The organism is Streptomyces sp. NPDC006259, assembly GCF_042870975.1.
Taxonomy (GTDB): Bacteria; Actinomycetota; Actinomycetes; order Streptomycetales; family Streptomycetaceae; genus Streptomyces.
In genome coordinates, this window is sequence record NZ_JBIAHY010000002.1 from 1 (window position 1) to 55,401 (window position 55,401).

A 55,401-nucleotide genomic window follows, 5' to 3' on the forward strand; every position below is an offset into this window, starting at 1 on the left:
ACCACGAACAGCCCCACGTTCCACAGAGCGTGGTGTGGCATCGTTCGACAGTTTCATAGTGTTTCGGTGGTTATAGCGTGAGGGAAACGCCCGGTCACATTCCGAACCCGGAAGCTAAGCCTTACAGCGCCGATGGTACTGCAGGGGGGACCCTGTGGGAGAGTAGGACGCCGCCGAACTCCTTTTAGACCTCTGGCTCTTGGGCACACCGCCCAAGAGCCAGAGCTTTTTTGCGTTGGGGTAAGGTCAGGGGGAATCGTTGGCTCGTTTCTACTGGAGGCCCCCGGGTGGAGGTCCAAGAGACCCGTGTGCAGACCGACCGGGTCCTCACCATCCCCAACATCCTCAGCATGGCGCGTCTCCTGGGCGTACCCCTCTTCCTGTGGCTGATCCTCAGGCCTGAGTTCGGGGGCCCGCAGAGTGACGGCTGGGCTCTCCTGGTGCTGGCCCTGAGCGGAATCACCGACTATCTGGACGGCGATCTCGCCCGGCGCTGGAACCAGATCAGCAGCCTCGGCCGGCTCCTCGACCCGGCCGCGGACCGGCTCTACATTCTCTCGACTCTGGTCGGCCTCACCTGGCGGGAGATTCTCCCCCTGTGGTTGACCGCTGCACTTCTGGCGCGAGAACTGGTTCTGCTGGTGATGGTGGGCATCCTCAGGCGGCACGGCTATCCGCCGCCCCAGGTGAACTTCCTCGGGAAGGCGGCCACCTTCAACCTGATGTACGCGTTCCCGCTTCTGCTGCTCAGTGACGGAAGTGGATGGCTCGCATCACTCGCTGCCATTTTCGGATGGGCGTTCGCCGGATGGGGTACAACCCTCTATTGGTGGGCAGGAGTCCTCTACGTAGTACAAGTCCGCCGCCTGGTCCGTGCGGACCCCATGGCCGACTGATCTCCCCCAGCCGATTGGCGACCAGCAACGGTTCGATGGCCCGTCACGGAAAAGTGCGGGACAATCTGGACGGGTGAAGTCGGCAAGACCGTCGTCTCTTCAAGGAGGACGCTTCCGACATGAAGGCCGTCGTGATGGCCGGAGGCGAAGGCACACGCCTTCGTCCCATGACCTCAAGCATGCCCAAGCCGCTCCTGCCGGTGGCCAACCGGCCGATCATGGAGCACGTCTTGAGGCTGCTCAAAAGGCATGGGCTCAATGAGACCGTCGTCACCGTCCAGTTCCTGGCCTCCATGGTCAAGAACTACTTCGGTGACGGCGAGGAGCTCGGTATGGAGCTCAGCTATGCCAACGAGGAGAAGCCACTCGGTACCGCGGGAAGCGTCAAGAACGCCGAGGAGGCGTTGAAGGACGACGCCTTCCTCGTCATTTCCGGTGACGCGCTCACCGACTTCGACCTCACCGAGCTGATCAACTTCCACAAGGAAAAGGGCGCACTCGTCACCGTCTGTCTGACGCGCGTGCCCAATCCTCTGGAATTCGGCATCACGATCGTCGACGAGGAGGGCAAGGTCGAGCGCTTCCTGGAGAAGCCGACCTGGGGCCAGGTCTTCTCGGACACCGTGAACACCGGCATCTACGTCATGGAGCCCGAGGTCTTCGACTACGTCGAGGCCGATGTTCCCGTGGACTGGTCCGGCGACGTCTTCCCTCAGCTGATGAAGGAAGGCAAGCCGATCTACGGCTACATCGCCGAGGGCTACTGGGAGGACGTCGGCACCCACGAGAGCTATGTGAAGGCCCAGGCCGACGTGCTGGAAGGCAAGGTCGACGTCGAACTCGACGGCTTCGAGATCTCGCCGGGCGTATGGGTGGCCGAAGGCGCCGAGGTGCACCCGGACGCCATTCTTCGAGGCCCCCTGTACATCGGGGACTACGCCAAGGTGGAGGCCGGCGCGGAGATCCGCGAGCACAGCGTCATCGGGTCCAACGTCGTCGTCAAGAGCGGCGCCTTCATGCACAAGGCCGTCGTGCACGACAACGTGTACGTCGGACAGCACAGCAATCTGCGCGGCTGCGTCGTCGGCAAGAACACCGACATCATGCGGGCGGCCAGGATCGAGGACGGCGCCGTCATCGGCGACGAATGCCTGATCGGTGAAGAATCGATCGTGCAGGGCAATGTGCGGGTCTACCCGTTCAAGACCATCGAGGCCGGCGCGTTCGTCAACACCTCGGTGATCTGGGAGTCGCGGGGCCAGGCGCACCTCTTCGGCGCGCGCGGCGTCTCGGGCATCCTGAACGTCGAGATCACGCCGGAGCTGGCCGTGCGCCTCGCCGGGGCCTACGCCACCACGCTCAAGAAGGGCTCCACCGTCACCACGGCCCGCGACCACTCCCGTGGCGCGCGTGCGCTGAAGCGCGCGGTGATCTCCGCGTTGCAGGCCAGCGCCATCGACGTACGGGATCTGGAGAACGTGCCGCTGCCCGTGGCGCGGCAGCAGACCGCGCGGGGGAGTGCCGGCGGGATCATGATCCGGACCTCGCCCGGGGTGCCGGATTCCGTGGACATCATGTTCTTCGACGGACAGGGCGCGGACCTGTCGCAGGGCAGTCAGCGCAAGCTGGACCGGGTGTTCGCGCGGCAGGAGTACCGCCGGGCGTTCCCCGGGGAGATCGGGGACCTGCACTTCCCGGCCAGCGTCTTCGACTCGTACACCGGGTCGCTGCTGCGGAACGTGGACACGACGGGGATCGCCGAATCCGGGCTGAAGGTCGTGGTCGACGCCTCGAACGGCAGCGCCGGCCTCGTCCTGCCCAGTCTCCTCGGGAAGCTCGGCGTCGACTCGCTGACCGTCAATCCCGGTCTGAACGAGTCCCGGCCGACCGAGACCGGTGACCAGAGGCGTTCCGGGCTCGTGCGGCTCGGGGAGATCGTGGCGTCGTCGCGGGCCGCCTTCGGCGTGCGGTTCGACCCGGTGGGCGAGCGGCTCTCCCTCGTCGACGAGAAGGGCCGGATCATCGAGGACGACCGGGCACTGCTGGTGCTGCTCGACCTGGTGGCCGCCGAGCGGCGCAGCGGACGGGTGGCGCTGCCCGTGACGACGACGCGGATCGCCGAGCAGGTGGCGGCCTATCACGGCACGCAGGTGGAGTGGACGACGACCTCGCCGGACGACCTGACCCGGGTCGGCCGTGACGAGTCGACCATCTTCGGCGGTGACGGCAAGGGCGGCTTCATCGTCCCCGAGTTCAGCAGCGTCTTCGACGGCACGGCGGCCTTCGTGCGGCTGATCGGGCTCGTGGCCCGGACGCAGCTCACGCTGAGCCAGATCGACGCGCGGATCCCGCGGGCGCACGTCCTCAAGCGGGATCTGGCCACCCCGTGGGCCGTCAAGGGTCTGGTGATGCGGCGGGTCGTCGAGGCCGCCGGAGACCGGTTCGTGGACATCACCGACGGCGTCCGGGTCGTGGAGACCGACGGACGCTGGGTGATGGTGCTGCCGGACCCCGCCGAGGCCGTCACCCACCTGTGGGCCGAGGGTCCCGACGACGCCTCCGCGCAGGCCCTGCTGGACGAGTGGGCAACGGTCGTGGACAGCGCCGGGCGCTGAAACACCTGCCACACGCGCGTGCCGGACACGTGCCCCCAAGGGGGCCTGTCCGGCACGTCGGTGGGCCCGTTCGGAGGTAGCGGGCACGACGTGCGACGATGTGCGGCATGCCGCAGCAGCCCCCCGTTCGGAGCACACCCGCGCGCGCGTCGCGCCCGGACGCGTCCATGTCGCTGCTCACCAACGTCATGGACCACAGTCTCGACGAGGGATATGCCGAGGCCGCCGCCCGGAAGCAGGCCGAGGGCGTCGGCGGACTGCCGAGGACACTGCGGTCGAAGCTGGGGCTGGCCTTCGGCCTGGTGCTCGCCGCTCTCGTGGTGACCGTGGGAGCGGCCCAGGCCCGGATCGCCGCTCCGGTCGTGGCCAAGGAGCGCGAGGAGCTGATCGATCGCATCGACAGCGAGACGGAGGCGGCGGACAAGCTCGAGGACACCGTCGACAAGCTGCGTGACGACGTGAGCGCCCGGCAGCGGGCGGCGCTGCGGGAGAGCGGCGGCGAGGACAGGACGGAGTTGGTGGGGATCCTCGCGGGCGCCGTCGAGGTGCACGGCCCCGGGGTGAAGCTGGTCGTGGACGACGCCGAGGAGGCCTCCACCGGCGGTGACGGTGATCCGCGCGAGACGTCCGGCTTCTCCGACACCGGGCGGGTCCGTGACCGTGACATGCAGCGGGTGGTCAATGGGCTGTGGGCGTCGGGTGCCGAGGCCGTCTCCGTCAACGGGCAGCGGCTGACCGCGCTGTCGGCGATCAGGGCCGCGGGCGACGCGATACTGGTCGACAACAAGCCGCTGGTGCCGCCGTACACGGTGCTCGCGGTGGGGGACGGGGAGAAGATGAGCACCCGGTTCCAGGACAGCTCCGACGGGCTGTACCTGCACGCCCTCCAGGAGAACTTCGGCATCCGGACCGCCATCTCGGTGGAGAAGGAGATCAGGGTGCCCGCAGCACCGAGTGTGATCGTACGTACAGCACAGCCGAGAAGTGAGAAGGGCACATCGTGATCGCCGTACTGGGCCTCGTCGTGGGAGTCGTGGCCGGCCTCTTGGTCCGGCCCGAGGTTCCGGCGGTCGTCGAGCCGTATCTGCCGATCGCCGTCGTGGCGGCGCTGGACGCCGTGTTCGGGGGGCTGCGGGCCATGCTCGACGGCATCTTCGACGACAAGGTCTTCGTGGTGTCGTTCCTGTCGAACGTGGTCGTGGCCGCGCTGATCGTCTTCCTGGGCGACAAGTTGGGCGTCGGCGCCCAGTTGTCCACGGGAGTCGTGGTCGTGCTCGGCATCCGGATCTTCTCCAATGCCGCGGCGATCCGCCGGCACGTCTTCCGGGCGTGAGGCGATGAGCGATCAGGACGCGAGCCGGCCGGACGAGACTCCGCGGGACGAGACCCCCACGACCAGGTTGCGCAAGGAACTGCCCCAGGAGGTATCCGCGGCCGCTCCGCGCGCGGAGCGGGCCGAGGAGAGCGGGAAGCCCTCGGTGACCGGTCGGCAGCGGCTGGTGCAGGGGCTGTGGCCGCCGAGGGTGAGCCGGGCCCAACTCATCGTCGCCCTGCTGCTGTTCGGCCTGGGTTTCGGACTGGCGGTGCAGGTGGCCTCCAACAGCGACAGCGGCAATGCCCTGCGCGGCGCGCGCCAGGAGGATCTCGTGCGCATCCTCGATGAACTCGATGACCGCAGTCAGCGTCTTGACGACGAGAAGCAGGGTCTCGAGAAGCAGCGGCAGGAACTGGAGAACAGTTCCGACCAGGCCGAAGAGGCCCGTAAGCAGACGGTCGAGAAGGAGAAGCAACTCGGCATCCTGGCGGGCACGGTGGCCGCTCAGGGGCCCGGCATCACCATGACCGTCGAGGACACGAAGGGGACGGTCGAGGCGGACATGCTGCTCGACGCGATCCAGGAGCTGCGCGCGGCGGGGGCGGAGGCGATCCAGGTGAACGGCGTCCGGGTCGTCGCCGACACGTATCTGACGGAATCCGGCAAGAGTGTGAGCGTCGACGGGAACAAGATCAACGCGCCCTATCGTTTCAAGGTCATCGGCAAGCCGCAGGACCTCGAACCGGCGCTCAACATCCCTGGAGGCGTGGTGCAGACCCTGGAGAAGGAGCAGGCCACCGTAGCCGTGGAGCGATCGGCCAAGATCGTCGTGGATGCCTTGCGGGCAGCGGAGCAGCCTGACTACGCTCGGTCGTCCTCGCGGTGAACCGGCGGTGCATGGGGCTCATCCGGCAGGGGCATGAGGTTGCGGGGGGTCGGCGCACCGATCGGGTGGTGCGTGGTGGAAACTGTCTGGTGGCTACGGACGTTGTGAAGATGTCCGGGTCGGCCGGTCTAATCAGTCAGGGTTCGTCCTGCCCCACGGGCGGGTCTGTTTCGGTCAAGGGGAATCGCCCGTGAAGTTGTTTGCGAAGTTGTTCGGCAAGAGCGCGCGAGAGGGCAGCGGGGACAACGCGACGGCCCGTCACCGCGCACAGCCTGACGCGGAAGGCCAGCGGCCGCTGTTCCGGGACCAGGTGGGTGGGCCGGGCGGTGACATTTCCGGAGGTCACGGCGGGGCGTCGGTTGACCCTGCGCAGTCCGGCGACATAGGTTTCGGACAACCGTCAACCTCAAGTACGGGTGGAGGGTTTTCCCCTGTGTCATCCCTGGTGTGTACGAGGTGCGGTAACCGCAACGCGGAGAACAGCCGTTTCTGCTCCAACTGCGGCGCGCCGCTGAGGCCGGGCGTGACGCCCGAGCGCGCGTCGGAGACGACCTCCACCATCTCCATCTCCGGTCTTGAGGCCTACGACTCGGAAGCCACCGGACAGACGCAGTTGCCGGCGCTTTCGCCCGAGGCCCAGGCCGCGGTCGACGCGCTGCCGCTGGGTTCCGCCCTGCTGGTCGTGCGGCGTGGTCCCAACTCGGGCAGCCGCTTCCTGCTGGACGGCGATCTGACGACCGCGGGACGGCACCCGCAGAGCGACATCTTCCTGGACGACGTGACGGTCTCGCGCCGCCACGTGGAGTTCCGGCGTCGTCAGGACGGTTCGTTCACGGTGGCCGACGTCGGCAGCCTGAACGGCACCTACGTCAACCGTGAGCGGATCGACGAGGTCCCTCTGTCGAACGGTGACGAGGTGCAGATCGGCAAGTACCGGCTCGTCTTCCACGCGAGCCAGCGAGGCTACTGACCCGCCCCCGGACCAGGTCCGGGGGCACCCCCAGGGAAGGCCCATGCTGCGAACACCGAGGGGCGGTACCGGACCAGGCGCCGCCGCAGTGGACGGTGAGGCGATGAGCATCGGCACGGTGCTGAACGTGCTGCGCGACGAGTTCCCCGAAGTCACCATCTCCAAGATCCGCTTCCTGGAGTCGGAGGGGCTCGTCGAGCCGCGGCGGACGCCGTCGGGGTATCGCAAGTTCAGCGTGGAGGACGTCGAGCGTCTCGGCCACGTGCTGAGGATGCAGCGGGACCACTATCTGCCCCTCAAGGTGATCCGGGAGCATCTGGACGCCATGGGGCGCGGTGAGGCGGCACCGCTGCCGACGGTGGGCCGGCAGCGGGACGGGCAAGCGGTACCGGAGCCGTCCGAGGGGCCCACCGTCGCCCGGATCGGGCGGGCCGAACTGCTGGCGGCCGCGGGGATCGACGAGCGGGAACTCCTGGAGTGGGAGTCCTACGGGCTTCTCGCGCCCCTGGAGGACGGACTCTACGACGCGGAGGTCGTCACGGTCGCCGCACTCGTCTCCGAGCTGGGGCGGTTCGGGATCGAACCCCGGCACCTGCGGGTGATGAAGGCCGCGGCCGACCGTGAGGCAGGGCTGGTGGACCAGGTGGTCGCCCCGCTCAGGCGGCACCGCAATCCACAGACCAGGGCACATGCCGAGGCCCGGACGAAGGAGCTGGCGGGGCTCACGGTCAGGTTGCACACGGCGCTGGTGCAGACCGCGCTCGGAGTCCGCCTGCCCTGAGGGAGGGGTCGCGGTCGTCCGGATCGGTCACCCGTTCCCGGCCCGACTACCCAAACGTCCCGAGCACGGCCTAGGGTTGCTGTGTGAACGAGCTCGATGTCGTAGGTGTCCGGGTCGAAATGCCCTCCAACCAACCGATCGTGCTGCTGCGTGAAGTGGGAGGCGACCGTTACCTCCCCATCTGGATCGGGCCGGGGGAGGCGACGGCGATCGCCTTCGCCCAGCAGGGCATGGCTCCGGCGCGGCCGCTTACCCACGATCTGTTCAAGGACGTGCTGGAAGCCGTCGGCCAGGAGCTGAGCGAGGTGCGCATCACCGACCTGCGTGAAGGCGTCTTCTACGCCGAGCTGGTCTTCGCCAGCGGGGTCGAGGTGAGCGCGCGGCCGTCCGACGCCATAGCGCTGGCCCTGCGCACCGGAACGCCGATCTACGGCAGCGACACGGTGCTGGACGACGCGGGGATCGCCATTCCGGACGAGCAGGAGGACGAGGTGGAGAAGTTCCGCGAGTTCCTCGACCAGATCTCGCCCGAGGACTTCGGCAGCAGCAATCAGTAGCCGCCGGGAGGTGGGCCGGCCCGGCGGGCTCACCGGCTCTCTCATCGCGGCAATTGCCGGCGGTGTGTGAGAGCGTCCTACGGCCTCCGCTCAGGGCATTCGGCTAGCCTTTCCCCGCGGTGGAGCGCGGGAAACCACTCCTGGGGTGATTATCACTCGGCGTGCCGAGTGTGGCGATCGTTGACGCACCCCCGGTGACTGCCTACCGTCGAGAAGGCAGGTCAAGGACGGAGGTCGGCGTGAGAAGCAGCGGCGACGGTACGGTGGGGGGTGCCCCCGGACTCGGTGTCGGGGGGAGCGGTCCGTACCCTCCCCCGAACTCACGGCTCCGCTCCAGCGGGGGGTACCCCCATCACGGAGGCGCGGCCGATCACGCACCGCAGCGAGCGGCGGCCGTGCCGAGCAGCGGAGGGGCGACGTCCATGGCGTCCGAGGAGATCGGTTACCGGGGGCCCACGGCCTGTGCGGCCGCCGGCATCACCTATCGGCAACTGGACTACTGGGCGCGCACGGGGCTGGTCGAGCCGAGCGTGCGGCCCGCCCACGGGTCCGGTACGCAGCGCCTGTACAGCTTCCGGGACGTGGTGGTCCTGAAGATCGTCAAGCGGTTCCTCGACACGGGGGTCTCGCTCCAGAACATCCGTACCACCGTCCAGCACCTGCGCGAGCGCGGTTTCAGCGACCTCGAGCGGATGACGCTGATGAGCGACGGCGCGACCGTCTACGAGTGCAGCTCACCGGACGAGGTCCACGCGCTGCTCCAGGGCGGGCAGGGCATCTTCGGGATCGCCGTCGGCGTGGTGTGGCGGGATGTCGAGAGCGCGTTGTCGCAGCTGCACGGGGAGCGCGTCGACACCGGTGAGACGCTGGTCGGGCCCAACCCGGCCGACGAGCTGGCCCGTCGGCGCAACCGGGCGGTCTGACGCCCTCACCGGCTTCGCGGGCGGCCGCACGACGTCATTGTCAGTGGCGTGGTGCAGCATCGGAGATGTGAGAAACGCGCCCACCATCCTGCACCTCGACATGGATGCCTTCTTCGCGCAGGCGGAGCAGGCGTCCAAGCCGAGTCTGCGCGGGAAGGCGGTGGTCGTGGGGGGTCTCGGGCCGCGCGGCGTGGTGGCGACCGCCTCCTACGAGGCACGGGTCTTCGGGGTGCACTCGGCGATGCCGATGGCCCAGGCACGCAGGCTGGCTCCGAACGCCGCGTACCTGGTGCCGCGGGGCGCGTTCTACCGCCGGATCAGCGATCAGGTCATGGCGTTGCTGCGGGCCCTGTCCCCGCTGGTGGAGCCGCTCAGTCTGGACGAGGCGTTCGTGGACCTGGAGGCCGGGGAGGCGGCCTGGGACAGCGAGTCGGCGCTGCTGGCCGGGACACGGCTGCGCGCCGACATACGGGCGGTCACCGGGCTGACCGGATCGGTGGGGCTGGCCGCCTCGAAGATGCTCGCCAAGATCGCCTCCGAGCAGGCCAAACCGGACGGCCTGGTGCTGATCGAACCCGGCACCGAGCGGGCGCTGCTCGCGTCGATGCCGGTGCGGACGCTCCCGGGGGTCGGTCCGGCGACCGGTGACCATCTGAGGCGGGCCGGGATCACCACGGTCGAGGAGATGGCCGAGGCGGGGGAGGACGAGCTGGTACGGCTGCTGGGCAAGGCGCACGGGCACGCGCTGTACGCCATGGCGCTGGCCCGCGACGACCGGCCCGTGGTCGCCGAACGGGAGACGAAGTCGGTGTCCGTCGAGGACACCTACGACGTGGACATCCACGACCGCGTGCGGGTGGAGCTGGAGGTGCAGCGGCTGGCCGACCGCTGTGTGCGGCGGCTGCGGGGGGCGGGGCTGTCCGGGCGGACCATCGTGCTCAAGGTGCGGCGGTACGACTTCTCCACGCTCACCAGGTCGGAGACCCTGCGGGGGCCCACGGACGACCCCGTGGTGGTGCGCGAGGCGGCGGCACGGCTGTTGGAGGCGGTGGACACCACGGGCGGTGTCCGGCTTCTCGGGGTGGGGGTCAGCGGGCTGGCCGACTTCACGCAGGAGGACCTGTTCGCGCAGGCGGCGGAGGTGCGGGCGGCCGAGGTGCGGGCCGACGGGCCCGAGGACGACGTGCCGGAACAGCCCGCCGTGGCGGAGGCAGCCCCCGCGGAACACCGGTGGCGGCCGGGGTTCGACGTGCGGCACGCCGAGCTGGGCCACGGGTGGGTTCAGGGCAGCGGACTGGGAAGAGTCACCGTGCGGTTCGAGACACCTGACTCGGGGGTGGGCCGGGTGCGGACGTTCCGGATCGACGATCCCGATCTGGAGCCCGCGGATCCGCTGCCGCTGGTCCGGCGAGGACCGGACCGGCCGTCGGCCGTGGGCGGGGCCGGGGAAGTGCCCGTGGCGCGGCCGGGGAACAGCCGGTGACGGGGTGGAGGGAGGGGGTGCGCGGTGGCTGACGAGGAGAAGTGAGCGGGCGCGGCCGGGGTCTCGGCGGAGCGGCGTGAAGAGGTCCGCGCGGTGATCGAGCGGGTCGCGGGATGGGCTGCGGCACGCGAGGACCTCGCCGGGGTGCTGCTGGTCGGGTCCTGCGCGCGGGGCGCGGTGCGAGCGGACTCGGATGTCGATCTCGTCGTGCTGACGACCGGTCCGGGTCGGTGCACCGCGAAGGACGGCCTGGTGAGCGAACTCGCGCTGGGCGAGCTGATCCGCAACCGGGCCTGGGGCCCCGTCACCGAATGGCGGTACGTCACCGCTCCGGTCTGGAGGTCGAGGTCGGCATCGGGTCCCTCGACCGGGCGCGCACCGATCCGGTCGACGCCGGCACGCGACGCGTCGTCACCGACGGGGCCCGCGCCCTCCACGACCCCGAGGGGGTGCTCGAGGCGTTGATCCAGGTCTGCGGCCGGCTCCGGTCAGGTCTCCTCCGTGCCCGCCAGCCTGCCGAAGTCAAGGTCCGGCAGCGGTGGCGGAGCGGCCAGATCGAGGCCGTAGTGGTGGTAGAGCTGGAGTTCCTGATCGGGGGAGAGGTGGCGGCCCACGCCGAAGTCGGGGGCGTCCTTGATGAGGGCGCGGTCGAAGGGGACGTGGAGGGTGCCGTCGATCAGTTCGCTGGGCTCCAGGGGGACGAAGGCGTCCCTGCTGAACAGGCCGGTGCGTATGGCCGCCCATTCGGGCACGCCCGTCGCGTCGTCGAGGTAGACCTCGTCGATGGTGCCGATCTTGGTGCCGTTGCGGTCGAACGCCTTGCGGCCGATCAGGTTGCGCGGATCGATGTCGGTCTGCACGGGCCCCTCCACTTGGTCGCAAACTCGCCGTAAGAACTACAAAAGAGCACATCGGGGGTGGCGGCCACTCGAAAGGAGGCCTCATTGACCTCGCTGGTAGTCTGGCAACGGCTGCTGACCCCGTGCGGGAGAGTCCTCCGGAGATCACCGGAGGCGCCGAAGGAGCAAATCCTCCCCGGAATCTCTCAGGCTCACGTACCGCACGGACGAGGTCACTCTGGAAAGCAGGGCGGGTGCCGACGGCGTCGACGGCTCCCGTTCTCACCGACGGTGAAAGCCGGGCGCCCTCGGGCGGCCGGTGAAGCTCTCAGGTTCGAGATGACAGAGGGGGAGGCCGTCCGGGTACCCGCCAGTGGTGCCCCTCGAAGGTCGTGTCTGACCAGGAGGCCTCCGCAATGACCGCCCATCGCATTCCGCTCTCCGACCTCGAACAGGGAATCCCCTTCGAGCAGCGCCACATCGGGCCCGACCAGGAGGCGCGGGCCAAGATGCTCGCGCAGGTCGGTTACGGCTCGCTGGACGAGCTGACCGCCGCCGCGGTTCCCGATGTGATCAAGAACGCCGACAGGCTGGACCTGCCGGACGCGCGGACCGAGGCCGAGGTGCTGGCCGAGCTGCGGACGCTCGCCGACCGCAACCAGGTCCTGGACTCGATGATCGGGCTCGGTTACCACGGCACCTTCACCCCGCCCGTCATCCTGCGCAACGTCATGGAGAACCCGGCCTGGTACACCGCCTACACGCCGTACCAGCCGGAGATCTCACAGGGTCGGCTCGAGGCGCTGCTGAACTTCCAGACCATGGTCGCCGATCTGACCGGACTGCCGACCTCCGGCGCGTCCCTGCTCGACGAGGGCACGGCGGCCGCCGAGGCGATGGCGCTCTCCCGGCGCATGGGGAAGAACAAGAAGGGCCTCTTCCTGATCGACGCGGACGCGCTGCCGCAGACCATCGCCGTGATCGAGACCCGCGCCGAGCCGACCGGCGTCGAGGTCGTCGTGGCCGATCTCAGCGACGGCATCCCGGCCGACATCGCCGCGCGGGAGATCAACGGCGTGCTGATCCAGTACCCCGGCGCCTCCGGAGCCGTGCGCGACCTGAAGCCGGTCGTCGAGCAGGCGCACGAGCTGGGGGCGCTCGTCACCGTCGCCGCCGACCTGCTCGCGCTGACGCTGCTGACGTCACCCGGTGAGCTGGGCGCGGACATCGCGATCGGGACCACGCAGCGGTTCGGCGTGCCGATGGGCTTCGGCGGGCCGCACGCCGGCTACATGGCCGTCCGCGAGAAGTTCGCGCGCAGCCTGCCCGGACGGCTCGTGGGCGTGTCCGTCGACGTGGACGGCAACAGGGCGTACCGCCTGGCGCTGCAGACGCGTGAGCAGCACATCCGCCGGGAGAAGGCGACCAGCAACATCTGTACGGCGCAGGTGCTGCTCGCCGTCATGGCCGGCATGTACGCCGTCTACCACGGGCCCGACGGGCTCCGCGCGATCGCGCGGCGAACCCACCGCTACGCCTCGGTCCTGGCCGCGGGGCTCACCGCCGGTGGCGTCGAGGTCGTGCACGGCTCCTACTTCGACACCCTGACCGTGCGGGTGCCCGGGAAGGCCGCCGCGGCCGTGGCCGCCGCCCGGGGCAACGGCGTCAACCTGCACCTCGTCGACGCTGACCACGTGTCGATCGCCTGCGACGAGACCACCGGGCGGGCCCAGCTCACGGCTGTCTGGCAGGCCTTCGGGGTCGAGGGCGACATCGAGGCCCTCGACGCGGTCACGGAGGACACCCTCCCCGCCGGACTGCTGCGCGGCGACGAGATCCTCACCCACCCCGTCTTCCACCAGCACCGCTCCGAGACCGCGATGCTGCGCTACCTCCGCAGGCTGGCCGACCGGGACTACGCGCTCGACCGGGGCATGATCCCGCTGGGCTCCTGCACCATGAAGCTCAACGCGACCACCGAGATGGAACCGGTCACCTGGCCCGAGTTCGGGCAGCTGCATCCCTTCACCCCCGCCGAGCAGGCGCGGGGCTACCTCACGCTCATCCGTGAGCTGGAGGAGCGGCTCGCCGAGGTCACCGGCTACGACAAGGTGTCCCTCCAGCCGAACGCCGGTTCGCAGGGCGAGTTCGCCGGACTGCTGGCCGTACGCGGATACCACCGGGCCAACGGGGACGAGCAGCGGACCGTGTGCCTCATCCCGTCCTCCGCGCACGGCACGAACGCGGCCAGTGCCGTGATGGCCGGGATGAAGGTCGTCGTGGTGAAGACCGCCGACGACGGTGAGATCGACGTCGAGGACCTGCGGGCGAAGATCGAGAAGCACCGGGACGAGCTGGCGGTGCTGATGATCACCTACCCGTCGACGCACGGGGTGTTCGAGGAGCATGTCGCCGACATCTGCGCGCAGGTGCACGAGGCCGGCGGCCAGGTGTACGTCGACGGCGCCAACCTCAACGCGCTCGTCGGGCTCGCCAAGCCCGGCCACTTCGGCGGCGACGTCTCGCACCTGAACCTCCACAAGACGTTCTGCATCCCGCACGGCGGCGGCGGGCCCGGCGTCGGCCCGGTGGCCGTACGGTCGCACCTGGCGCCGTACCTGCCGAACCACCCGCTCCAGCCGGAGGCCGGGCCCGCGACGGGTGTCGGGCCGATCTCCGCCGCGCCGTGGGGTTCCGCGGGGATCCTGCCGATCTCGTGGGCCTACGTGCGGCTCATGGGCGGCGAGGGCCTGAAGCGGGCCACGCAGGTGGCCGTGCTGTCCGCCAACTACGTCGCCAAGCGGCTCGAACCGCACTACCCGGTGCTCTACACCGGCCCCGGCGGGCTGGTCGCGCACGAGTGCATCATCGATCTGCGTCCGCTGACGAAGGCGACCGGTGTGACCGTCGACGACGTCGCCAAGCGGCTCATCGACTACGGCTTCCACGCGCCGACGATGTCGTTCCCGGTGGCCGGGACGCTGATGATCGAGCCGACCGAGTCGGAGGACCTGGCCGAGCTGGACCGGTTCTGCGAGGCGATGATCGCGATCCGCGGCGAGATCGAGAAGGTCGGGGCCGGTGAGTGGCCCGCCGAGGACAACCCGCTGCGGGGCGCGCCCCACACGGCCGCCGCGCTGGGCGGCGAGTGGGACCACGTGTACACCCGCGAGGAGGCCGTCTTCCCGGCCGGGGTGAACGCCGCCGACAAGTACTGGCCGCCGGTGCGCCGGATCGACCAGGCCTTCGGCGACCGGAACCTGGTCTGCTCCTGTCCGCCGCTGGACGCCTACCAGGACTGATCCGGCCGTACGCCGCGAGGGTCCCCGTCCGGTCAGGGCGGGGGCCCTCGGTGTTGCCGGGGGCGGTTCAGGCCGGGTAGGCGTGCGTCTGGGTCGCCTTGACCGCGGCCCACACCGTGGCGCCGGGACGCAGGTCGAGTTCCGCGGCGGCGACCGTGGTGAGGTCGGCGGCCAGCGGGAGTTCGCCGGTGAGGTCGGCGCGGATCCGGTCGCCGTGGGTCTCCAGGCCCGCGACCTCGCAGCGCCACAGGTTGCGGGCGCTGGAGCCGGTGGGGCGGGAGCGGTGGAGGGTAACGGCGCTCGGCGGGAACGCGACGAAGACCGGTCCGGAGTGGACCTCCGTGGTGGTGAGCGCGGGGCCCGCGTCGAGGCGGACCGTGTGGCCGTCGGACCGGCCGCGGTAGAGGTTGAGGCCGACGAGCCGCGCGATGTAGTCGGTGCGCGGGTGGCGGGCGATGTCCGAGGGGGCGCCCTCCTGCACGACCGTGCCGTGCTCGACGACGACCAGGCGGTCGGCGAGGACCATGGCGTCGAGCGGATCGTGCGTGACCAGGACGGCGACCGCGTCGAACTCGGTGAGGTGGCGGCGGAGTTGGGCGCGCACCTCCAGGCGGGTGCGGGCGTCCAGGGCGGCGAGGGGTTCGTCGAGAAGGAGCAGCCGGGGGCGGGTGGCGAGGGCGCGGGCCAGGGCGACCCGCTGGGCCTGGCCACCCGAGAGCCGGCGTGGTCTGGCGTCGGCGTGCTGCGCCAGGCCCATCCGTTCCAGCCATCCGGCGGCCTGGGAACGTGCCTCGGACTTGCTCGCTCCGTGGCAGCGCGGGCCGAACGCCACGTTGTCGAGGGCGCTCAGGTGCGGGAACAGCAGGTAGTCCTGGAAGACGACGCCGACCGGGCGGGACTGCGGCGGCGTACGCTCCAAGGGGCTGCCGTCCAGGCGCAGATGGCCGCCGGTGAGCGGGACCAGGCCGGCGAGGGCGCGCAGGGCCGTCGTCTTGCCGGCGCCGTTCGGGCCGAGCAGGGCGACGACGTCGCCGGGAGCGGCACGCAGGGCGATGTCGAGGCGGAAGGCGTCCCGGTCGACGACGAGGCGGGCGTCGAGGCCCTCGTCGGCGCCGGCGACGTGGCGGGGGGCGTCGGCCGTGCGGTCGGGGCCGTTCATGAGGCGGTCGTCCAGCGGTCGCGGAGGCCCGCCAGCACGGCGATCGAGACGGCCAGCAGCACCAGGCTGAGGGCGATGGCGGCCTCCGGGTCGTTCTGCAGGGCGAGGTAGACGGCCAGCGGCATCGTCTGGGTACGGCCGGGGAAGTTGCCCGCGAAAGTGATCGTCGCGCCGAACTCGCCCAGCGCGCGCGCCCAGGCCAGCACGGCGCCGGCCGCGACGCCCGGCGCGATCAGGGGCAGCGTGACCCGGCGGAAGGCGGTGAAGCGGGAGGCGCCCAGCGTGGCGGCCGCCTCCTCGTAGCGGGGGTCGGCGGCGCGCAGCGTGCCCTCGACGCTGATGACGAGGAACGGCATCGCCACGAACGTCTCCGCGAGCACGACGCCGGTCGTGGTGAACGGCAGGGTGATGCCGAACCAGGCGCCCAGCCACTGCCCGACCACGCCGTTGCGGCCGAGGGCGAGCAGCAGGGCCACACCGCCCACGACCGGCGGCAGGACCAGCGGGAGCGTCACCAGGGCGCGGACGAGACCGCGGCCCGGGAAGTCGGTGCGGGCCAGCAGCCAGGCCAGCGGCACGCCGACGACCAGGCTCACAGCGGTCGCCGACGTGGCGCAGACCAGCGACAGCCGCAGGGCCTGCCACACCTCGGGGCTGGTCAGCTGTTCGGGAAGGCTGTGCCACGGGGCCCGGACCAACAGGGCGAGGAGGGGCAGCAACAGGAAGGCAAGGCCCACGAGGGCGGGGAGCAGGAGGGCGACGGGGACGCCCGTGCGGATCCGGCCGGGCCGCCGGCCGCCCTCGAGGGTGTGGGAGGCGGGGGGTGTCACGGCTTCAGGAACCCGGCCTCGGTCAGCGCCTTCTGGCCCTCGGCCGAGCGCACCAGGGCGACGAAGGCCTTGGCGGCGTCGGCGTTCGGAGCGTCCTTGAGCGGGACGATGGGGTAGTCGTTGACGGCGTCGGCCGACTCGGGGAAGTCCACGCCCTCCACCTTGTCACCCGCCGCGCGCACGTCGGTCCTGTACACCAGCGCGGCATCGGCCTCCTTCAGCTCCACCTTCGTCAGGGCGCTCCTGACGTCCTGCTCGTAGGAGGCGGGGGTGAGCCTCAGCCCGCTCGCGTCGAGGGCCTTCTGGGCCGCGGTGCCGCACGGAACGGTCCTGTCGCACAGGACCACCTTGAGGCCGGACCTGGTGAGGTCCTTGAGGGAGGCGACCTCGTCGGGGTTGCCCGGCAGGGTGGCGATCTCCAGCTGGTTGCGGGCGAAGGTGACCGGGGCGGAGGCGTTGTCCCCGGCTTCGCTGACGATCGCCATCGTCCCGGGGCTGGCGGCGGCGAACACGTCGGCCGGGGCGCCGCCGGTGATGCTCGCGGCGAGGGCGTCGCTGCCGCCGAAGTTGAGGACGACCTTCGTGCCGGGGTACGTCCTCTCGAACTCCTCGCCCAGGGCCGTGAAGCTCTCCTGGAGGGAGGCGGCCGCGAAGACGGTCACCGTGCCGGACGGCTTCGCCGGGTGCGACGCGGAGGACCCGGCCCCGGCCGCGGTGTCGTCGGACGAGGAGCAGCCGCTCAGCACCAGCAGCGCGGCGATCACCGCGCCCATCGTGTGCGGTGTCCGGCGGGCCCGGCTGAGGGTTCGGGTCATCACGTGCACTCCTCGGTGTCTGCGTGGCCCCTCGGGCGGGCACCTGCCCCGATGATACTTCCGCAGATGCAAGGCCTGAGTCAGCTGTCGCTTCGCACGAGCGGGGGATATCGGGCTTAGAGGACCGCATGTGCGAGGCGGCATCGGAGCGGTGGCGAAGTGCGTGTCGGTGCGTCGGTGAGGTGCGTGGCGGTGCGGTCGGCGGTGTCCGGCTCGTCTCGGGGTCGGTCGCCGGTGTCCGGCGGCCGCCTCAGGCGCGGTCGATGTGGACGTTGGTCGACTTCACGCGGGCGGTGGCCTCCATGCCGACCTCCAGCCCGAGTTCCTCGACGGCCTCGCGGGTGAGCAGGGAGACGAGGCGGTGCGGGCCCGCCTGGATGGAGACCTGGGCGGCGACGTCACCCAGCTTGATCGCGGTGACGATGCCGGGGAAGGCATTGCGGGCCGAGGTGTAGGAGGCGACGTCCTCCTCACCGCCGGATCCGGCGAGTTCGACCGAGAACGCGGCGAGATCCTCGCCGTCGATGAGGCGTCGTCCGGTGTCGTCGCGGTGCGTCGGCACCCGGCCCGCGTCCGCCCAGCGGCGGGCGGTGTCGGGGCTCACGCCGAGCAGGCGCGCGGCCTGGCCGATGGTGTAGGACTGCATGCCGGTCACGATAGGGGCAGAGGGAGCGGGGGGAGGGGCCGGGGCGGCGCGTCCGGCCGTACGGGGCCGGCGCGCCGTGCGGATCGGGTGGAGGCGTCCGGCCGTACGGAGGGGCCGCGCATCCGGGCCGTGCGGATCGGGTGCGGGCGTCCGGCGGGGCGTCAGCCCGCGTGCACGCGGGGGCGGCGGGTGCGGTCCGGCTCCGCCTCGCGCAGGACCTCACGGGTGACCGGGGCCACCTCGCCCTGGCCGAAGAGGAAGAAGCGCAGGAAGTTGGCGAAGGGGTTGCCCTCGGTCCACTCGAAGTAGATGTGCGGGGTGCGGCCGGTGGTGTCACGCACGTGCAGCAGCAGCGCGGCCAGCGCGTTGGGGATGGAGGAGGACTCCAGTGTGAGGACGCGGTGGCGGCCGTGCAGGACCTCGCCGCGCACGGTGAGGCCGGCCTCGAACTCGGACGGGTCGAGGACCGTCACCTCGACGAAGACGAAGTCCTCCTGTTCGGGGACGTCGTTGTCCTGCCGGATCTGCTCGATCTTGTCGCGGTACTCGGCCTCGTCGCGCCGGTCGGGTTCGTTGGCGATGAACCGCATCCTGCGGCTGGCCATGTCACGGATGAAGCGTTCCGCCATCGGGTCGAGGGTCACGCCCGTCACGCGCAGCTCGAAGGCACGGGCCAGGCGGGACAGGAGGGAGACGAGGATGATGCCGGCGATGAAGCAGGCGCCGATCTTCACGCCGTCGGGGCGCTCGATGACGTTGACGACCGTCGTGTAGAGGAACACCGCAGAGATGACCGCGAAGCCGACCGTCGCCTTGCGCTGCCCGGCCTTGTGGGCGGCGATGGTCACGGCGATCGCCGCGGAGCTGATCAGGACCAGCACGCCGGTGGCGTAGGCGCCGCCCTGGGCGTCGACGTCGGCGTCGAAGATCCAGGTGACCAGGAAGGCGATGAGGATGAAGACGATGACCATGGGCCGTACCGCGCGGGCCCAGTGCGGGGCCATGCCGTACCGGGGCAGGTAGCGGGGCATCAGATTGAGCAGCCCGGCCATCGCCGAGGCGCCGGCGAACCAGAGGATGGCGATCGTGGAGACGTCGTAGACCGTGCCGAAGGTGTTGCCCAGGTACTCGTGCGCGAGGAAGGCGAGCGCGCGGCCGTTGGCGGCGCCGCCGGGCTCGAACTCCTTCTCCGGGATGAGCAGGGTGGTGATGAAGCTGGTGGCGATCAGGAAGCAGCTCATGACGAGGGCGGCGACGGTGAGCAGCTTCTTGGTGTCGCGGACGCGGCCGGTCGGCCGGTCCTCGGTGTCGCCGGGGTCACCCTTGACGTGCGGCATGACGGCGACGCCGGTCTCGAAGCCGGAGAGGCCGAGCGCGAGCTTGGGGAAGACGATCAGGGCGACGCCGATCATCACGAAGACGTTGCCGTGCTCGGCGGTCAGGGCGTGCGACCAGTCGGTGACGACATGGGCCTCGGTGGCGACGTGCCACAGGCCGACGGCCACGACGACCGCGTTGAGCGCCAGGTAGATGCCCACCAGGGCCACGGCGACCCCGATCGCCTCCAGGAAGCCTTTGAGGAAGACGGCGCCGAGCAGCGCCACGAGGACGAGCGTGATGAGCACCTGTTTGTCGTGCAGGGCGCCGGTGAGGTGCGGGTTCTCGACCAGGTGGGTCGAGGCGTCCGCCGCGGACAAGGTGATGGTGATCAGGAAGTCGGTGGCGGCGAAGCCGAGCAGTGTCAGGACGAACAGCTTGCCCTGCCAGAACGACAGCAGCCGCTCCAGCATGGCGATCGAGCCCTCGCCGTGCGGGCTCTCCTCGGCGACCCGGCGGTAGACCGGCAGGGCGCCGGCCAGGGTGACGACCACCAGGACGATCGTCGCCACCGGCGACAGCAGTCCGGCCGCGAGGGCCGCGATGCCCGGCTGGTAGCCGAGGGTCGAGAAGTAGTCGACACCGGTCAGGCACATCACCCGCCACCAGCGCCGACCCTGGTGGGCCGGTTCCGGTACGGCGTGCGGGCCCTGGTGGCCGCCGTCCTTGCCCATGTCGGACAGGCCCTCCAGCATCCAGGCGCGCACGCGGCCGGCCGGCGGGTGTTCGGTGGTGACCATCGGCGGGCTCCTGAAGTGCGCTCTGCTGGGGTGGTTCGACCTGCGATTTCCGGCCATCGCTCGGACGGCGGCACCAGCGTAAGCGGAGAGTGACGCGTGGGCCCACGAATCCCGGGGCCGACGGCGTCAAGCTTCCGTTAAGACCGGCAGGGGGGACGCTCATGGGCGAAAAGGCCGTACTCGTAGGGGTTTTAAGGGGCTGGACGGGTCGACGGAATGCCGGTGGGGCGGGACGGTCGCGGCTACTCACTGTTATCGGTCGAGGGCGTACGAGGAGGGGGCCGCCCCCGCCGAACGGGGTGGCGCGGCAGCCGGTGCGCGGTTCCTCCCCTCTTGCCGGGAGCCGGCGTGCGCTGGTTCGGGCAGCCGACGCGCGGTCTTGTCCCGTCCCGCACGGCCCTCTACAGTCCGCTCCGTAAGGTTCGTCAGGTGATCCGAATGTTTCGAGGTGTTGGATCTGTCGCCGGTCTGACGAAAGTGCACGGATTTCTCTGTGTTCAAGGGGTTGCCACCCGTCCGACGCTGTCTCTAGGGTGCGGCAGCAGCGAAGCTTTCTGGATCACTACCGAAACTTTCGACATCGTGGACGGCCCTGAAGGCCGTTCAGTACCCCAAGGAGCACATGATGGGCGACCCGGGACTCTCCCGACGAGGCTTCCTGGCGGCCTCCGCCGCCGCCGGTGTGGGCATGACGGCACTGAGCGCCTGCGGCGGCGACTCGGACGGAGGGTCGTCGGGGAAGACCACCATCGAGTGGTGGAACATCTCCACCACCCAGCCGACCAAGGACGTCTGGGCCGCCCTCGCCAAGCGGTTCGAGGCCGAGAACCCCAAGGTGAAGGTCAAGATCGTCCAGCTGGAGAACGACGCCTACAAGTCGAAGATGACCGCGCTGACCGCGTCCGGGAAGCTGCCCGACATCTTCCACACCTGGGGCGGCGGCGTCCTGAAACAGCAGGTCGACGCCGGACTCGTCGAGAACCTCACCGACCGCACCGAGGACTGGGCGGACGGCCTGCTGCCGGTCGCCAAGGAGCCGTACCTGCTGGGCGACAAGGCCTACGGCATCCCGTTCGACATCGGCATGATCGGCTTCTGGTACAACAAGGCCCTCTTCAAGCAGGCCGGTGTCAGCGCGCCGCCCACCACCTGGAGCGGATTCCTCGACGCGGTGAAGAAGCTGAAGTCCGCCGGTATCACCCCGCTCGCCCTGGCCGGCAAGGAGAAGTGGCCCGGCATGTACTACTGGGCCTACCTCGCCATGCGCACCGCCGGGGTCGACGCCCTCCGGAAGGCCGACGACGACAAGGACTTCACCGGGGACGACTTCGTCCGGGCGGGACAGCACCTCCAGGACCTGGTGGACCTCCAGCCGTTCCAGAAGGGCTTCCTCGGCGCCGCCTACTCCAGCCCCACCGGACAGGCCGCCACCGTCGGCAACGGCAAGGCCGCGATGGAACTCATGGGCCAGTGGGCCCCGGTGGTGGAGGCCGACGCCGGCAAGGGCCTCGGAGCCAACCTCGGGTTCTTCCCGTTCCCCGAGGTCGAGGGCGGCCGGGGCAAGCTCACCGAGGTGTTCGGCGGAGGCGGCGGACACGCGTTGCGGGCCGGCGCCCCGCAGGCGGCCGTCGACTTCCTGAAGTTCTTCGCCTCCGCCACCACCGACAGCGAACTGGTCAAGAAGACCGGTGTGCTGCCCGTGGTACCCGCCGCCGAGAGCGCCCTGACCGACCCCAACCTCAAGGCGGTCCAGACCCAGTTGAAGGCCGCCACCGGCTTCCAGCTCTACCTCGACCAGGCGTACGCGCCGGCTCTCGGCCAGGAGATCAACGACAGCGTCGCCGCCCTCATAGCCGGGTCCAAGTCACCGGCACAGGTCGCCCAGTCGATCACCAAGGTCGCGAAGGAAGAGCAGTAGCCGGCGATGACCTCGACCTACCTCCCGGACAAGCGCAGCGGCCCGGACATCGGTGCCCCGCCCCCGGCCGCCCAGGCGGCCCGGGGACGGGCCCGGCGGCGCGCACGCCACTGGCTCACCGCCGTCGCCTTCCAGGTGCCCGCGCTGGTGCTGTTCGGCGTGCTCGTGCTGCTGCCGATGCTGTTCGCGCTGTACGCCTCGTTCTTCCGCTGGGGTGGCTTCGGCATGCCCGAGGACTACATCGGCGGCGACAACTTCACCCGCCTCCTCGACGACCCGGTCTTCCTCGGCGACCTGTGGCGCTGCCTGGTCCTGGTCGTCTTCTCGCTCGTGATCCAGCTGCCGTTCGCGCTCGCCCTGGCGGTCGCGCTCAACCAGCGCATCCGCGGGCGGGCCGTCTACCGGATGCTGTTCTTCGCGCCGTACATCCTCTCCGAGGCGATCACCGGCGTGCTGTTCGCCATGATCTTCGCGCCCGACCAGGGCCTCGCCGACCACGTGTTCGGCGCGGTCGGCCTGGACGGTCTGGGCGGGGAGTGGTTCGCCGACCCGTCCACCGTCATGGCCACCGTCTTCCTCGTCATGACGTGGAAGTACTTCGGCTTCCACATGATGCTCTACCTGGCCGGACTCCAGTCCATCCCGGCCGAGTTGACCGAGGCCGCGCTGATCGACGGGGCCGGCGCCTGGCAGCGCTTCCGCCATGTCACCCTGCCGCTGCTCGCACCGACGCTGCGGATCAGTGTGTTCCTGTCCGTCATCGGCTCGGTCCAGCTGTTCGACCTGGTCTGGGTCACCACCGCGGGCGGCCCCGACCACCACTCCGAGACGATGGCCGTGACCATGTTCCAGTACGGCTTCAAGCGCTACCAGGTCGGCTACGCCAGCGCGATCAGCGTGGCCATGTTCGCCATCAGTCTCGTCTTCGCCCTCGCCTACCAGCGGTTCGTGCTCCGCCGCGATCTGGAGGGGGCCACCACGACCCTGAGAGGAAGCGGCTCGTGAACGCCCGCAGGACAGGCCGTACCTTCCCGCTGCACCTCGTCCTCGTCGCCGTCGGCGCGGCGATGGCCGTCCCCCTCGTCTACGCCGTCCTGTCCGGCTTCAAGTCGACCGACGAACTGTCCCGCAACCCCATCGGCCTGCCCGACTCGTGGGTGACCTCCAACTACACCGACATCCTCGGCTCCCACGCCTTCTGGCAACTGGTCGGCAGCAGCACCCTGATCGCGATCGGCACGACCGTCGTGGTGGTCGCGGTGTCGGCGCTCGCCGCGTTCTCCTTCGCCCGGTTCGCCTTCCGCGGCCGCGAGGCGCTGTTCACCCTGTTCACGATGGGGCTGATGTTCCCCTTCGCGGTGGCGGCCCTGCCGCTGTTCCTGCTGCTGCGCCAACTCGGGCTGCTGGACAACCCGCTCGGGGTGATCCTTCCGCAGGCCGCCTTCGGACTGCCGATGACCATCGTCATCCTGCGCGGCTTCTTCCTCCAGATCCCCGCGGAGCTGGAGGAGGCGGCCACCCTCGACGGCTGCGGCCCGCTCGGCTTCTTCTGGCGGATCCTGCTCCCCATGGCCCGCCCCGCCCTCGGCACGGTCTCCGTGCTGGCCGTGGTGGGCAGTTGGAACAACTTCTTCCTGCCGCTCCTGGTGTTCACCGACTCCACCTGGTGGACGATCCCCATCGGCGTGCAGCAGTTCCAGGGCCAGTACTCGGCCGAGTACGCCCGCGTCTTCGCGTATCTCGTCCTCGCCATGGTTCCCGCCCTGGCCTTCTACTCCGTCGCCGAGCGCCAGCTCGTCGGCGGACTCACCGCCGGCGCCACGAAGGGATGACGCGCGCGCCCGCGACGTACGGCCCGACGACACCACCGATCGTGAGGAGTCGCACCATGCCCCGCACCCCCCGTACCCGGCTCGGACTCGCCGGAGTCCTCGTAGCCGTCCTGGTCGGCGCCGGTGTCGCCACCGGCCCGGCCGCACAGGCGCACGACAAGCCCCGGACGCTCGCCGACCTCGCCGAGCGCCACGGCCGCTACTTCGGCAGCGCCACCGACAACCCCGAACTCACCGACACCGCCTATACGAAGATCCTCGGTGACGAGTTCGACATGATCACCCCCGGCAACGGCATGAAGTGGTACGCCACCGAGCCCCGGCAGGGCGTCTTCGACTTCTCCGCCGGCGACGAGATCGTCGACCTCGCCCGCTCCCACCACCAGAGGATCCGCGCCCACACCCTCGTCTGGCACAGTCAGCTGCCCGGCTGGCTCACCGAACGGGAGTGGACGGCGCCCGAGCTGCGGGCCGTCCTGAAGAACCACATCCAGACCGAGGTGCGGCACTACCGCGGCAAGGTCTACTCGTGGGACGTCGTCAACGAGGCGTTCAACGAGGACGGGACCTACCGGGAGAGCATCTTCTACAAGACGCTCGGCCCCGGCTACATCGCCGACGCCCTGCGCTGGGCCCACCAGGCCGACCCCAAGGCCAAGCTCTACCTCAACGACTACAACGTCGAGGCGGTCGGACCCAAGAGCGACGCCTACTACGCCCTCGCCAAGGAGCTGAAGGCGCAACGGGTCCCGCTGCACGGCTTCGGGCTCCAGGCCCACCTCGCCCTCCAGTACGGCTATCCGACGAGCCTGGAGGACAACCTCCGCCGCTTCGGCAGGCTCGGCCTCGACACCGCGCTCACCGAGGTCGACGTACGGATGCAACTGCCCGCGACCGAGGAGAAGCTGGCCCGGCAGGCCGACTGGTACCGGGACATGACGAAGGCGTGCCTGGCGGTCCGGCGGTGTGCCGGAATCACCGTCTGGGACTACACGGACAAGTACTCGTGGATCCCCGCGTTCTTCCCGGGCGAGGGGGCGGCCCTGCCGTGGGACGAGCAGTTCGCGCCGAAGCCGGCGTACCACGCGATCCGTGAGGCGCTGAAGGAGCGGCACTGACGTTCGGGCGCCGGAGCAGGGCGTCGACGCGGGCGCCACCCGGTCGGCGGCGTCAGGGGGCGGGGGCCGGGCGGTGCCGGCGGCGTCAGGGGAGCGGGGCCGGTGGCGCGGTGCCGGCGGCGTCAGGGGAGCGGGGCCGGTGGTGCGGTGCTGGCGCGCATCACCAGCTCCGTGCCCAGTTCGACCCGTGGGGAGTCCGGCAGTTCGCCCCGCGCCAGGCGCAGGACCGTGCGGACGGCGAGCTGTCCCATGTCGGCGAGGGGCTGACGTACGGTCGTCAACGGCGGTGCCGACCACCGGACTTCGGGCAGGTCGTCGAAGCCGACCACGCTCATGTCCTCCGGCACCCGCAGGCCGCGCCGGCGCAGTGCCTCGATCGCGCCGAGCGCCATCTGGTCGCTGGCCGCGAACAGCGCGGTGGGCGGCTCCGGCAGGGCGAGGAGGGCGTTGCAGCCGGTGAAGCCGGACTCGGGATGGAAGTCGCCGGGGACGACCAGGGACTCGTCGAAGGCGACGCCGGCCGCCTCCAGCGCCGCCCGGTAGCCGTCGAAGCGGGCCCGTGAGCAGAGCAGCCGCGGCGGGCCCGCGATCAGACCGATCCTGCGATGGCCGAGGGACAGCAGGTGCTGGGTGGCGGCCAGGCCCCCCGACCAGTTGGCGGCGCCGATCGTCGGGGTGTCGAAGGCGGGCGAGCCCATCGGGTCGACGACCACCAGGGGCACGCCCAGGATGCGCAACTGCTCGTGCAGCGGCGGTTCCAGGGCCGAGGTGACGAGGATGACGCCGTCGGAGGCGCGGGCCCGCAGATTGCGCATCCACTCCCGCGCGTCGCCCGAGCGGCCGTGGATGGCGGAGACCACCGTGCCGGCACCGGCCGCGTGCGCGGCCTCCTCCACCCCACGGATGATCTCCACCGCCCAGGGCGAGTCCAGGTTGTTGAAGACCAGGTCCAGCAGGGCGGCGCGGGACGGCAGGGCGGCGGGGCGCTTGCGGTAGCCGTGCAGACGCAGCAGGTCCTCGACGCGGGCGCGGGTCGCGGGGGAGACGTCGGAGCGGCCGTTGACCACTCGCGACACGGTCGGTACCGAGACTCCGGCCCGGCGGGCGATCTCGGTGATGGTGACCTTGCTCCGGGGCGCGGGTGCCGTCTCGTCCGCCGCCACTGTGCCCACCTCCGCCTGCCCGACCCGTACTCCGAAACCTTGAGGAGTCTTCCGGAGATCACGTACCTGTGGGAAGAGACGCAGGCGGGAAACCGTGGCATCACGGTGCGTGAGCGCCCCCGGACGCGTGTCGGGGCCGGCGCGCAGCGGCGGCTGCGATCCGGCCCCTCGGGTCGGTGGACGGCGTGCTTCGGCGGTGCCGTCCGGGTGGTGCCGAGGCGGTGCTGCTCAGGTGCGCCGATCAGGCGCGTTGGTCGCTCGGACGGTCTGGCTCAGCCGCTGTGGTTGAGCCGGTGTTGCTCAGCCGGTCTCGTTCAGCCGGTCTCGTTCAGGCGGCCGTGACGATGCGGCCGCCGGCCAGCGGGCGGTGCGGTGCGATGATCCGGCCGTCCGGCAGGATCTCGCCGGTGTCCTCGAAGAGCAGGACGCCGTTGCACAGCAGGCTCCAGCCCTGTTCCGGGTGGTGCGCCACGAGGCGGGCGGATTCCCGGTCGGCGGAGTCGGCTGTCGGGCACGGTGGCTGGTGCTGGCACATGGAGGAGATCTCTCGCTCTGACGTGGTGTGCGGAAGGTGTGTCGTGTCTGTCTCGCGGCGTGAAACGTCGTTCATGGCCGCCCCCCGTTGTGATAAGTCGGTCGGAACCCAGTGTTGCCCCACGGGCGTCGTTCCGCAGGGATTTCGCGGCACCGCTCCTCACAGGTTCATGACGCGTCACCCGCGCGGGCGGTTCATTCGAACTGCACGGTCACTTCGGGTGGTTCCGGCTGGCCGAATGGGACTACGGCGCATGGCCCGGTCCGCACGGAGCGCCTGCGGCCGTGCGGCACCGCACCGTACCCCGCCACCGGGGCCGCGGTGGCGGGGTACGGAGGCCGCGGGCGTATCGATCCCGCGGGCCTACGGGTCAGGCCGGTGAGCCGAGCAGCGGCGGCCGGGTCACGCGGAGGCTGAGCACCGGCAGCAGCTCGGCCACCCGGTGCGGGCGGTGCGCGGCGATGCCCGGCGGTGCGGGGGCCAGCGGCACCAGCAGGTCGGTCGCCGTCGGATGGCCGGTGGTGCCGTCCGAGGCCCAGTCCCCGTGCAGCCACAGGGTGAGCATGTACAGGCTCGGCAGGGAGAGCAGACGTGCCTGGTACGGCTGCGTCGTCGACTCGGCCTGGCGCAGAGCCAGTTCGGTGGAGGCGAGGTACGGGCCTTCGAAGAAGTGCGCGAAGGCCCAGCCGTCCGGGGTCAGCCGGGTCTCGGCCGCTGCCAGCGTCCGGTCGCCGGAGCGGATCAGGAAACGCCAGCCGGCCAGCCTGGTGGCGGACATGCCCTCCGGAGTGATCCGGTCCAGGACGTGCACGGGCAGCGGCAGTTCGGGGGTGACGGGTCCCTGGGCGGTACGCAGGGAGGAGGTCCTCGCCTCCCGGACCGCGGTGGGGGAACCGAGTGCCGTGAGGACGGAGCGCAGGGCGGGCGCGGGAGCCGGGGGGACATGCAGCGGCATGGTGGGTCGCCTCTCATTCGACAGGCACGGTGGCACGAGGGCGTGGGCGGGGCGGACGGCGCTGTCAGCTCTCAGGGTGAGGTCGGAGAGGCGGGGGGCCGGATCTGGGGAACGGAGGGTGTGCCTGCGGCCTGCGTCCGTCTCGTGGACGACGACAGGCTCCTTCGACCGCGGGCGCCCACCTTCTCTGCCTTGTTCGCGAGTTTATACGACACGTGTTCAGACTGTGTTTCGTCTACTCGCTTCCGGGATACCCGTCAAGATTCCATCCGGACGGCGATACGTGTGAATCATCCCGATTCAGAGCGAAGGGCGGCTCGATGACCTCGAAATATGCAGGCGCAGCGGTCGGCCTATTCTCGTCGGCGTTTTTCACGAGATGCCGAGTTGGTGAATGGGCCGAATGCCTCATGCCCCCTGAATGTGCCTCCGGTCACCTCCGGGCGGCTTCGGTCAGAGTATCGGGTGCCGTGCCGGGTAGGTGACGTTATCGATCGACGGGTCTGGGCATCATCCCCCCTGACCCCGGCACAACCGGCGGCCGGATCCTCGGACCGCCCACGCGAGGAGGGACGCCCCATGGGGGAGAAGGTCGTGGCAGGCGAGTTCGACCTGTCCGATCGTCAGCGCTACCGCGACAAGCTGCGGCGGTGCCTGACGGTGCTGGAGCGGCTGCTGGCCCAGCAGGGCTTCGACCGCCCCAAGAATCTCATGGGGTTGGAGATCGAGCTGAATCTCGCGGGCGCCGACGGTGCGCCGAAAATGCTGAACGGGGAAGTGCTGGAGCGGATCGCCAGCCGGGACTTCCAAACAGAACTCGCCATGTTCAACCTTGAAGTGAACATAGCTCCACACCGGTTGGGCGGGCGGGTATTCGACCGGCTCGCGGAGGAACTCCGCACATCGCTGGCATATGCCCACCGAAAGGCGGGCGAGGTCGACGCCGGAATCGTGATGATCGGTATTCTGCCGACTCTCGACCGTGACGACCTGGTCTCCTCCAACCTTTCCGACGTCGACCGCTACGCCCTCCTCAACGACCAGATCGTGGCCGCCCGCGGCGAGGAGTTCACGCTCGACATCGACGGCGTGGAGCAGCTCTCCTGTACCTCGAAGTCGATCGTGCCCGAGGCCGCCTGCACCTCCGTGCAGCTGCACCTCCAGGTGACGCCGGGACGCTTCGCCGACGTGTGGAACGCCGCCCAGGCCGTGGCCGCCGCCCAGATCGCCATCGGCGCCAACTCGCCATTCCTCTTCGGCCGCGAACTGTGGCGGGAGTCCCGGCCCCCGCTGTTCCAGCAGGCCACCGACACCCGGCCGCCGGAGCTCCAGGCGCAGGGCGTGCGCCCGCGGACCTGGTTCGGCGAGCGGTGGATCAGCTCGGCGTACGAGCTGTTCGAGGAGAACCTGCGCTACTTCCCCGCGCTGCTGCCCATCTGCGACGACGAGGATCCGATGGAGGTCCTGGCGGCCGGCGGCACCCCCAAGCTCGCCGAGCTGGTCCTGCACAACGGCACCGTCTACCGCTGGAACCGCCCCGTCTACGACATCGCCGACGGCGTCCCGCACCTGCGCGTCGAGAACCGCGTCCTGCCCGCCGGCCCCACCGTCACCGACATCGTCGCCAACGCGGCCTTCTACTACGGTGTGGTCCGCGCCCTGGCCGAGGAGTCACGGCCGGTGTGGACCCGGATGCCCTTCGAGACCGCCGCCGCCAACTTCGACGCCGCCTGCCGGTACGGCATCGACGCCCGCCTGCGCTGGCCCCGGCGCGGCCGGCTGGGCGGCGTGGCGGAGGTCGACGCGGTCAGCCTCGTACGCGACGAGCTGCTGCCGCTGGCCGAGGCAGGGCTCGACGCCTGGGGAGTGGAACCGGCCGACCGCGACCTGTACCTGGGGATCATCGACGAGCGGTGCCGGCGGCGGACCAACGGGGCGAGCTGGCAGGTGGAGACCTTCCATCGCGCGATGGAGGCCGGCCTGTCGCGGGACGCGGCGCTGGCGGCGACGACCCGGCGGTACGCGGAGCTGAGTCATCAGGGGGAGCCCGCGCACACCTGGCCCGTGGGACTGCCGGAGCCCGTCCCCACCAGCTGACGTCGCGGGGGCACGGTGCCGCGGTGCCCGCGCCCCCGACGGGTGCCCCGGGCGCCGGATCCCGGGAAGCGGGGTCGCCGCCGACCGCGTCGTACGGATCGGGCAAGCTGTGACGTCCGATGGTGGTGCGGCAGGTGTGAAGGTGGAGGCCCGGTAGGTGGCTGGTTCTTTTCCGCAGGAGCGGTTCTCCCCACGGATCCTCCGGGACGAGACGCTGCTCGTCCTGGCGGTATCGCTCGGCGCGAGCGGCGTGTCCGCCCTGATCAGCTTTGTCGGATCGGTCACGAAACCGGGTGGCCTCAAGGACCAGGCGGCGACCCTCAACGCGTCGGCCGCGCCCGGCCGTCCCTGGCTCGATCTCGCCTGGCAGCTGTTCGGGATCGCCAGCGCCCTGGTCCCCGTCGCGCTCGTCGCGCACCTCCTGCTGCGCGAGGGACGGAGCCTGCGCACCCTCGGCTTCGACCGCACCCGCCCCTGGCCGGACCTGGGCCGCGGTGCCGCGATCGCCGCCGTCATCGGCGGCTCCGGCATCGCCTTCTACCTCGCCGCCCGCGGCCTCGGGTTCAACCTCACGGTGGTCCCCGAGGCGCTGCCCGACGTGTGGTGGAAGTACCCCGTGCTGATCCTTTCGGCGCTCCAGAACGCGATCCTCGAAGAGGTCATCGTCGTCGGCTACCTGCTGCGCCGCCTCGGCCAGCTGGGATGGACGCCGGTCGGCGCGCTGGTGGCCAGCTCCGTGCTGCGCGGCTCCTACCACCTCTACCAGGGCATCGGCGGGTTCATCGGCAACATGGTCATGGGGGTGGTCTTCGTCCTCCTGTACCGACGCTGGGGCCGGGTGGGTCCCCTGGTCGTCGCGCACTCCCTGCTCGACATCGGGGCCTTCGTCGGCTACGCGCTGCTGGCGGGCAAGGTCGACTGGCTGCCCACGGCGTGACGGGAGGCCGTACGGCCACCGGCCCGGTACCGGCTAGGCGAGCAGGTCACCGTCGATGACGGTGACCGCGCGGCCCGTGAGCAGGGTGCGCGCGCCGCGCAGCTCGGTCCGCACGTGACCGGAGCGTGGTGAGGCCTGGAGGCCGGTCAGCTCGGCGCGGCCGAGGCGCTCCGACCAGAACGGGGCCAGGGCCGTGTGCGCGCTGCCGGTCACCGCGTCCTCGTCGATGCCGACGTTCGGGAAGAAGCAGCGGGAGACGAAGTCGTGGCCCAGGTCCGGGCGTTCGGCGCGGGCGGTGGCGATGACGCCGCGCGCGGAGTGGGCACCCAGTGCCCTGTGATCGGGGCGCAGGGCGCGGACGGTCTCCTCGTCGGCGAGTTCGATCAGCAGGTCGCCGACGTCGGGGCCGGTGTCGAAGGCCGTCAGCGGTTCGGCGCCCAGGGCCTCCGCGACACCGTCCGGGACCTCCACGCGCGTGAGCGGGGCGGTCGGGAAGTCCAGGGTGATCGAACCGTCCTCGGCGGGCGTCGCGACGAGCACGCCGCTGCGGGTCGCGAATCGCACCGGCCCCGCGTGGGCGCCCGTGCTGTGCAGGACGTGAGCGGTGGCGAGTGTGGCGTGACCGCACATCGCCACCTCGGTGACCGGCGTGAACCAGCGCAGCGCCCAGTCCGCCTCGCCGCCGGGCGGCAGCGGGTGCGCGAACGCCGTCTCGGCGTGGTTGACCTCCAGGGCCACGTCCTGAAGGCGGTCGTCGGCCGGGAAGGCGTCGAGGAGGAGGACCCCTGCCGGGTTCCCCGCGAACGGGCGGTCGGTGAAGGCGTCGACGATTCGAATCCGCATGAGGTGACGGTAGGCGAGGGGAGCGGAGGCGGACCAAGGCCAATCGGCGAGTCCTGGACCGGTCGGGGAACCGGCCGTGCCCGCCCGGACGTTGATCGCGGTGAGGACGACCGGCCTCGACGGGCGTGACGACTGGCGGAAGGACATCTCCCTGAACTCCACCACGGCGAGAAGCGACGAGGGCACGCTCGTGCTGACGGGTGCGACCGGCTTCATCGGGTCCCACGCGCTCGGCGCGTTGCTGGACCGGGGAGCACGTGTGCGCGCTCTGGTCCGCAGGCTTCCCGAGGGGGAGGCGGGGGCCAGGCCCGCGAAGTCCGGGTCCGTCGAGTGGGTGCGCGGCGATCTGACCGACCCGGACGCGGTGCGCGGTCTGTGCGAGGGCGCCCGCACGGTCGTCCACCTGGCCTCGTACATCGGTCCGGACGAGCGGCTGGGCGAGGCGGTCAACGTCGACGCCACCCGTGCGCTGATGGCGGAGGCCCGGCGGGCCGGCGTCCGCCGCAAGGTGCACCTGTCCACGGCCGCGGTGTACGGCGCCGGCCCGCACCGGGGCATCCCCGTGGACGAGATACCCGCCGAGCCGGTCTCCGCCGTGAGCCGGACCCGGCTGGCGGGGGAGGCGTACGCCAGGGAGGCCGGTGCGGTCGTCCTGCGGCCGGGGCTGGTGCTCGGGGCCGGGGACCGCTGGGTCGTGCCCGGCCTGCGGGAACTGGTCGAGCGGGTGCCGGCCGAGTGGGACGGCGGCCGTGCCCTGCTGTCGGTGGTCGACGTCGGCGATCTGGCCCGCCTGATCGCGGCCGCCGCCACCGGGCCCCAGCCGGTGCCGCCCGGCGTCTACCACGTGGGCCACCCCGAGCCCGTGCGCATCGGTGACCTGCTGGCGGTGCTGGCCGAGCACGGCATACTGCCGCCCCGCCCGGACGTCGACTGGCCGTGGGCCGCCTGCCTGGAGCGCCTGCGGTCCACCCCCGGCCGGGCGTCGGAACGCCAGTTCGCCCTGCTCGGCCGCGACCACTGGTACCTCGCGGACGAGATCTGGGAACTGACGGCCGAGCCACCGGGCCCCGGCCCGCTGAGCCGTCTCACGGCCGCGGCCGCGTGGTACCGGGAGCGGGTGGGGCAGGGCACGCGGGGCCGCGCGGGGGCCTGACAGGCGGCGCATGCCATGACGCCGGTACGGCGACCGCGCCCTCGGCCGCGACGGGTGGCCGGGCCGCTCCGCCGGTGCCGGGTGGGCGGCCGTGACGAAGGTGAGGAGTCCTGCCCGGGGGTCGATGCCGGGGTGCCTCGGCCCGACCCGAGGGCGTGGGATTCGGCGGGGGGCGAGAGGAGTGGGGTTGCTTGGGCCTGGTCGGCGGGTGTTGGACCGGGTCGGCGGGTGTCGTGGGAGCCGGTGCGGGGTTGCCTGTGGACCGGTGCCGGGTCGCGCCTGGGGCGGGTCGTGGAGGGATGGGCCGTGGGGCCGCCGGGGGTGAGACGCGGGCCGGGGCCGGGCGGCAGGCGTCATGCGGACGGGCCGGGGCCGGGCGGCGGGCGTCATGCGGGGGGCCGGGGCCGGGCGGTGGGCGTCATGCGGGCGGGCCGCACCCCTCGCCCGTACGCCCATGCACGTACGTCGGGTTACTCCCGCCGTGGGACGCGGCGGGCGGCGCCGACCGGCAGCGTGGTCGCTGTGAAGCTGAACCGCCCGGTGCGCCGGGCCTCCCTCGTCGTCCATGTCGCCTCGTCCGCGAGTTGGCTCGGGCTCACGCTCGGGCTGCTCGCGCTCGGGATCGCCGCGACCACCACCGCGTCCGCCGCGACCGTCGAGGCCTCCGTGCGGGCCATGAAGATCTTCGCGGACTGGCTCCTGCTGCCCGTCGCCGCCCTCAGCCTGATCAGCGGGCTGGTGCTGTCGCTGGGCACCCCGTGGGGACTCGCGCGGCACCGGTGGGTGTACACCAAGTTCTGGCTGACCCTGGCCACGACCACCGCCACCGTTCTCGCGCTGCGCCCCGGCGTGAACGCGGCGGTCAAGGCCGTGGCCGCCGGCGAGGCGCTGCCCGACGCGGGTGACGTCCTGTTCGGGCCGGTCGTCTCCCTGTCCGCCTACCTCTTCATGACCGTCGTGTCGATCCTCAAGCCCTGGGGACTCACCCGCCGCGGTCGCAGGCTCCGCGACGCGGCACGCAGGCCGACGGACGCGGGACGCGCCCCGCAGACGGCCTGATCCACGGTGCGTTCGGTGTGCGCCGGCGGGCCAGGGTGCGGGGGTCCCGGAGGTCCGGGGGCCCGGGATTGGCGGCTTGGGGGCCGAGGGGTCCGGCGGCCAGGGGGCTGGGGGGTCCGCGGCTTGGGGGCCGAGGGGTCCGGTGGTCGGGCGGCGAGGCGGCCCGGTGGTCGGGCGGCGAGGCGGCCCGGTGGTCCGGTGGTCCCGTGGCCGGGCGGCGCGGTGGCCTGGAGGTTCGCGGCTTGGGACCCGAGCGGCCCGGCAGCGCGGTGGTCGGGCGGCCCGGTGGTCCGGCGGCCTGGTGGCGCGACGGCCCGGTGGTCCGGGGGTTCGGCGGCCTGGAGGCCCGGTGGTCCGGTGACGCGGTGGTTCGGCGGCCGGGTGGCCTGGGGTTCGCGGCTTGGGGCCGAGCGGCCCGGCGGCCCGGCGGCCCGATGGTCCAGTGGTCCGGCGGCCCGTGGCCCGCTCGGCCTGGGGCTCCGCGGCTTGGGGCCGAGCGGCCCGGGCGTCCGCCGCAGGGCCGGTAAGGGCGCCTCGCCGTCAGGGTGTGCCGGGCACGGACGCCTTCCACCGCGCGGAGTCACCGGGACGCTGGGATGCTGGAGAGGGCGTTGCCCAAGGCTTGACGAGAAGTGGCGGTGAGCGCCATGACCGGGCCGGAGAAAGACGATCCGGACCATCGCGCGTCGCGTCGTGCGTGACGGAACCGTCCCGGCCCCGACCGGTCCGCACCGGTCCCCGGTCCAGTGGCCTCCGCGTCAGCCTTCGGCCGCCGGTCACCCACGACACCGAATCGAGGCGACGGCATGACCACGACTCACACTTCGCACACCCCCACCGGAACCACCAAGCAGCACTGGGCCGAGGGCCTGACGGTCTTCGCTGCCGTGATCCTCATGCTCGCCGGGATCCTGGACATCTTCCGCGGCATCATGGGCATCGCCGAGGACGACGTCTTCGTCACGACGCGCAGCTACGTGTTCCGGTTCGACCTCACCGGCTGGGGCTGGATCCATCTGGCGCTCGGCGCGGTGGCCGTGATCGTCAGCCTGGGACTCTTCCGCGGCTCGATGTGGGCACGGGTCTCCGGGGTGGCCATCGCGGCACTCATCGTCATCGCCAACTTCCTGTCCCTGCCGTACTACCCGGTGTGGTCCGTCGTGATGATCGCCTTCTCGGCGTTCGTCATCTGGGGCCTGTGCGTGTCGCGGTCGGACGCCGCCCCCCTGCGGTAGCGACCTCCCGCGCGGAAAGGGCGTCAGTCCCCCCACGCGTCCGAACGGCCAGGAAGGTGGCGCGCGATGTGCCGATGGCTCGCCTACTCGGGCACGCCCGTCCTGCTCGAAACGATCCTCTACAAGCCGGCGCACTCACTCATCGACCAGAGCCTGCACTCCCGGATGGGCGTCGAGACGACCAACGGCGACGGTTTCGGGGTCGGTTGGTACGAGCCGGACCTGCGAACACCGGCGATCGTGCGGGAGATCGGCCCGGCCTGGAGCAACCGCAATCTGCGGGAGATCGCCGGCCATGTCCGATCACCCCTCTTCTTCGCCCACATCCGTGCCTCGACGGGGTCGGCGGTGCAGCAGACGAACTGTCATCCGTTCCGCCACGACCGCTGGATGTGGATGCACAACGGGGCCGTCGCCGAGTTCCACCGCGTACGGCGGGAGCTCGCGCTCGCCGTAGACCCGGGGCTCTTCCTCGACATGGAGGGTTCCACGGACTCGGAGATGATGTTCTATCTGGCCCTCACCTTCGGCCTGGAGCAGGACCCCCTGGGCGCCGTCGCGCGCATGGCGGGTTTCGTGGAGCGCATCGGTCATGAGCATGGCGTGGAGTTCCCGCTGCAGATGACGTTGGCCGTGACGGACGGGGATCGGCTGTGGGCCTTTCGCTACTCCAGCCAGAAGGGTTCGCGCTCGCTGTTCTACAGCACCCGGGTGGAGACCCTGCGCGCCCTCCACCCCGACGTGGGGTTCCTGCGAGAGGTCGCCGACGGCACCCGCCTGATCGTGTCCGAGCCCCTCGGTGACCTCCCCGGCGCCTGGAACGCGGTCCCCGAGAGCACCTGCGGCGTGGTGCAGGCCGATGGCGACGAGATGTTCCCCTTCGCTCCGCTGGAGCCGGCCCTGGCGTGATCGGCACCGATGTGCCGTCTCAACCGCGCGCCCCTCCCGCAGCGACAGCCCGCGCCCCCTCCCACAGCGGCGGCCTCGGGCGCCAGATGCCGGTTCCGCACGGCCCCGGACGCACCGGCGCCTTGTCATACGTACGCTTCCGATATATCGTTGACGCATCGCGATCGATCAACGAGTCAATGAATGGAGTGATGGCGATGCGTACCCACGGATACGAGCGTGGACATGGACAGGACGGCTTCTCCCGGCGCGGTCGGGGTGGTTTCGAGGGACGTCGAGCGGCCTTCGGCCCCTTCGGCCCCGGCGGACCGGGTGGGCCGGGCGGAGGCTTCGGTCCGGGCTTCGGGCCGGGGCCCTGGGGCGGTCGAGGGCGCGGCGGGCCCAGGGGGAGGGCTCGGCGCGGTGACGTACGGGCCTCGATCCTGGCGCTGCTCAAGGACCGGGCCATGCACGGTTACGAGATGATCCAGGAGATCGCCGAGCGCAGCGGCGGTGCGTGGAAGCCGAGCCCCGGCTCCGTGTACCCGACCCTCCAACTCCTGGAGGACGAGGGTCTGATCAGCAGTGCCTCGGAGGGCGGCAAGAAGCTGTTCTCGCTCACCGACGCCGGTCGTACGGCCGCGGAGGAGGGGCCCGAGGCCCCTTGGGAGGAAGCCTCCCGTGGGGCCGACTGGGAAGCCCTCGGCGAGATCCGGCAGGCCGGCTTCGGTCTGATGGAGGCCTTCGGGCAGGTCTGGAGGACCGGCAGCAAGGAACAGCGCGAGAAGGCGCTCACGGTCATCAACGACGCCCGCAAGAAGCTGTATCTGATCCTCGCCGACGAGGGCTGACGGCGATTGTGTGGCACGGCGACCGTGCGGCATGGCGACCGTGCGGCACGGCAGGTGAAGGGGGCCCCGCGGCACACGCTGCGGGGCCCCCTTCACCTGCCGTACGCGGATCTGTCGTGGGCGGTTCGAGGGGGTGTCAGCCCGTGGTCGAGGTCAGCCCGTCCAGCTTGCGCAGCGACTCGTCGAGCGCGGCCGTCGCCGAGTCCTTCAGCCTGCCCGCCATCAGCGACACGGCGGCGCCCGTGAACTCGCCGTCGATCCGTACGGCCGTGGCGTCGCCGTCGGGTGTCAGCGTGTAGCGCGTCACGAGGGTCACCGCCATGGGGCCCTTGCCGCGGATGGCCAGCACGCGGGCCGGTTCCAGTTCCTCCACGGTCCACTCGACCTCGGCGGGGAAGCCCATCAGCTTCATGTTCTCCTGGAAGGTCCCGCCCACCTCCAGCGTCGTCGGGCCGCCCTGCGGGAAGTTGGTGTGGGTCGTGTTCCACTCCCCGTACGCGGACCAGTCCGTGAGCCGTGCCCAGACCATGTCGGCCGGTGCCTGGATGCGTGCCTCCGCGCTGACTTCGGCCATGCGACCACCTCTTCGTGTCCGGCGACTCGGGCTGCGGTGTCGCGGAAGGTAGCGGCAGTGGCGCCAACTTTCAATACTGACGAACCGTCAGCGATGCAGCGGGCTGCCGTCCCGGCTCACCCGCCGAATCTCCGCCGCGTCGAACCGGTCACACGCGCGCGGGTACGGTCCCTCGTCGTGGCAGTGCCACGCCTCCCAGAACAGATCGGCGGGCAGCGCGTCCTCCGGGGCGTACACCCGGTACACGTACCGTCTGCCGTCGACCGCGGCCAGGCCCACCAGCCAGCACCCGCTCTCCATGCCCGGGGGACGTGGCAGCGGGCGCCCGCGGTTGCGCCAGGAGCGCGGGGCGGTGCGGCGCGCGCCCCTGATGCGGAAAGGGCCTGATCTCCTCCGTGAGGAGGAGACGCCACCCCGGCTGTCCGCTCCGCGTGGGACCCGAAGATGGTTCCCTCCGTGGATGACCCGGCCGGACGGGACTGATGGGGTGGGAGGCGTGCCACCCCGTATCCCCCGACAGCCGGTGCGCGACGACGCGTTCGGGGCCATCGAAGCCGACGCCGGGCTCAGTGCCGAGCTGGCGGCGGCGGTCGAGGGCGCTCGCCGACGCGCCGTCCGGGACGGGGACCGGCAGATCGACACCGCCCACCTGCTGCACTCCCTCCTCGAGAACGACCTCGAGGCGCGCGCCGTCCTCGGCAGCGGTCCCCAGCTCGCCCGCCTCTTCGGCTATCTCGTGCAGCGCAGCATCGGTTACGGCCTGCGCTGGCAGGGCGGCGTGGAGGACTCCGGCACCCTGCCCGCCGCCCTGGCCGTCGAGGGCTTCTCGCCGCTCGCCTCCACCGCGCTGCGGCACGCGTGCGCACGGGCCGCCGGCCGTCGCGGACCTCCCGCCCCGGACACCGGCCGGCCCACCTACGGCGACACCGCCCGCGGGGTCGACCTGCTCGCCGCACTCCTCGCCGACCCGCAGGCCCGTGCCGTGGAGGTGCTGGGCCGGGCCGGCGTCGACCCCCTGGAGGTGTGCGCCCGGATCGAGGACGGCCTCGCCGAGTACGCCGGGGACGATTACGCCGACGACGAGTACGTCGGGGAAGGCGACGCGCCCTGACCGGTGGCCCTGCTCCGTCCAACGGCTGAGACAGGTGTCAACAGGAGTGACGGTCATGTCGTGGCCTGTCATCATGGAGCGGGTGCAGACGTCTGTGAGCAGTCAGGTCAGTCGCGGAAAGGGCCTCGGGCTCTCTCTGGCGGTCGGGTCGGCCATCGCCTTCGGCGGATCCGGAGTGGCGGCGAAGCCGCTCATCGAGGCGGGACTCGACCCGCTGCACGTGGTGTGGCTGCGGGTGACGGGCGCGGCCCTCGTGATGCTGCCCCTGGCCGTGCGCCACCGGACGCTGGTGCGCCGCCGCCCCGCGCTGCTCGCCGGGTTCGGACTGCTCGGCGTGGCCGGCGTCCAGGCGTTCTACTTCGCCTCCCTCTCCCGCATCCCCGTCGGCGTCGCCCTGCTCGTCGAGTACCTGGCGCCGGCCCTCGTGCTGGGCTGGGTGCGGTTCGTGCAGCGCAGGCCGGTCACGCGGGCCGCCGCGCTCGGCGTGGTCCTCGCGGTGGGCGGGCTCGCCTGTGTCGTCGAGGTCTGGTCGGGCCTCGGCTTCGACGCGCTCGGCCTTGCCCTCGCGCTGGCCGCCGCCTGCTGCCAGGTCGGCTACTTCGTCCTCTCCGACCAGGGCAGCGACTCCGGCGCCGACGCTCCCGACCCGCTCGGCGTGATCGCCTACGGCCTCCTCGTCGGCGCCGTCGTCCTGACCGCCGTCGCCCGCCCCTGGGGCATGGACTGGTCGGTGCTCGCGGATTCCGCGGCCATGAACGGCACCGACGTTCCGGCCTGGCTGCTGCTCGGCTGGATCGTGCTGCTCGCCACGGTCGTCGCGTACGTCACCGGCGTGGTCTCCGTGCGCCGGCTCTCCCCGCAGGTGGCGGGGGTCGTGGCCTGCCTGGAGGCGGTCATCGCCACCGTCCTGGCCTGGGTCCTGCTCGGTGAGCACCTGTCGGCGCCGCAGATCGTCGGGGGCGCGATCGTACTGCTGGGCGCGTTCATCGCCCAGTCGTCCACCCCCGCCAAGGGCTCGGCGGACCCGGTGGCCGCCGGCGGCCCCGAGCGCGAGCTGTCCGCCCGCGGGACGGCGGCCTGACACGGTCCGCGTGCGCACGGGCGGCCGGTGTTCCGGCGGGAACACGGGCGGCCCGGCGTTCGGCGGAAGGGACCCGGTATCGGCGTCCGAGGTCCGGATCGGCGTCCGAGGTCCGGTTCCGGCGTCCGAGGACTGGGTCCCGGTGAGTCGGCACCCGGCGGAGGCCCGCCGGGCGTCGTCGTACGGTCACACCGTGGGCCCGCGTCGCAGCAGATGCGCGCGTGCCGCCGCGTCCCCCGGACCGCCGCGTGCCGCGAGGCCCGCCGCGATGCGCCGCCGGGTCTCGGCGGGCCGGTGGTTGGCGTACTTGAACTTGGCCCGTACGCCCGTCACCTCGAGCCGGATCCCGCGGATCCCGGAGAGCAGGCGGCCGTACGGCACCTCGCCCGCCGCGACCTGTGCGGAACCGCCCTCGGGCTGGAAGTGGTCCATCTGCCGGTTCAGCAGGTCGGCCTTGGCGTCCGGGTCGTCGACCGGGTGAGCCGTGCAGCGCAGCTGGACCGCCGCGTAGAAGCTCGTCGGAGTGCCGTGCTCGGCCGGCCCCTCCGGCGGTGCCTGCCAGGGGCCGGGCACGTACACGTAGTCGTCGACCACGCTCAGCACCACCTGCGGGTCGGCCTCCAGCGCCGCCCACAGCGGGTTCGGCCGGGCGAGGTGGGTGAAGGCCTCGCCGCGGTCGGCGTCGTAGGCGAAGTGCAGGGGCTGCACCCAGGGAGGTTCGCCCGGCAGGCCGTTGACGGCGAGCTGGCCGAAGTCGCGCGCGGCCAGCCATTCCTGCCACTCGGCGTCCTCGCGGGGCGCGTCCCAGGGGTGGATGAGCATCACAGGGTCCCGAGGTAGGCGGGGAGTTCCGTGCCGGGGAGCAGGTCGGCCTCGGGGAGCGGGGTGCCGTAGCCCTTGCGGAGGGGGACGACGCCGGCCCAGTGCGGGAGGACGAGGTCCTCGGGCTCCTCGTTCACGCCGCCGGTGCGGGTCTTGGCCGAGACCTCGTCGAGGTCGATGCGGATGACCGCGGTGGCGGCCAGTTCCTTCTTGTTGGCGGGCCGGGAGTCGGCGGCACGGCCCGGCACGACGTGGTCGACCAGGGCGTCCAGCGCGGCGAGCTTCTCCTCGCGGTCGGTCACGTCGTACGCGAGGCCGTGCACCACCACGGAGCGGTAGTTGATCGAGTGGTGGAAGGCCGAGCGGGCCAGTACCAGTCCGTCGACATGCGTGACCGTCAGACACACCGGCAGCCCCGGGTCGGCCTGCCCGGTCATCCGCAGCGGGCGCGAGCCCGTCGAACCGTGCACGTACAGCGTCTCGCCGACCCGGCCGTACAGCGTCGGCAGGACCACCGGCGCGCCGTCGCGGACGAAGCCCAGGTGGCAGACGTACCCCTCGTCGAGTATCGCGTGCACCAGGTCCTTGTCGTACGAGGCCTTCTCCGCCGACCGGGTGGGGACCGTGCGGTCGGTCGGGGTGTAGGCGGCGGGTGAGGTCGTCGTCCGTGCGGTCCCCTGCGGCTGCGTGGTCCCCTGCATGGCGTTCTCCATTGTACTAGTGCATAATCGAGTTTGTGCTAGGAGAGTATCCGATCAAAGGTCGGCGCGCAGCCGACATTTCCGCGAGCGTCGAGCAGGCGGTGGGCTCCGGTGAGCTGGAGCCCGGCCAGTCCCTGCCCCCGATGCGGGAGTTGGCCGAGCGACTCGGGGTGAACCCGAACACCGTGGCGGCCGCCTACCGCACCCTGCGCGAACGCGGGGTGATCGAGACCGACGGCCGACGGGGCAGCAGGGTGCGGTCGAAGCCGGCCACGACCGGGAGGGAACTGATCCGGGTGCGGGTCCCGGAGGGGGTGCGGGACGCGTCGGCGGGCAATCCGGACACCGCGCTGCTGCCGCCGCTCGGACCGGCCTTCGCCTGGGCCGCCGAGCGGGGCGACCGGGAGCCGGTCCTCTACGGACACGAGCCGGTCGAGCCGGAACTGGTCCGACCGGCCCGCGCCGAACTGGACGCCGACGGCGTCCCGGCCGGACCTGTGGCCGTCACCTCCGGCTCCCTGGACGCCATCGAGCGGGTGCTCGCCGCGCACGTCAAGCCCGGCGACACGGTGGCCGTCGAGGACCCCGGCTGGGGCTCGCTCCTCGACCTCGTCCCGGCCCTCGGTCTGCGCACGGTCCCGGTCGGCGTCGACGACGACGGGCCGCTCCCGGAGGACGTGGCGCGGGCGCTGGAAGCCGGAGCACGCGCCCTGATCGTGACCGACCGGGCGCAGAACCCGACAGGCGCCGCGGTGGGCGCCGCACGCGCGCGTGCCCTGCGGGCGGTGCTGCGCCGCCACCCCGGGATCCTGCTCATCGAGGACGATCACGGTCACCGCATCGTCGACCTGCCCCTGCATCCCCTGGCGGGAGTCACCCGGCACTGGGCCTTCGTCCGCTCGGTCGCCAAGGCCTACGGCCCCGACCTGCGGCTCGCCGTGCTCACCGGCGACGAGACCACCCTCGACCGCGTCCGTGGACGCCAGAGCCTCGGCCCCGGCTGGGTCAGCCGGATCACCCAGCGGGCCGTCGCGCGGCTGTGGGCCGACGGCGCGGTGGACACCGCGGTGGTCGCCGGGGCGTACCGGACGCGCCGGGACACGCTGATCGCGGCGCTGGCGGAGCGGGGGGTCGCGGCGCGGGGCCGCAGTGGCTTGAACGTGTGGATCCCCGTGCCCGACGAGACCGGGGCGGTGGCGCGACTGCTGCACGCCGGATGGGCGGTCGCCCCCGGCGCGCGCTTCCGGCTCACTGCTCCGCCCGGCATCCGGATCACGGTGTCGACGCTGGGGGAGGGCGAGGTGGAGGCGCTGGCGGACGCGGTGGCTTCCGCGGTGCGGGTGGGGACCGGGCGGGGGTTCGTGTAGGCGCGGCGCGGGGGTACGGGCGAGGTGCGGTGCGGTGCCGCGTCCTCCGTTCCTCCGGCCCTACGCCTTGCCGCGTGCCTGGGTCAGTGCCGCTCCTGCCAGGACGATCAGTGCTCCCACCGGAGTCGACCAGGTCAGGGACTCGTCGAGCAGGGCCACGCCGGCGGCGGTGGCGATGACCGGGATGAAGTAGGTGACCATCTGGGCCGTCGTCGGACCGACCTCGGTGACCAGGCCGTACTGGATGAGCAGGGCGAGGCCGGTGCCGAGGGCGCCCAGGGCGGCGATCGCCGACAGCGGGAGCAGCGGGAAGCGGGCCGGGAACGTCGTGAACAGCGGGGTCACCACGGCGAGCTGGAGAGTGGCCAGGAACAGTTGCGCGCCGGTCATCGACAGGGCGGAGCTTCCGGTTCCGGCCAGCGTGCGGCGGACGTAGATCCAGCCGATCGGGTAGCTCAACGAGGCCAGCAGCGCCAGCGCCGTGCCGCGGGCGTCGAGTCCGCTGAAGCCCTGCCAGGCTCCCAGGACCGTCAGCACACCGAGGAAGCCGAGGCCCAGGCCCGCCACCCGCACCCTGGTGGGCCGGTCCTCCGAGAGGGCCACCAGGGACAGGGCCATGCCCCACAGGGGCGAGGTCGCGTTGCAGATGCCCGCCAGGGTGGACGGGATCGTCAGCTCCGCGTAGGCGAACAGCGAGAACGGTAGCGCGTTCAGCAGCAGCGCGGCGACGGTCAGGTGCGCCCAGGTGCGTGCCCCGCGCGGCAGCCGGTCCCGCTTCACCGCCATGGCGACCGCCAGCACCGCCGTGCCGAACGCCAGCCGGCCGAGTGTGACCTGGAACGGCGCGTAGCTCTGTGTGCCCACCTTGATGAGCAGGAAGCTGAAACCCCAGATCAGCGAAAGGATCCCGAACCGCAGACGCCAGTCGAGAGCGCGGCGGGGGGCGGCCGGCGGCCGGGTGGCCGGGACCGTGCGGGGAGAACCGGTGGCGGTGGTGGGGTCGGGGGCGGTGGAGGCGGCGGTGGTCATGGTCATGGTCATCACCGTCCCTGACAACCACCTCGTAGCACAAGCGAGAATTCGAGAGCGATATCTCGTAGCATCACTTAGATGTTGAACTTGGAGCGCCTGCGCACACTCCACGCCCTCGCCCGGCACGGCTCGGTCAGCGGTGCGGCGGTCGGGCTGCACATCACCACCTCCGCCGTCTCGCAGCAGATGGCCAAGCTGGAGCGGGAGGTCGGCCAGCAGCTCCTCGCCAAGAACGGGCGGGGCGTGCGGCTCACGGACGCGGGCCGGCTGCTCGCCGATCACGCGGCCCGGATCCTGTCGCAGGTCGAGCTGGCCCAGTCCGACCTGGAGGCCCAGCGCGGGCAGGTGGTGGGGGAGCTGAGGCTGTCGGCGTTCCCGACCGCCGCGCGCGGGCTGTTCCCCACCGCGCTCGCCGATCTGCGCAAGGAGCACCCCGGCCTTCGCGTGCGCTCCTGCGAGCTGGAGCCCGAGCGCGGCATCGCCGGGGTGATCCGCGGCGACCTGGACCTCGCCGTCGTCCTGGACTGGTACAACAAGCCGATGCCGGTGCCGGACGGTCTGGTGAAGGCGCCGATCCTGGACGATCCCGCCGACGTGGCGATGCCGGCCGGGCATCCGCTCGCGGGGCGGGACGAGGTGGACCTCGGCGAGTTCGCAGGGGACGAGTGGATCACCTGGGGCGACGGCGAGTTCTGTCACGAGTGGCTGATGTTCACGCTCCGCTCACGGGGCGTCGAGCCGATCGTCGGCCACCGCGCCGCCGAGACGCACACCCAGCTGAATCTGGTGGCCGCCGGGTTGGGGGTGTGCATCGCCCCGGTGCTCGGGCGCCACCCGGTGCCGGAGGGGGTCGTCATGGTCCCGCTCCGGCAGCGGCTGCGTCGGCACGTCTACGCCGTGTGGCGCGCGGACGCCGACCGCCGCCCGTCGATCAGGGCGGCGGTGAAGGCGCTGAAGTCCGCGACGCAGAAGGCCACTTGACGCCGACCGCGCCCACCCGACCGACGGTCGCTGCCCGAGCGCTCCCGCCCGTCCGACCGCCGCCCCGCCCGTCCGTCCTCACTACCCGTCCGACCGCCGCCCCGCCCGTCCGGCCTCCCGCCTATGCGTCGCCCAGCTTGCGGAAGTCCCACGACACGATCTTCTCCGGGCGCAGCCGCGCCCACGCGTGCCGTCCGTCGTGCGGCATGGCGTCCAGGCCGAAGTTCTTGCGGGCGAACAGCGTCTCCACGGAGTCGAGTTCGGCGCACAGCTCGCCGGTGCGCGGGACCTCGCCCACGAACTCCACGGTGCCGGACAGTTCCACGCCCCGCAAGGAGTCGTACTCCTCGCCCGTGTCGATCACGATCGCGACCCGTGGGTCCCGGCGCAGGTCGCTCCAGCGTCTGCTGCGCACCACGGAGTACAGCCACAGTGCGGAACCGTCCCACAGGAACCACAGGGCGCTCACGTGCGGGGCGCCGTCGGCGGACACGGTGGCCACCCGGCAGGTGCGCTGGGTGCTGAGGAACGCGCTCACCTCGCCCGGTGACATCATGATCCTGCGGCCCCTGCGCTGCGTGACGGTCATCCAGCCCTCTTCTCTCTTCGCTTCTCTCACGTGGTGCCAGCGGTGTCCTGACGTCGCGTCAGAAAAGAACGGTCCGCACAGGATGAGTCCTCTTCCCCGCTCGCGCAACGGTCGCTATCCTCGCCCGACCCGACCCGCGCCGGTCTCCAGGGGGAGCCATGCCGTCGTCCGTGCACCTCGGTGACCTGCTCGACCCCCGCCACACCGTCCTGCTGACGGTGGAGTGCCAGCGGGGCGTCGTGGGTCCGGACGCCGCCCTGCCCGAACTCGCCCATGCGGCACGGTCGTCGGGCGCCCTCGCCAACGTCGCCCGACTGGTGGCCGGGGCCCACGCAAGCGCCGTCCAGGTGATCCACGCGGTCGCCGAACGCCGCCCCGACGGCCGGGGAGGAAACCGCAACGCCCGTCTGTTCCGGGCCGCCGAACGCCTTCCGGTCCAGCAGCTGTCCGGCACCGCCGCGGTCCGGATCGCGCCCCCGATCGAGGTCACGGAGGACGACTTCGTCGTACGGCGCCTGCACGGACTGTCACCGATCCAGGGCACCGACGTCGACGCCCTGCTGCGCAACCTCGGCTGCCGCACACTCGTCGTCGCCGGGGTCTCCGCCAACGTGGCGATCCCGAACGCCGTCTTCGACGCCGTCAACCGCGGTTACACCACCGTCGTGCCGTCCGACGCCGTCGCGGGGGTGCCGTCGGAGTACACCCCCGCGATGATCCGCCACACCCTCGCGTTGGTCGCCACGGTCGCGACCACGGACGAGGTCCTGGCGTGCTTCGCACGGTGGGACGGGCGTGTCAGGCCAGAGTGATCGAGTCACCGCTCACGCTGATCGCCACCTCCGGCAGCGGTTTCGTCGCCGGGCCGCTCTTCACGCTGCCGTCGGTGACGGAGAAGTTGCTTTCGTGGCACGGGCAGTTGATGACGCCGTCGGCGATGCTCTTCACCGCGCAGCCCTGGTGGGTGCAGACGGCGGAGTAGGCCTTGTACTGGCCCGCCGTCGGCTGTACCACGACCACCTTCTGCTCGTCGAAGACCTTCCCGCCGCCCTCCGGGATGTCTGCGGTCGTCGTCAGGGGCGTACCCGCCGCGCCGCCGCCGGTGCTCGCCGACTCCGAACCACCGGTCGCACCGGCCGAGCCGGAGGAGTCCACCGAACCGGACGAGTCGTCGTCGGAGCCACCGCACGCGGTCAGCGCGACGGCGAGCCCGGCGGCTCCGGCGGCCGCCACGACGGCGCGGCGGGCGGGTCCCGAGGTGGACTGGATCGATGCGCTGGTCATGCGGGGGTTCCCTTCGGAAAGTTCGAGATGCTGCCGAGAGGTACGGGCTCGGGACGCCGCCTGTTCAGTGGCGGTCGAGCCCGTTCGGACGGTGTCGAGAGCTTGACCTGTTCAAGGTGAGCGGGGCGTAAGCCACGGCTGTCGCGGAGCTGTCGACCGGGCTCCGCGGGCCCGCGCGCCGCCAGTAGCCTGGGACGATGCTCAAGGAAGTCATCGCGACCCGTTTCATCACGCCCCTGCGTGAGGGCGGCTCGCTGCCGGGCCTCGTGGAGGCGGACGACCTGGCCGCCTACGTCCTGAAGTTCACCGGCGCGGGGCAGGGCCGCAAGACGCTCGTCGCCGAGGTGGTCTGCGGAGAACTCGCCCGCCGCCTGGGCCTCAGGGTTCCGCGCCTGGTCACCGTGGAGCTGGACCCCGTGCTGGGTCTCGGGGAACCGGACCAGCAGGTGCAGGAGCTGCTCAGGTCCAGCGGCGGCACCAACCTCGGCATGGTCTTCCTGTCCGGAGCCCTCGGCTTCGACCCGCTCGCCTTCCCGGTCGACCCGGCCGAGGCCGGGCGGATCGTCTGGTTCGACGCCCTGATCAACAACGTCGACCGCTCCTGGCGCAACCCCAACCTGCTGACGCACCGCGGCGACCTGTGGCTCATCGACCACGGCGCCACCATGATCTGGCACCACAACTGGCCCTCCGCCGAGGCCTCCGCGGCCCGCCCCTACGACGCCTCGGACCACGCCCTCGCCCGTTTCCGCCCGGACATCGCGGCCGCCGCCGCCGAGCTGGCCCCCCGGATCACCGCCGACCTCCTCGCCGAGGTCACCGGCGAGATCCCCGACGCCTGGCTGACCGACGAGCCCGGCTTCGCCACCCCGGACGCGCTCCGGCGTGCCTACGCGGCACCCCTTCTGGCGCGCGCCGCCGTCATCCACGAACACATCAAGGGGGCCGAGTGAACGAGCGCCACATCATCAGGGCCAGCGAGGCCAACGAGCGGGACATCTACGAGTACGCCCTGCTGCGGATCGTGCCCCGTGTCGAGCGCGGCGAGTGCGTCAACGCCGGCGTGCTCGTCTACTGCCGCGCCCAGGGCTACCTCGGCGCCCGCACCCACCTCGACGAGGCCCGGCTGCTGGCGCTGGACCCGGCGGCGGACGTGGTCGGGGTGCGCGCCGCGCTGCGCGCCGTGGAGAGCGTGTGCGGGGGCGGCGAGGCGGCCGGACAGGCGGCGCACGACGACGCCGGACGGCGCTTCCGCTGGCTGATCGCGCCCCGCTCGACGGTGGTCCAGCCGGGGCCCGTGCACACCGGGCTGACCACCGACCCCGCGGCCGAGACCGACCGGCTGCTGGACCTCCTGGTGAGGTGACGGTCCGGGTGATGCATCACACCGCCCTCGTGTGGCGTTGACACCGGGTGCCAAGGCTTCTAGCGTCACGTCTGCCGAAGGTACTAAGCGGTCGCTCACCGAGTCGACGGTGATCAGGACGGTCGCTCCCCACACGGACGTACATTCTCGAGGGCGAGGAGAAGCAGCAATGTCCACCACAGAGCAGCGGGTCGCAGTAGTCACGGGCGCGGCGCGCGGCATCGGTGCCGCCACCGCCGTACGGCTGGCCGCAGAGGGCCGCGCGGTCGCGGTGATCGACCTCGACGAGGCCGCCTGCAAGGACACCGTCGAGAAGATCACCGCGGCGGGCGGCCGGGCGATCGCGGTCGGCGCCGACGTCTCCGACGAGGCCCAGGTCGAGGCGGCGGTCGCGCGCGTCGCGGCGGAGCTGGGCGCCCCGACGATCCTCGTCAACAACGCGGGCGTGCTCCGCGACAACCTGCTGTTCAAGATGAGCGCCGGCGACTGGGACACGGTGCTCAACGTGCACCTGCGCGGCTCGTTCCTGATGACCAAGGCGGTCCAGAAGCATATGGTGGACGCCGGCTTCGGCCGGATCGTCAACCTCTCCTCGTCCTCCGCGCTCGGCAACCGGGGCCAGGCCAACTACTCGGCCGCCAAGGCCGGTCTCCAGGGCTTCACCAAGACCCTCGCCATCGAGCTGGGGAAGTTCGGCATCACCGCCAACGCCGTCGCCCCGGGCTTCATCGCCACCGACATGACGGCCGCGACCGCCGCCCGCGTCGGCATGGGCTTCGAGGAGTTCAAGGCCGCCGCCGCCACCCAGATCCCGGTGGCGCGCGTCGGCGAGCCCGACGACATCGCCAACGCCATCGCCTTCTTCACGGACGAGGCCGCCGGATTCGTCTCCGGCCAGGTGCTGTACGTCGCCGGCGGACCGCTCAACTAGACCACCAGGGATCACGGACATGACTGAACTGCCCGCACTCTCCGGCAGGGTCGCCCTCGTCACGGGCGCCAGCCGCGGCATCGGCTACGGCGTCGCCGAGGCGCTCGTCGCCCGCGGCGACCGGGTCTGCATCACCGGACGCAACGAGGACGCCCTCAAGGAGGCCGTCGAGAAGCTCGGCGCCGACCGTGTCATCGGCGTCGCCGGCAAGGCCCACGACGAGGCCCACCAGGCGATCGCCGTCGAACGCACCATGGAGGCCTTCGGCCGCGTCGACCACCTGGTCAACAACGCCGGTACCAACCCGGTGTTCGGGCCGATCGCCGACCTCGACCTGAACGTGGCCCGCAAGGTGTTCGAGACCAACGTGATCTCGGCGCTCGGCTTCGCCCAGCGCACCTGGCACGCCTGGCAGAAGGACAACGGCGGCGCGATCGTCAACATCGCCTCCGTCGCGGGCCTCGCCCCCTCGCCCTTCATCGGCGCCTACGGCGTCAGCAAGGCCGCGATGATCAACCTGACCCAGCAGCTGGCGCACGAGTTCGCGCCGAAGGTGCGGGTCAACGCCATCGCCCCGGCCGTGGTGAAGACCAGGTTCGCGCAGGCCCTGTACGAGGGCCGGGAGGCCGAGGCGGCCGCCGCCTACCCGCTCGCCCGGCTTGGCGTGCCCTCCGACATCGGCGGCGCCGCCGCGTTCCTCACCTCGGAGCAGTCGGACTGGGTCACCGGTCAGACCCTGGTCGTCGACGGCGGCCTGTTCCTCAACGCGGGCGTGGCCTGACGACACCCCGCCGCACGGTCCACGGGCGCCGCTTCCGACACCGGAAGCGGCGCCCGTCCCGCGCCGGACCGCCGTACATCCGACGCACAGGGGCATGACAACGTCGTCATCGCCGAAGTGATCAAGAACGTGACATGCGAGCGGGTTCAGGCGGCGTGGCGCTGCGGTATGGTCTGCCAACCCTTGGCATGGCAGATCGAGGAGCGTGCGCGTGTTCAACCGGAACCGATCCTTGCAGCAGGTCGCGGCGATCGTGTCCATATCCCTGGTGGCCGGGTGCAGCCTCCTGGGAGAGGAAGGCTCCGACGACGCCGGGCCGATCGTCGTGGGCACCACCAGCGCGCCCAGCACGCTGGACCCCGCCGCCTCCTGGGACGGCTCCTGGGAGCTGTTCCGCAACGTCTACCAGACGCTGCTGGCGTACCCCAACGGCGCGACGACGCCCCAGCCCGACGCGGCCACCTGCGAGTTCACCGACGACACCAGCCGGACGTACCACTGCGAACTGCGCGAAGGCCTCTCCTTCTCCAACGGGGACAAGCTCGACGCGCAGGCCGTGAAGTACACCTTCGACCGGATCCTCGCGATCAACGCGCCCACCGGTCCGGCGGGACTGCTCGGCAGCCTCGACCGGGTCGAGGCCGTCGGCGACCGCGAGGTCGTCTTCCGGCTCAACAAGGCCGACGCCACCTTCCCGTTCGTGCTCGCCACCCCCGGCATGTCCCTCGTCGCCCCCGACGACTACCCGGCCAAGGCGGTCCGCGAGGGCGACAGCATCGTGGGTTCCGGGCCGTACGACCTCAAGGAGTACAAAGAGGGCGACCGGGCGGAACTCACCCGCAACGACCGCTACAAGGGCTCCGCCGACCGCAAGAACGACGCGGTGACCATCCGCTACTTCCAGGACTCCGGCGAGATGGTCAAGGCCCTGCGCGGCAAGCAGATCGACATCACCTACCAGGGCCTCGCCGCCGACGACATCGTCACCCTGGAGAACAAGGGCGACGAGAACGAGGGGCTCCAGCTCGTCGAGGGCGCCGCCAGCAACATCAACTACCTGGTGTTCAACCCCAAGGACCCCTGGTCGAACAAGGTCGCCGTACGCCGGGCCGTGGCCCAGGTCATCGACCGGGCCGCGATCGCCCACAAGGTCTACAAGGACACCGTCGACCCGCTGTACTCGATGGTCCCCAAGGGGCTGACCGGCCACACCACCGGCTTCTTCGACGACTTCGGCGACCCCGACCCGGACAAGGCCCGCGAGATCCTCGCCGACGCCGGCATCACCGACCCGGTGCCGCTCACCCTCTGGTACACCACCGACCGCTACGGCTCCGACACCGCCCTGGAGTTCAAGGAGATCAAGGCCCAGCTGGACGCCTCGGGCCTGTTCGAGGTCACCCTCAAGAGCCGCCCCTGGAAGACCTACGTGGTGGGCTACCAGAAGGGCGAGTACCCGGTGTTCGGGCGCGGCTGGGCCCCCGACTTCCCGGACGCCGACAACTTCATCGCCCCCTTCGTCGGTGAGCAGAACGCGCTCGGCACGCCCTACCCGGCGAAGCAGATCACCCAGGTGCTGCTGCCCCGCTCCCGCGAGGAGAGCGACCGCGCCAACGTGGTGAAGGACTTCCAGGAGGCCCAGCAGATCCTCGTCGACGACGCCCGGCTGCTGCCGCTGTGGCAGGGCAAGCAGTACATCGCCGCCAACGAGGACGTCTCCGGCGGGGAGCGGGCGCTGGACCCGTCGACGATCATGATGGTGTGGGAGCTGTCCCGCAAGACCAGCTGGTAGGCGGAGCGCGGATCCCGTTGTCAGTGGTCACCTGTAGGTTCTGTGGCCTGTAAGTGACCGCACGACGGAGGACGTTGACGTGACCGACATCGCCATGCTGCCCGAGACCTGGCGCGGGGTCCTGGGCGACGAGCTGGAGCAGCCCTACTTCAAGGAGCTGACGGAGTTCGTCGAGGAGGAGCGGGCGAAGGGGCCCGTCTACCCTCCGCGCGAGGAGGTCTTCGCCGCGCTCGACGCCACGCCGTACGAGCGGGTGAAGGTCCTGGTCCTCGGCCAGGACCCCTACCACGGCGAGGGCCAGGGACACGGGCTGTGCTTCTCGGTGCGGCCCGGGGTGAGGATCCCGCCGTCGCTGCGCAACATCTACAAGGAGATGCACGCCGAGCTGGGCACCCCCGTCCCGGACAACGGCTATCTGATGCCGTGGGCCCAGCAGGGCGTGCTGCTGCTCAACGCGGTCCTCACTGTCCGCGCCGGTGAGGCCAACTCGCACAAGGGCAGGGGCTGGGAGCGGTTCACCGACGCGGTGATCCGCGCCGTGGCCGAGCGGCCCGACCCGGCGGTCTTCGTCCTGTGGGGGAACTACGCGCAGAAGAAGCTGCCGCTCATCGACGAGACCCGGCACGCGGTGGTCAAGGGGGCGCACCCCTCCCCGCTCTCGGCGAAGAAGTTCTTCGGCTCCCGCCCGTTCACGCAGATCAACGAGGCGGTGGCCCGGCAGGGGCACGAACCCATCGACTGGACGGTCCCGAACCTGACCTGACCCGCACCTGGCCCGACCCGCACCGAGCCGGCCCTCGCCGGACCGGCTCGGTGCCGCCTGACCGGGATCTCCGGTGCCTGCGGTTAGCGTCTTCGCAACAACGCAAGGAGGGCTCGTGGCGGAGTATCGGCAGGAACAGTCGGCGCCGGACGCCGTGCTGACCCGGATCGGGCAACTCGTGATGCTGCACCACGGGGGAGACCGGGAGGAGGCGAGGCGCCGCCTGCTGGAGCTGTGGGAGGAGCTGGGCGAGGAGGGCGACCCGCTGCACCGCTGCACCGTCGCCCACTACCTGGCCGACACTCAGGACGACCCCTTCGACGAACTGACCTGGGACCTGCGGGCGCTGACCGCGGCGGAGGAGCACGAGCGGGCACCCGCCGTGCGGGCGCTGTACCCCTCGCTCCATCTCAACCTCGCGGCGGACTACGTCAAACTCGGCCGTACGGAAGCCGCCCGCACCCATGTCCGCAAGGCCCGCAGAGCGGCCCGCGGACTGGGCGACGACACCTACGGCGACGGCTTGCGGGCGGCCATCAGCCGGATGGAGCTGCGGCTGGGAGAGGGCGGTACGGACCACCCCCGCCCCGAGTAGCCGAGGCGGGGAACCTCAACGCCCGTACGTGCCCTCGCAGATCACGGTCTCCGGGCTGCCGGCCCGCCACCCCCCGTACTTCCTGCCGAGGGCGCACACGTCGGTGTTCCCCCGCACCCCCTTCGTCACGCCGGGGAGGTCGAGGCGGGGCTGCGCGGGGCGACGGCGTTCCGGCCGGGCGGGTGCGGGATGTGCCGGGGCCTGCGGGCGGGACCGGCTGGACGGGGGCTGCTCGGCCGGCACCGCGGGTGCGGTGCGCGGCGCCGGTGCCGTCGCGTCCCGCCCCCGCCGGGGTCCGACCATCTCCAGAGCCTCCTGGGCGGGGGCCTGCACCACCTGTGTCCCGGCCCGCCCGTCGGGCCGCGGCACGGACGGCGGGGCCGGGGCTGCGGGCGGACCGGGCGCGGGTGGGTGCTGGACGGTCACGCATCCGGTGAGGGCCGTGACGGCCACGGTCACCAGAAGCGTCGCGGTAGTCGTCGTTCGCTGCACCCGCGCCACTCTGGTGGCTCGGGCCCGCCGAGGCACGGCGGACAAGCGGACGATACCCCGCACGGGTGATCTCGTACCCCGTGGGGAGGATGCGCGAGGGTCGCGGGTGACGCCGCGTCAGTCGCCGGTGACGCCGTCGACGCACTCGCGCAGCAGGTCGGCGTGACCGTTGTGCCGCGCGTACTCCTCGATCATGTGCGTGTAGATCCACCGCAGGTTGAACGGCTCCCCGGTGGACGCGCTCCTGCCGCGGGAGAGTTCGTCCAGCCGGAGTTCGGCGGCGTTGCGCCGGGCGATCCCGATCTCGGCCTGCCAGGTGGCGTACGCCTCCTGCCAGGTGTCCTTCTCGGTGAGGTGGAAATCGCCGTCGGGGTCCTCGTCGTCGTAGTGGATCGGTGCGGCTCCGTCGTCCACGAGGACCCTGCGGAACCAGTGGCGTTCCACCTCCGCCATGTGCCGCACCAGCCCCAGCAGGGACAGTTCGGACGGCGGCACGGACGCGGTGCGCAACTGGGCGTCGGTGAGGCCCTCGCACTTGTGGGCGAGGGTCTGGCGGTGGTAGTCCAGCCAGCCTTCCAGCATGGTGCGTTCGTCGGCGTTCTGGGCGGGTTCGGTGCGCTGCGTCGTCATGCCCGCATGGTCGCCCACCCGGCCCCCCGCCACCACGTGTTTTCCCCGTGACCGTGACCGTGACGGCCGCCGGACGCCCGGCGTCACCTCGGGCCGCCCGCCTCCGCCCGGCCGCCGACCCGGCCGCCGTCGCCGTACCGAGCGCGGGGTCGGCGGCGGTGTCGGCCGCCGGGCCGGGGCCGCCGCCGCGCCGCTCGGAAGGGACGGCCCGCCGACGGCCGCGACAGGCCCCGTATGCTGCCGTGCAGGCGGGCGCGGACCAGCAGTGAAGGAGCCCTCGTGAAGGTCGGCTGCATCGGACTCGGCGACATCGCGCAGAAGGCGTATCTGCCGGTCCTCGGGGCGCTGCCCGGGATCGAACTCCATCTCCAGACGCGCACCCCGGCCACCCTCGACCGGGTCGCCGGCATCCTGCGGCTGCCGGACGGACAGCGCCACCGCGACCTCGACGCACTCCTCGCCCAGGGCCTGGACGCCGCGTTCGTGCACGCCCCCACCGCCGTCCATCCGGAAATCGTCACCCGGCTGCTGGAGGCGGGCGTCCCGACCTACGTCGACAAACCGCTCGCGTACGAACTCGCCGACTCCGAACGGCTCGTGGCGCTCGCGGAGGAGCGGGGCACGAGCCTGGCCGTCGGCTTCAACCGGCGTCACGCCCCCGGGTACGCGCAGTGCGCCGACCACCCGCGCGAGCTGATCCTGATGCAGAAGAACCGCGTCGGCCTGCCCGAGGAGCCGCGCGCGATGATCCTCGACGACTTCATCCACGTCGTCGACACCCTGCGCTTCCTGGTGCCGGGACCGGTCGAGGACGTGACCGTACGGGCCCGGGTGGAGGCGGGGCTGCTGCACCACGTCGTGCTCCAGCTGGCCGGTGACGGGTTCACCGCGCTCGGGGTGATGAACCGGCTCAGCGGATCCAACGAGGAGATCCTGGAGGTCTCCGGCCAGGACACCAAGCGTCAGGTCGTCAACCTCGCCGAGGTGATCGACCACAAGGGGCAGCCGACCGTGCGGCGACGCGGCGACTGGGTGCCGGTGGCCCGCCAGCGCGGCATCGAGCAGGCCGTGCTGGCCTTCCTCGACGCCGTTCGCGCCGGGAGGACGCTCAGCGCCCGGGACGCGCTGGCGACTCACGAACTGTGCGAGCGGGTGGTCCGAGCGGTGCGGGAGCGTTCCGGCGCGGCCTGATCGCCCGCGCCCCCTCCACCAGGCCGAGTCCCACGAGGACGAGCAGGGCCGCGTGGACCGGCCAGTCGCCGAAGCGGACGTACGGGGTGACGCCGTCCGCGAGCGGCACCCGGTAGACGGCCGTGGTGCTCGCCTCCGTCCCCAGCGACGGGCCGATGCGCTCGCCGCTCGCGTCGTACACCGCCGAGACACCCGTCAGGGTCGCGTGCACGAAGGGGCGGCCGGTCTCCGCGGCCCGCAGCGCGCCCAGCGAGGCGTGCTGGGCGGGGGCCCAGCTGTTCTGGAACGTCGACGTCGAGGACTCGGCGACCAGGACGTCGGTGCCGTCCTCGACGAGATGGCGGCTCATGTCGGGGAACGCCGTCTCGAAGCACACCATCGGGCCGACGCGCAGGCCGGGCCCGGCGTTCATCACCACCTGCTCCGTGCCGCGCCGCCGGTCCTCGCCGGCCGCCTTGCCGACGGACGTGGCCCAGCCCAGCAGCGACCGGGCGGGGATGTACTCGCCGAACGGCACCAGCCGCATCTTGTCGTACCGGTCGCCGGTCGGTCCCTGGGGTCCGATCAGCATCGAACTCTTGTAGATACCGGGCCGGTCGG

56 protein-coding genes, 1 rRNA gene and 1 riboswitch (1 of these 58 only partly in view) are annotated in these 55,401 nt (G+C 71.5%); of the genes, 37 read left to right on the top strand and 20 right to left on the bottom strand.

Annotated elements, in window-relative coordinates:
- Positions 1 to 62: 62 nt before the first annotated feature.
- From rrf to ACFYO5_RS06180, 12 genes are all read left to right on the top strand, one after another.
- Positions 63 to 179: ribosomal RNA gene (gene rrf / locus ACFYO5_RS06125) — 5S ribosomal RNA — on the top strand.
- A gap of 108 nt (positions 180 to 287) precedes the next feature.
- A complete protein-coding gene (locus tag ACFYO5_RS06130) occupies positions 288 to 896 on the top strand; it encodes a CDP-alcohol phosphatidyltransferase family protein (protein ID WP_356562688.1) in 609 nt (202 codons plus the stop codon).
- A gap of 119 nt (positions 897 to 1,015) precedes the next feature.
- On the top strand, positions 1,016 to 3,511 hold the full coding sequence (locus ACFYO5_RS06135; RefSeq protein WP_356562689.1) for a mannose-1-phosphate guanyltransferase: 2,496 nt from the start codon (positions 1,016 to 1,018) through the stop codon (positions 3,509 to 3,511).
- A gap of 98 nt (positions 3,512 to 3,609) precedes the next feature.
- On the top strand, positions 3,610 to 4,515 hold the full coding sequence (locus ACFYO5_RS06140; protein ID WP_388704778.1) for a DUF881 domain-containing protein: 906 nt from the start codon (positions 3,610 to 3,612) through the stop codon (positions 4,513 to 4,515).
- The gene (locus tag ACFYO5_RS06145) at positions 4,512 to 4,844 is read left to right on the top strand and encodes a small basic family protein (RefSeq protein ID WP_003988855.1); all 333 of its coding nucleotides are present in this window, start codon (positions 4,512 to 4,514) and stop codon (positions 4,842 to 4,844) included. The genes ACFYO5_RS06140 and ACFYO5_RS06145 overlap by 4 nt, the downstream gene beginning before the upstream one ends.
- A gap of 4 nt (positions 4,845 to 4,848) precedes the next feature.
- Positions 4,849 to 5,712, top strand: coding sequence for a DUF881 domain-containing protein (locus ACFYO5_RS06150; protein ID WP_388704781.1), 864 nt, complete (start codon positions 4,849 to 4,851; stop codon positions 5,710 to 5,712).
- Positions 5,713 to 5,794: 82 nt separating this feature from the next.
- Positions 5,795 to 6,682 carry an FHA domain-containing protein gene (locus tag ACFYO5_RS06155; RefSeq protein WP_356563151.1) on the top strand — a complete coding sequence of 296 codons (888 nt, stop codon included), beginning with the start codon at positions 5,795 to 5,797 and terminating at the stop codon, positions 6,680 to 6,682.
- Between the two features lie 43 nt (positions 6,683 to 6,725).
- The gene (locus tag ACFYO5_RS06160) at positions 6,726 to 7,463 is read left to right on the top strand and encodes a MerR family transcriptional regulator (protein ID WP_388704784.1); all 738 of its coding nucleotides are present in this window, start codon (positions 6,726 to 6,728) and stop codon (positions 7,461 to 7,463) included.
- A gap of 83 nt (positions 7,464 to 7,546) precedes the next feature.
- The gene (locus ACFYO5_RS06165) at positions 7,547 to 8,020 is read left to right on the top strand and encodes a bifunctional nuclease family protein (protein ID WP_073494403.1); all 474 of its coding nucleotides are present in this window, start codon (positions 7,547 to 7,549) and stop codon (positions 8,018 to 8,020) included.
- A 239-nt stretch (positions 8,021 to 8,259) separates the two neighbouring features.
- Positions 8,260 to 8,943, top strand: a complete 684-nt coding sequence (locus tag ACFYO5_RS06170) for a MerR family transcriptional regulator (protein ID WP_388704787.1) — start codon at positions 8,260 to 8,262, stop codon at positions 8,941 to 8,943.
- Between the two features lie 67 nt (positions 8,944 to 9,010).
- Positions 9,011 to 10,426, top strand: coding sequence for a DNA polymerase IV (locus tag ACFYO5_RS06175; RefSeq protein ID WP_388704790.1), 1,416 nt, complete (start codon positions 9,011 to 9,013; stop codon positions 10,424 to 10,426).
- Between the two features lie 177 nt (positions 10,427 to 10,603).
- Positions 10,604 to 10,891, top strand: a complete 288-nt coding sequence (locus ACFYO5_RS06180; protein ID WP_388707083.1) for a hypothetical protein — start codon at positions 10,604 to 10,606, stop codon at positions 10,889 to 10,891.
- A 23-nt stretch (positions 10,892 to 10,914) separates the two neighbouring features.
- On the opposite strand, the gene ACFYO5_RS06185 is transcribed toward ACFYO5_RS06180, so the two are convergent.
- On the bottom strand, positions 10,915 to 11,286 hold the full coding sequence (locus ACFYO5_RS06185; RefSeq protein ID WP_388704793.1) for a PRC-barrel domain-containing protein: 372 nt from the start codon (positions 11,284 to 11,286) through the stop codon (positions 10,915 to 10,917).
- Positions 11,287 to 11,401: 115 nt separating this feature from the next.
- A riboswitch (glycine riboswitch) is annotated at positions 11,402 to 11,497 on the top strand.
- A gap of 184 nt (positions 11,498 to 11,681) precedes the next feature.
- On the opposite strand from ACFYO5_RS06185, the gene gcvP reads away from it, so the two are divergent.
- Positions 11,682 to 14,567 (top strand): aminomethyl-transferring glycine dehydrogenase, encoded by a 2,886-nt coding sequence (gene gcvP / locus ACFYO5_RS06190; RefSeq protein ID WP_388704795.1) that lies wholly within the window; start codon positions 11,682 to 11,684, stop codon positions 14,565 to 14,567.
- A gap of 67 nt (positions 14,568 to 14,634) precedes the next feature.
- Here the strand turns inward: gcvP and ACFYO5_RS06195 are convergent, their stop codons facing one another.
- From ACFYO5_RS06195 to ACFYO5_RS06215, 5 genes are all read right to left on the bottom strand, one after another.
- Positions 14,635 to 15,726 (bottom strand): ABC transporter ATP-binding protein, encoded by a 1,092-nt coding sequence (locus ACFYO5_RS06195; RefSeq protein WP_388704798.1) that lies wholly within the window; start codon positions 15,724 to 15,726, stop codon positions 14,635 to 14,637.
- Positions 15,723 to 16,556, bottom strand: a complete 834-nt coding sequence (locus ACFYO5_RS06200; RefSeq protein WP_388704801.1) for an ABC transporter permease — start codon at positions 16,554 to 16,556, stop codon at positions 15,723 to 15,725. The genes ACFYO5_RS06195 and ACFYO5_RS06200 overlap by 4 nt, the downstream gene beginning before the upstream one ends.
- Positions 16,553 to 17,371, bottom strand: a complete 819-nt coding sequence (gene modA, locus ACFYO5_RS06205; RefSeq protein ID WP_388704804.1) for a molybdate ABC transporter substrate-binding protein — start codon at positions 17,369 to 17,371, stop codon at positions 16,553 to 16,555. The genes ACFYO5_RS06200 and modA overlap by 4 nt, the downstream gene beginning before the upstream one ends.
- Before the next feature lie 250 nt (positions 17,372 to 17,621).
- Entirely contained in the window at positions 17,622 to 18,017 is a 396-nt protein-coding gene (locus tag ACFYO5_RS06210) for a helix-turn-helix transcriptional regulator (protein WP_356562712.1), read from the bottom strand.
- Positions 18,018 to 18,178: 161 nt separating this feature from the next.
- Positions 18,179 to 20,134 (bottom strand): amino acid transporter, encoded by a 1,956-nt coding sequence (locus ACFYO5_RS06215; RefSeq protein WP_388704808.1) that lies wholly within the window; start codon positions 20,132 to 20,134, stop codon positions 18,179 to 18,181.
- 625 nt (positions 20,135 to 20,759) lie between these two features.
- Between ACFYO5_RS06215 and ACFYO5_RS06220 the strand changes: the two genes are divergently transcribed.
- The 4 genes from ACFYO5_RS06220 (at position 20,760) to ACFYO5_RS06235 (ending at position 25,002) form a co-directional block, all read left to right on the top strand.
- On the top strand, positions 20,760 to 22,052 hold the full coding sequence (locus tag ACFYO5_RS06220; protein ID WP_388707086.1) for an extracellular solute-binding protein: 1,293 nt from the start codon (positions 20,760 to 20,762) through the stop codon (positions 22,050 to 22,052).
- A 6-nt stretch (positions 22,053 to 22,058) separates the two neighbouring features.
- Positions 22,059 to 23,057 (top strand): carbohydrate ABC transporter permease, encoded by a 999-nt coding sequence (locus ACFYO5_RS06225; protein ID WP_388704811.1) that lies wholly within the window; start codon positions 22,059 to 22,061, stop codon positions 23,055 to 23,057.
- A 62-nt stretch (positions 23,058 to 23,119) separates the two neighbouring features.
- Positions 23,120 to 23,884: a carbohydrate ABC transporter permease gene (locus ACFYO5_RS06230; protein ID WP_388707088.1), complete on the top strand. Its 765-nt coding sequence runs from the start codon at positions 23,120 to 23,122 to the stop codon at positions 23,882 to 23,884.
- A 56-nt stretch (positions 23,885 to 23,940) separates the two neighbouring features.
- Complete coding sequence (locus ACFYO5_RS06235; protein WP_388704814.1) at positions 23,941 to 25,002, top strand: endo-1,4-beta-xylanase; 1,062 nt, start codon at positions 23,941 to 23,943, stop codon at positions 25,000 to 25,002.
- Between the two features lie 122 nt (positions 25,003 to 25,124).
- On the opposite strand, the gene ACFYO5_RS06240 is transcribed toward ACFYO5_RS06235, so the two are convergent.
- From ACFYO5_RS06240 to ACFYO5_RS06250, 3 genes are all read right to left on the bottom strand, one after another.
- Positions 25,125 to 26,165 (bottom strand): LacI family DNA-binding transcriptional regulator, encoded by a 1,041-nt coding sequence (locus ACFYO5_RS06240; protein ID WP_388704817.1) that lies wholly within the window; start codon positions 26,163 to 26,165, stop codon positions 25,125 to 25,127.
- Between the two features lie 328 nt (positions 26,166 to 26,493).
- Entirely contained in the window at positions 26,494 to 26,700 is a 207-nt protein-coding gene (locus tag ACFYO5_RS06245; RefSeq protein WP_356562720.1) for a DUF5999 family protein, read from the bottom strand.
- Between the two features lie 370 nt (positions 26,701 to 27,070).
- Positions 27,071 to 27,655 (bottom strand): hypothetical protein, encoded by a 585-nt coding sequence (locus ACFYO5_RS06250; protein ID WP_388704820.1) that lies wholly within the window; start codon positions 27,653 to 27,655, stop codon positions 27,071 to 27,073.
- A 579-nt stretch (positions 27,656 to 28,234) separates the two neighbouring features.
- On the opposite strand from ACFYO5_RS06250, the gene ACFYO5_RS06255 reads away from it, so the two are divergent.
- Positions 28,235 to 29,752, top strand: coding sequence for a glutamate-cysteine ligase family protein (locus ACFYO5_RS06255; RefSeq protein WP_388704823.1), 1,518 nt, complete (start codon positions 28,235 to 28,237; stop codon positions 29,750 to 29,752).
- Positions 29,753 to 29,909: 157 nt separating this feature from the next.
- On the top strand, positions 29,910 to 30,689 hold the full coding sequence (locus ACFYO5_RS06260; RefSeq protein WP_388704825.1) for a CPBP family intramembrane glutamic endopeptidase: 780 nt from the start codon (positions 29,910 to 29,912) through the stop codon (positions 30,687 to 30,689).
- Between the two features lie 33 nt (positions 30,690 to 30,722).
- Here the strand turns inward: ACFYO5_RS06260 and ACFYO5_RS06265 are convergent, their stop codons facing one another.
- Positions 30,723 to 31,532 (bottom strand): PhzF family phenazine biosynthesis protein, encoded by an 810-nt coding sequence (locus ACFYO5_RS06265; RefSeq protein ID WP_388704827.1) that lies wholly within the window; start codon positions 31,530 to 31,532, stop codon positions 30,723 to 30,725.
- 76 nt (positions 31,533 to 31,608) lie between these two features.
- Here ACFYO5_RS06265 and ACFYO5_RS06270 point away from each other — a divergent pair, with 76 nt between their 5' ends.
- From ACFYO5_RS06270 to ACFYO5_RS06290, 5 genes are all read left to right on the top strand, one after another.
- A complete protein-coding gene (locus tag ACFYO5_RS06270) occupies positions 31,609 to 32,685 on the top strand; it encodes an NAD-dependent epimerase/dehydratase family protein (RefSeq protein ID WP_388704830.1) in 1,077 nt (358 codons plus the stop codon).
- A 522-nt stretch (positions 32,686 to 33,207) separates the two neighbouring features.
- Entirely contained in the window at positions 33,208 to 33,744 is a 537-nt protein-coding gene (locus ACFYO5_RS06275; RefSeq protein ID WP_388704833.1) for a DUF2269 family protein, read from the top strand.
- A gap of 806 nt (positions 33,745 to 34,550) precedes the next feature.
- On the top strand, positions 34,551 to 34,979 hold the full coding sequence (locus ACFYO5_RS06280) for a hypothetical protein (protein ID WP_388704836.1): 429 nt from the start codon (positions 34,551 to 34,553) through the stop codon (positions 34,977 to 34,979).
- Positions 34,980 to 35,045: 66 nt separating this feature from the next.
- Positions 35,046 to 35,888, top strand: coding sequence for a class II glutamine amidotransferase (locus tag ACFYO5_RS06285; protein WP_388704839.1), 843 nt, complete (start codon positions 35,046 to 35,048; stop codon positions 35,886 to 35,888).
- A gap of 197 nt (positions 35,889 to 36,085) precedes the next feature.
- Positions 36,086 to 36,718: a PadR family transcriptional regulator gene (locus tag ACFYO5_RS06290; protein WP_356562736.1), complete on the top strand. Its 633-nt coding sequence runs from the start codon at positions 36,086 to 36,088 to the stop codon at positions 36,716 to 36,718.
- Between the two features lie 136 nt (positions 36,719 to 36,854).
- Here ACFYO5_RS06290 and ACFYO5_RS06295 read toward each other — a convergent pair whose 3' ends face one another.
- Positions 36,855 to 37,292: an SRPBCC family protein gene (locus ACFYO5_RS06295; protein ID WP_388704842.1), complete on the bottom strand. Its 438-nt coding sequence runs from the start codon at positions 37,290 to 37,292 to the stop codon at positions 36,855 to 36,857.
- 87 nt (positions 37,293 to 37,379) lie between these two features.
- Positions 37,380 to 37,592 carry a hypothetical protein gene (locus ACFYO5_RS06300; protein WP_388704844.1) on the bottom strand — a complete coding sequence of 71 codons (213 nt, stop codon included), beginning with the start codon at positions 37,590 to 37,592 and terminating at the stop codon, positions 37,380 to 37,382.
- 196 nt (positions 37,593 to 37,788) lie between these two features.
- Here ACFYO5_RS06300 and ACFYO5_RS06305 point away from each other — a divergent pair, with 196 nt between their 5' ends.
- Positions 37,789 to 38,403 (top strand): Clp protease N-terminal domain-containing protein, encoded by a 615-nt coding sequence (locus tag ACFYO5_RS06305; RefSeq protein ID WP_388704847.1) that lies wholly within the window; start codon positions 37,789 to 37,791, stop codon positions 38,401 to 38,403.
- Positions 38,404 to 38,458: 55 nt separating this feature from the next.
- Positions 38,459 to 39,484, top strand: coding sequence for a DMT family transporter (locus tag ACFYO5_RS06310; RefSeq protein WP_388704850.1), 1,026 nt, complete (start codon positions 38,459 to 38,461; stop codon positions 39,482 to 39,484).
- 186 nt (positions 39,485 to 39,670) lie between these two features.
- Here ACFYO5_RS06310 and ACFYO5_RS06315 read toward each other — a convergent pair whose 3' ends face one another.
- On the bottom strand, positions 39,671 to 40,306 hold the full coding sequence (locus ACFYO5_RS06315; RefSeq protein ID WP_388704853.1) for an FMN-binding negative transcriptional regulator: 636 nt from the start codon (positions 40,304 to 40,306) through the stop codon (positions 39,671 to 39,673).
- A complete protein-coding gene (locus ACFYO5_RS06320) occupies positions 40,306 to 41,007 on the bottom strand; it encodes a pyridoxamine 5'-phosphate oxidase family protein (RefSeq protein WP_388704856.1) in 702 nt (233 codons plus the stop codon). Before ACFYO5_RS06320 ends, ACFYO5_RS06315 begins: the two co-directional genes overlap by 1 nt.
- Before the next feature lie 35 nt (positions 41,008 to 41,042).
- On the opposite strand from ACFYO5_RS06320, the gene ACFYO5_RS06325 reads away from it, so the two are divergent.
- Positions 41,043 to 42,374 carry an aminotransferase class I/II-fold pyridoxal phosphate-dependent enzyme gene (locus ACFYO5_RS06325; protein ID WP_388704859.1) on the top strand — a complete coding sequence of 444 codons (1,332 nt, stop codon included), beginning with the start codon at positions 41,043 to 41,045 and terminating at the stop codon, positions 42,372 to 42,374.
- Between the two features lie 60 nt (positions 42,375 to 42,434).
- Here the strand turns inward: ACFYO5_RS06325 and ACFYO5_RS06330 are convergent, their stop codons facing one another.
- Entirely contained in the window at positions 42,435 to 43,403 is a 969-nt protein-coding gene (locus tag ACFYO5_RS06330) for a DMT family transporter (RefSeq protein WP_388707091.1), read from the bottom strand.
- Between the two features lie 81 nt (positions 43,404 to 43,484).
- Here ACFYO5_RS06330 and ACFYO5_RS06335 point away from each other — a divergent pair, with 81 nt between their 5' ends.
- Entirely contained in the window at positions 43,485 to 44,387 is a 903-nt protein-coding gene (locus ACFYO5_RS06335) for a LysR family transcriptional regulator (RefSeq protein WP_356562754.1), read from the top strand.
- 121 nt (positions 44,388 to 44,508) lie between these two features.
- Here the strand turns inward: ACFYO5_RS06335 and ACFYO5_RS06340 are convergent, their stop codons facing one another.
- On the bottom strand, positions 44,509 to 44,976 hold the full coding sequence (locus ACFYO5_RS06340; RefSeq protein WP_388704863.1) for a pyridoxamine 5'-phosphate oxidase family protein: 468 nt from the start codon (positions 44,974 to 44,976) through the stop codon (positions 44,509 to 44,511).
- 158 nt (positions 44,977 to 45,134) lie between these two features.
- Between ACFYO5_RS06340 and ACFYO5_RS06345 the strand changes: the two genes are divergently transcribed.
- Positions 45,135 to 45,788, top strand: a complete 654-nt coding sequence (locus tag ACFYO5_RS06345; protein ID WP_388704866.1) for a cysteine hydrolase — start codon at positions 45,135 to 45,137, stop codon at positions 45,786 to 45,788.
- Here ACFYO5_RS06345 and ACFYO5_RS06350 read toward each other — a convergent pair.
- A complete protein-coding gene (locus tag ACFYO5_RS06350; RefSeq protein WP_356562760.1) occupies positions 45,775 to 46,260 on the bottom strand; it encodes a Rieske (2Fe-2S) protein in 486 nt (161 codons plus the stop codon). The genes ACFYO5_RS06345 and ACFYO5_RS06350 overlap by 14 nt on opposite strands.
- A 197-nt stretch (positions 46,261 to 46,457) precedes the next feature.
- Here ACFYO5_RS06350 and ACFYO5_RS06355 point away from each other — a divergent pair, with 197 nt between their 5' ends.
- The 7 genes from ACFYO5_RS06355 to ACFYO5_RS06385 all read left to right on the top strand — a co-directional run bounded on the left by ACFYO5_RS06355 (position 46,458) and on the right by ACFYO5_RS06385 (position 52,488).
- Positions 46,458 to 47,213 carry a HipA family kinase gene (locus ACFYO5_RS06355; RefSeq protein WP_356562762.1) on the top strand — a complete coding sequence of 252 codons (756 nt, stop codon included), beginning with the start codon at positions 46,458 to 46,460 and terminating at the stop codon, positions 47,211 to 47,213.
- Positions 47,210 to 47,626 (top strand): DUF3037 domain-containing protein, encoded by a 417-nt coding sequence (locus ACFYO5_RS06360; RefSeq protein ID WP_356562764.1) that lies wholly within the window; start codon positions 47,210 to 47,212, stop codon positions 47,624 to 47,626. Before ACFYO5_RS06355 ends, ACFYO5_RS06360 begins: the two co-directional genes overlap by 4 nt.
- Positions 47,627 to 47,795: 169 nt before the next feature.
- The gene (gene fabG / locus ACFYO5_RS06365) at positions 47,796 to 48,557 is read left to right on the top strand and encodes a 3-oxoacyl-ACP reductase FabG (protein ID WP_356562765.1); all 762 of its coding nucleotides are present in this window, start codon (positions 47,796 to 47,798) and stop codon (positions 48,555 to 48,557) included.
- A 19-nt stretch (positions 48,558 to 48,576) separates the two neighbouring features.
- Positions 48,577 to 49,338, top strand: a complete 762-nt coding sequence (locus ACFYO5_RS06370) for an SDR family oxidoreductase (protein WP_356562767.1) — start codon at positions 48,577 to 48,579, stop codon at positions 49,336 to 49,338.
- Positions 49,339 to 49,549: 211 nt separating this feature from the next.
- Positions 49,550 to 51,130, top strand: a complete 1,581-nt coding sequence (locus ACFYO5_RS06375) for an ABC transporter substrate-binding protein (protein ID WP_388704872.1) — start codon at positions 49,550 to 49,552, stop codon at positions 51,128 to 51,130.
- Between the two features lie 79 nt (positions 51,131 to 51,209).
- Positions 51,210 to 51,893: a uracil-DNA glycosylase gene (gene ung, locus ACFYO5_RS06380; protein ID WP_388704875.1), complete on the top strand. Its 684-nt coding sequence runs from the start codon at positions 51,210 to 51,212 to the stop codon at positions 51,891 to 51,893.
- A 115-nt stretch (positions 51,894 to 52,008) separates the two neighbouring features.
- Entirely contained in the window at positions 52,009 to 52,488 is a 480-nt protein-coding gene (locus ACFYO5_RS06385; protein WP_356562773.1) for a hypothetical protein, read from the top strand.
- A 15-nt stretch (positions 52,489 to 52,503) separates the two neighbouring features.
- On the opposite strand, the gene ACFYO5_RS06390 is transcribed toward ACFYO5_RS06385, so the two are convergent.
- Entirely contained in the window at positions 52,504 to 52,980 is a 477-nt protein-coding gene (locus tag ACFYO5_RS06390; protein WP_388704878.1) for a hypothetical protein, read from the bottom strand.
- Between the two features lie 117 nt (positions 52,981 to 53,097).
- Positions 53,098 to 53,610 (bottom strand): DinB family protein, encoded by a 513-nt coding sequence (locus ACFYO5_RS06395; RefSeq protein WP_388704880.1) that lies wholly within the window; start codon positions 53,608 to 53,610, stop codon positions 53,098 to 53,100.
- Between the two features lie 279 nt (positions 53,611 to 53,889).
- On the opposite strand from ACFYO5_RS06395, the gene ACFYO5_RS06400 reads away from it, so the two are divergent.
- Positions 53,890 to 54,801, top strand: a complete 912-nt coding sequence (locus tag ACFYO5_RS06400; protein WP_388704882.1) for a Gfo/Idh/MocA family protein — start codon at positions 53,890 to 53,892, stop codon at positions 54,799 to 54,801.
- On the opposite strand, the gene lnt is transcribed toward ACFYO5_RS06400, so the two are convergent.
- Positions 54,719 to 55,401 carry the 3' end of an apolipoprotein N-acyltransferase gene (gene lnt / locus ACFYO5_RS06405; protein ID WP_388704884.1) on the bottom strand. The gene runs 883 nt beyond the window's last position, so 683 of the gene's 1,566 nt are visible here — the last part of the coding sequence; its start codon lies off the right edge, out of view; it ends in the stop codon at positions 54,719 to 54,721. The two genes, ACFYO5_RS06400 and lnt, sit on opposite strands and share 83 nt — an antisense overlap.

Excerpts from the sequence above, each read along its gene's own strand:
- ACFYO5_RS06135 (WP_356562689.1), top strand. The coding sequence starts at position 1,016 with ATGAAGGCCGTCGTGATGGCCGGAGGCGAAGGCACACGCCTTCGTCCC.
- ACFYO5_RS06140 (WP_388704778.1), top strand. The coding sequence starts at position 3,610 with ATGTGCGGCATGCCGCAGCAGCCCCCCGTTCGGAGCACACCCGCGCGC.
- ACFYO5_RS06150 (WP_388704781.1), top strand. The coding sequence starts at position 4,849 with ATGAGCGATCAGGACGCGAGCCGGCCGGACGAGACTCCGCGGGACGAG.
- ACFYO5_RS06160 (WP_388704784.1), top strand. The coding sequence starts at position 6,726 with ATGCTGCGAACACCGAGGGGCGGTACCGGACCAGGCGCCGCCGCAGTG.
- gcvP (WP_388704795.1), top strand. The coding sequence starts at position 11,682 with ATGACCGCCCATCGCATTCCGCTCTCCGACCTCGAACAGGGAATCCCC.
- ACFYO5_RS06195 (WP_388704798.1), bottom strand. The coding sequence starts at position 15,726 with ATGAACGGCCCCGACCGCACGGCCGACGCCCCCCGCCACGTCGCCGGC.
- modA (WP_388704804.1), bottom strand. The coding sequence starts at position 17,371 with ATGACCCGAACCCTCAGCCGGGCCCGCCGGACACCGCACACGATGGGC.
- ACFYO5_RS06210 (WP_356562712.1), bottom strand. The coding sequence starts at position 18,017 with ATGCAGTCCTACACCATCGGCCAGGCCGCGCGCCTGCTCGGCGTGAGC.
- ACFYO5_RS06215 (WP_388704808.1), bottom strand. The coding sequence starts at position 20,134 with ATGGTCACCACCGAACACCCGCCGGCCGGCCGCGTGCGCGCCTGGATG.
- ACFYO5_RS06220 (WP_388707086.1), top strand. The coding sequence starts at position 20,760 with ATGGGCGACCCGGGACTCTCCCGACGAGGCTTCCTGGCGGCCTCCGCC.
- ACFYO5_RS06225 (WP_388704811.1), top strand. The coding sequence starts at position 22,059 with ATGACCTCGACCTACCTCCCGGACAAGCGCAGCGGCCCGGACATCGGT.
- ACFYO5_RS06230 (WP_388707088.1), top strand. The coding sequence starts at position 23,120 with ATGGCCGTCCCCCTCGTCTACGCCGTCCTGTCCGGCTTCAAGTCGACC.
- ACFYO5_RS06235 (WP_388704814.1), top strand. The coding sequence starts at position 23,941 with ATGCCCCGCACCCCCCGTACCCGGCTCGGACTCGCCGGAGTCCTCGTA.
- ACFYO5_RS06245 (WP_356562720.1), bottom strand. The coding sequence starts at position 26,700 with ATGTGCCAGCACCAGCCACCGTGCCCGACAGCCGACTCCGCCGACCGG.
- ACFYO5_RS06250 (WP_388704820.1), bottom strand. The coding sequence starts at position 27,655 with ATGCCGCTGCATGTCCCCCCGGCTCCCGCGCCCGCCCTGCGCTCCGTC.
- ACFYO5_RS06255 (WP_388704823.1), top strand. The coding sequence starts at position 28,235 with ATGGGGGAGAAGGTCGTGGCAGGCGAGTTCGACCTGTCCGATCGTCAG.
- ACFYO5_RS06265 (WP_388704827.1), bottom strand. The coding sequence starts at position 31,532 with ATGCGGATTCGAATCGTCGACGCCTTCACCGACCGCCCGTTCGCGGGG.
- ACFYO5_RS06280 (WP_388704836.1), top strand. The coding sequence starts at position 34,551 with ATGACCACGACTCACACTTCGCACACCCCCACCGGAACCACCAAGCAG.
- ACFYO5_RS06285 (WP_388704839.1), top strand. The coding sequence starts at position 35,046 with ATGTGCCGATGGCTCGCCTACTCGGGCACGCCCGTCCTGCTCGAAACG.
- ACFYO5_RS06290 (WP_356562736.1), top strand. The coding sequence starts at position 36,086 with ATGCGTACCCACGGATACGAGCGTGGACATGGACAGGACGGCTTCTCC.
- ACFYO5_RS06295 (WP_388704842.1), bottom strand. The coding sequence starts at position 37,292 with ATGGCCGAAGTCAGCGCGGAGGCACGCATCCAGGCACCGGCCGACATG.
- ACFYO5_RS06300 (WP_388704844.1), bottom strand. The coding sequence starts at position 37,592 with ATGGAGAGCGGGTGCTGGCTGGTGGGCCTGGCCGCGGTCGACGGCAGA.
- ACFYO5_RS06310 (WP_388704850.1), top strand. The coding sequence starts at position 38,459 with ATGTCGTGGCCTGTCATCATGGAGCGGGTGCAGACGTCTGTGAGCAGT.
- ACFYO5_RS06315 (WP_388704853.1), bottom strand. The coding sequence starts at position 40,306 with ATGCTCATCCACCCCTGGGACGCGCCCCGCGAGGACGCCGAGTGGCAG.
- ACFYO5_RS06320 (WP_388704856.1), bottom strand. The coding sequence starts at position 41,007 with ATGCAGGGGACCACGCAGCCGCAGGGGACCGCACGGACGACGACCTCA.
- ACFYO5_RS06330 (WP_388707091.1), bottom strand. The coding sequence starts at position 43,403 with ATGACCACCGCCGCCTCCACCGCCCCCGACCCCACCACCGCCACCGGT.
- ACFYO5_RS06335 (WP_356562754.1), top strand. The coding sequence starts at position 43,485 with ATGTTGAACTTGGAGCGCCTGCGCACACTCCACGCCCTCGCCCGGCAC.
- ACFYO5_RS06340 (WP_388704863.1), bottom strand. The coding sequence starts at position 44,976 with ATGACCGTCACGCAGCGCAGGGGCCGCAGGATCATGATGTCACCGGGC.
- ACFYO5_RS06345 (WP_388704866.1), top strand. The coding sequence starts at position 45,135 with ATGCCGTCGTCCGTGCACCTCGGTGACCTGCTCGACCCCCGCCACACC.
- ACFYO5_RS06350 (WP_356562760.1), bottom strand. The coding sequence starts at position 46,260 with ATGACCAGCGCATCGATCCAGTCCACCTCGGGACCCGCCCGCCGCGCC.
- ACFYO5_RS06355 (WP_356562762.1), top strand. The coding sequence starts at position 46,458 with ATGCTCAAGGAAGTCATCGCGACCCGTTTCATCACGCCCCTGCGTGAG.
- fabG (WP_356562765.1), top strand. The coding sequence starts at position 47,796 with ATGTCCACCACAGAGCAGCGGGTCGCAGTAGTCACGGGCGCGGCGCGC.
- ACFYO5_RS06370 (WP_356562767.1), top strand. The coding sequence starts at position 48,577 with ATGACTGAACTGCCCGCACTCTCCGGCAGGGTCGCCCTCGTCACGGGC.
- ACFYO5_RS06395 (WP_388704880.1), bottom strand. The coding sequence starts at position 53,610 with ATGACGACGCAGCGCACCGAACCCGCCCAGAACGCCGACGAACGCACC.